The 57,671-nt window shown below is 64.9% G+C and carries 52 protein-coding genes (1 of these 52 running past the window's edge); 11 read left to right on the top strand and 41 right to left on the bottom strand.

The genetic code is table 11. The features are described 5' to 3' along the window. Positions 1–718 carry the 5' portion of a glycerol-3-phosphate dehydrogenase/oxidase gene (locus BMF89_RS21140; protein ID WP_078109010.1) on the bottom strand. The gene continues 1,082 nt to the left of window position 1, outside the view, so 718 of the gene's 1,800 nt are visible here — the first part of the coding sequence; it begins with the start codon at positions 716–718; the stop codon falls past the left edge of the window. A 124-nt stretch (positions 719–842) separates the two neighbouring features. Here BMF89_RS21140 and BMF89_RS21135 point away from each other — a divergent pair, with 124 nt between their 5' ends. Genes BMF89_RS21135 through BMF89_RS21120 form a run of 4 tightly spaced genes read left to right on the top strand, consistent with a single transcriptional unit; the run spans position 843 to position 4,781 of the window. Continuing rightward, positions 843–1,805 carry a sugar-binding domain-containing protein gene (locus BMF89_RS21135; protein ID WP_078109017.1) on the top strand — a complete coding sequence of 321 codons (963 nt, stop codon included), beginning with the start codon at positions 843–845 and terminating at the stop codon, positions 1,803–1,805. Positions 1,806–1,859: 54 nt separating this feature from the next. Then, the gene (locus tag BMF89_RS21130; RefSeq protein ID WP_078109009.1) at positions 1,860–2,741 is read left to right on the top strand and encodes an aldo/keto reductase; all 882 of its coding nucleotides are present in this window, start codon (positions 1,860–1,862) and stop codon (positions 2,739–2,741) included. A 10-nt stretch (positions 2,742–2,751) separates the two neighbouring features. Beyond that, positions 2,752–3,699 (top strand): alpha/beta hydrolase, encoded by a 948-nt coding sequence (locus BMF89_RS21125; RefSeq protein ID WP_078109008.1) that lies wholly within the window; start codon positions 2,752–2,754, stop codon positions 3,697–3,699. Further along, positions 3,696–4,781: a glycosyltransferase family 1 protein gene (locus tag BMF89_RS21120; RefSeq protein ID WP_078109007.1), complete on the top strand. Its 1,086-nt coding sequence runs from the start codon at positions 3,696–3,698 to the stop codon at positions 4,779–4,781. The genes BMF89_RS21125 and BMF89_RS21120 overlap by 4 nt, the downstream gene beginning before the upstream one ends. Here BMF89_RS21120 and BMF89_RS21115 read toward each other — a convergent pair. The 27 genes from BMF89_RS21115 to BMF89_RS20985 all read right to left on the bottom strand — a co-directional run bounded on the left by BMF89_RS21115 (position 4,778) and on the right by BMF89_RS20985 (position 33,627). Next, on the bottom strand, positions 4,778–6,904 hold the full coding sequence (locus tag BMF89_RS21115; protein ID WP_078109006.1) for a primosomal protein N': 2,127 nt from the start codon (positions 6,902–6,904) through the stop codon (positions 4,778–4,780). The genes BMF89_RS21120 and BMF89_RS21115 overlap by 4 nt on opposite strands. 115 nt (positions 6,905–7,019) lie before the next feature. Then, on the bottom strand, positions 7,020–8,249 hold the full coding sequence (gene metK / locus BMF89_RS21110) for a methionine adenosyltransferase (RefSeq protein WP_078109005.1): 1,230 nt from the start codon (positions 8,247–8,249) through the stop codon (positions 7,020–7,022). Positions 8,250–8,341: 92 nt separating this feature from the next. Beyond that, on the bottom strand, positions 8,342–9,589 hold the full coding sequence (gene coaBC / locus BMF89_RS21105) for a bifunctional phosphopantothenoylcysteine decarboxylase/phosphopantothenate--cysteine ligase CoaBC (protein WP_078109004.1): 1,248 nt from the start codon (positions 9,587–9,589) through the stop codon (positions 8,342–8,344). Positions 9,590–9,615: 26 nt separating this feature from the next. Beyond that, positions 9,616–9,876 carry a DNA-directed RNA polymerase subunit omega gene (rpoZ, locus tag BMF89_RS21100; RefSeq protein WP_078109003.1) on the bottom strand — a complete coding sequence of 87 codons (261 nt, stop codon included), beginning with the start codon at positions 9,874–9,876 and terminating at the stop codon, positions 9,616–9,618. A 39-nt stretch (positions 9,877–9,915) separates the two neighbouring features. Then, the gene (gmk, locus tag BMF89_RS21095) at positions 9,916–10,488 is read right to left on the bottom strand and encodes a guanylate kinase (protein WP_078109002.1); all 573 of its coding nucleotides are present in this window, start codon (positions 10,486–10,488) and stop codon (positions 9,916–9,918) included. 54 nt (positions 10,489–10,542) lie between these two features. Next, a complete protein-coding gene (gene mihF / locus BMF89_RS21090) occupies positions 10,543–10,869 on the bottom strand; it encodes an integration host factor, actinobacterial type (protein WP_078109016.1) in 327 nt (108 codons plus the stop codon). Positions 10,870–10,979: 110 nt separating this feature from the next. Then, complete coding sequence (gene pyrF / locus BMF89_RS21085; RefSeq protein WP_078109001.1) at positions 10,980–11,861, bottom strand: orotidine-5'-phosphate decarboxylase; 882 nt, start codon at positions 11,859–11,861, stop codon at positions 10,980–10,982. After that, positions 11,854–15,174, bottom strand: a complete 3,321-nt coding sequence (carB, locus tag BMF89_RS21080) for a carbamoyl-phosphate synthase large subunit (protein WP_078109000.1) — start codon at positions 15,172–15,174, stop codon at positions 11,854–11,856. Before carB ends, pyrF begins: the two co-directional genes overlap by 8 nt. Further along, entirely contained in the window at positions 15,174–16,439 is a 1,266-nt protein-coding gene (gene carA, locus BMF89_RS21075) for a glutamine-hydrolyzing carbamoyl-phosphate synthase small subunit (protein ID WP_078108999.1), read from the bottom strand. The genes carB and carA overlap by 1 nt, the downstream gene beginning before the upstream one ends. Continuing rightward, on the bottom strand, positions 16,420–16,941 hold the full coding sequence (locus tag BMF89_RS21070; RefSeq protein WP_078109015.1) for a hypothetical protein: 522 nt from the start codon (positions 16,939–16,941) through the stop codon (positions 16,420–16,422). Before BMF89_RS21070 ends, carA begins: the two co-directional genes overlap by 20 nt. Next, positions 16,941–18,290 (bottom strand): dihydroorotase, encoded by a 1,350-nt coding sequence (locus tag BMF89_RS21065; RefSeq protein WP_078108998.1) that lies wholly within the window; start codon positions 18,288–18,290, stop codon positions 16,941–16,943. Before BMF89_RS21065 ends, BMF89_RS21070 begins: the two co-directional genes overlap by 1 nt. Next, the gene (locus tag BMF89_RS21060; protein ID WP_078108997.1) at positions 18,290–19,303 is read right to left on the bottom strand and encodes an aspartate carbamoyltransferase catalytic subunit; all 1,014 of its coding nucleotides are present in this window, start codon (positions 19,301–19,303) and stop codon (positions 18,290–18,292) included. Before BMF89_RS21060 ends, BMF89_RS21065 begins: the two co-directional genes overlap by 1 nt. Next, positions 19,300–19,881: a bifunctional pyr operon transcriptional regulator/uracil phosphoribosyltransferase PyrR gene (pyrR, locus tag BMF89_RS21055; protein ID WP_078108996.1), complete on the bottom strand. Its 582-nt coding sequence runs from the start codon at positions 19,879–19,881 to the stop codon at positions 19,300–19,302. The genes BMF89_RS21060 and pyrR overlap by 4 nt, the downstream gene beginning before the upstream one ends. Positions 19,882–20,075: 194 nt before the next feature. Further along, positions 20,076–20,486 carry a transcription antitermination factor NusB gene (gene nusB / locus BMF89_RS21050; RefSeq protein ID WP_078108995.1) on the bottom strand — a complete coding sequence of 137 codons (411 nt, stop codon included), beginning with the start codon at positions 20,484–20,486 and terminating at the stop codon, positions 20,076–20,078. Beyond that, positions 20,486–21,049: an elongation factor P gene (efp, locus tag BMF89_RS21045; RefSeq protein ID WP_078108994.1), complete on the bottom strand. Its 564-nt coding sequence runs from the start codon at positions 21,047–21,049 to the stop codon at positions 20,486–20,488. The genes nusB and efp overlap by 1 nt, the downstream gene beginning before the upstream one ends. Before the next feature lie 156 nt (positions 21,050–21,205). After that, the gene (locus tag BMF89_RS21040; RefSeq protein ID WP_078108993.1) at positions 21,206–21,727 is read right to left on the bottom strand and encodes a tetratricopeptide repeat protein; all 522 of its coding nucleotides are present in this window, start codon (positions 21,725–21,727) and stop codon (positions 21,206–21,208) included. Then, entirely contained in the window at positions 21,724–22,815 is a 1,092-nt protein-coding gene (aroB, locus tag BMF89_RS21035) for a 3-dehydroquinate synthase (protein ID WP_078108992.1), read from the bottom strand. The genes BMF89_RS21040 and aroB overlap by 4 nt, the downstream gene beginning before the upstream one ends. Continuing rightward, positions 22,812–23,378, bottom strand: a complete 567-nt coding sequence (locus tag BMF89_RS21030; protein WP_290439685.1) for a shikimate kinase — start codon at positions 23,376–23,378, stop codon at positions 22,812–22,814. The genes aroB and BMF89_RS21030 overlap by 4 nt, the downstream gene beginning before the upstream one ends. Then, positions 23,378–24,577 (bottom strand): chorismate synthase, encoded by a 1,200-nt coding sequence (gene aroC, locus BMF89_RS21025; RefSeq protein ID WP_078108990.1) that lies wholly within the window; start codon positions 24,575–24,577, stop codon positions 23,378–23,380. The genes BMF89_RS21030 and aroC overlap by 1 nt, the downstream gene beginning before the upstream one ends. A 29-nt stretch (positions 24,578–24,606) precedes the next feature. Further along, on the bottom strand, positions 24,607–25,512 hold the full coding sequence (locus BMF89_RS21020; protein WP_078108989.1) for a shikimate dehydrogenase: 906 nt from the start codon (positions 25,510–25,512) through the stop codon (positions 24,607–24,609). Next, positions 25,509–27,197, bottom strand: a complete 1,689-nt coding sequence (gene mltG / locus BMF89_RS21015; protein WP_078108988.1) for an endolytic transglycosylase MltG — start codon at positions 27,195–27,197, stop codon at positions 25,509–25,511. Before mltG ends, BMF89_RS21020 begins: the two co-directional genes overlap by 4 nt. Next, a complete protein-coding gene (ruvX, locus tag BMF89_RS21010; RefSeq protein ID WP_139359771.1) occupies positions 27,194–27,784 on the bottom strand; it encodes a Holliday junction resolvase RuvX in 591 nt (196 codons plus the stop codon). The genes mltG and ruvX overlap by 4 nt, the downstream gene beginning before the upstream one ends. A gap of 2 nt (positions 27,785–27,786) precedes the next feature. Further along, entirely contained in the window at positions 27,787–30,465 is a 2,679-nt protein-coding gene (alaS, locus tag BMF89_RS21005; RefSeq protein ID WP_078108986.1) for an alanine--tRNA ligase, read from the bottom strand. A gap of 131 nt (positions 30,466–30,596) precedes the next feature. Further along, positions 30,597–30,809 carry a hypothetical protein gene (locus BMF89_RS21000; RefSeq protein WP_078108985.1) on the bottom strand — a complete coding sequence of 71 codons (213 nt, stop codon included), beginning with the start codon at positions 30,807–30,809 and terminating at the stop codon, positions 30,597–30,599. A 42-nt stretch (positions 30,810–30,851) separates the two neighbouring features. After that, the gene (locus BMF89_RS20995; RefSeq protein WP_078108984.1) at positions 30,852–31,226 is read right to left on the bottom strand and encodes a DUF948 domain-containing protein; all 375 of its coding nucleotides are present in this window, start codon (positions 31,224–31,226) and stop codon (positions 30,852–30,854) included. Positions 31,227–31,375: 149 nt separating this feature from the next. Beyond that, the gene (rpsD, locus tag BMF89_RS20990; RefSeq protein ID WP_078108983.1) at positions 31,376–31,996 is read right to left on the bottom strand and encodes a 30S ribosomal protein S4; all 621 of its coding nucleotides are present in this window, start codon (positions 31,994–31,996) and stop codon (positions 31,376–31,378) included. A 170-nt stretch (positions 31,997–32,166) separates the two neighbouring features. Then, the gene (locus tag BMF89_RS20985) at positions 32,167–33,627 is read right to left on the bottom strand and encodes a replication-associated recombination protein A (RefSeq protein WP_078108982.1); all 1,461 of its coding nucleotides are present in this window, start codon (positions 33,625–33,627) and stop codon (positions 32,167–32,169) included. 41 nt (positions 33,628–33,668) lie between these two features. Here BMF89_RS20985 and BMF89_RS20980 point away from each other — a divergent pair, with 41 nt between their 5' ends. Continuing rightward, complete coding sequence (locus BMF89_RS20980) at positions 33,669–34,346, top strand: acVLRF1 family peptidyl-tRNA hydrolase (protein ID WP_078108981.1); 678 nt, start codon at positions 33,669–33,671, stop codon at positions 34,344–34,346. A gap of 15 nt (positions 34,347–34,361) precedes the next feature. Here BMF89_RS20980 and BMF89_RS20975 read toward each other — a convergent pair whose 3' ends face one another. The 3 genes from BMF89_RS20975 to hisS form a co-directional block, all read right to left on the bottom strand. Then, complete coding sequence (locus tag BMF89_RS20975; protein ID WP_078109014.1) at positions 34,362–35,132, bottom strand: GNAT family N-acetyltransferase; 771 nt, start codon at positions 35,130–35,132, stop codon at positions 34,362–34,364. Between the two features lie 100 nt (positions 35,133–35,232). Then, positions 35,233–37,026, bottom strand: coding sequence for an aspartate--tRNA ligase (aspS, locus tag BMF89_RS20970; protein WP_078108980.1), 1,794 nt, complete (start codon positions 37,024–37,026; stop codon positions 35,233–35,235). Positions 37,027–37,171: 145 nt separating this feature from the next. Then, on the bottom strand, positions 37,172–38,527 hold the full coding sequence (gene hisS, locus BMF89_RS20965; RefSeq protein WP_078108979.1) for a histidine--tRNA ligase: 1,356 nt from the start codon (positions 38,525–38,527) through the stop codon (positions 37,172–37,174). A gap of 207 nt (positions 38,528–38,734) precedes the next feature. Here hisS and BMF89_RS20960 point away from each other — a divergent pair, with 207 nt between their 5' ends. From BMF89_RS20960 to BMF89_RS20950, 3 genes are all read left to right on the top strand, one after another. Continuing rightward, the gene (locus BMF89_RS20960; RefSeq protein ID WP_078108978.1) at positions 38,735–39,559 is read left to right on the top strand and encodes a peptidylprolyl isomerase; all 825 of its coding nucleotides are present in this window, start codon (positions 38,735–38,737) and stop codon (positions 39,557–39,559) included. Between the two features lie 65 nt (positions 39,560–39,624). Next, positions 39,625–41,133 (top strand): DUF349 domain-containing protein, encoded by a 1,509-nt coding sequence (locus tag BMF89_RS20955; protein ID WP_078108977.1) that lies wholly within the window; start codon positions 39,625–39,627, stop codon positions 41,131–41,133. 93 nt (positions 41,134–41,226) lie between these two features. Then, positions 41,227–41,871, top strand: coding sequence for a type IV toxin-antitoxin system AbiEi family antitoxin (locus BMF89_RS20950; RefSeq protein ID WP_078108976.1), 645 nt, complete (start codon positions 41,227–41,229; stop codon positions 41,869–41,871). An 11-nt stretch (positions 41,872–41,882) separates the two neighbouring features. On the opposite strand, the gene BMF89_RS20945 is transcribed toward BMF89_RS20950, so the two are convergent. The 9 genes from BMF89_RS20945 to pdxT form a co-directional block, all read right to left on the bottom strand. Then, a complete protein-coding gene (locus BMF89_RS20945) occupies positions 41,883–44,276 on the bottom strand; it encodes a bifunctional (p)ppGpp synthetase/guanosine-3',5'-bis(diphosphate) 3'-pyrophosphohydrolase (RefSeq protein ID WP_078108975.1) in 2,394 nt (797 codons plus the stop codon). A gap of 149 nt (positions 44,277–44,425) precedes the next feature. Next, positions 44,426–45,439, bottom strand: coding sequence for a protein translocase subunit SecF (gene secF, locus BMF89_RS20940; RefSeq protein WP_078108974.1), 1,014 nt, complete (start codon positions 45,437–45,439; stop codon positions 44,426–44,428). After that, positions 45,439–47,193, bottom strand: coding sequence for a protein translocase subunit SecD (gene secD, locus BMF89_RS20935; protein WP_078108973.1), 1,755 nt, complete (start codon positions 47,191–47,193; stop codon positions 45,439–45,441). The genes secF and secD overlap by 1 nt, the downstream gene beginning before the upstream one ends. A gap of 109 nt (positions 47,194–47,302) precedes the next feature. Next, on the bottom strand, positions 47,303–47,686 hold the full coding sequence (gene yajC, locus BMF89_RS20930) for a preprotein translocase subunit YajC (protein WP_078108972.1): 384 nt from the start codon (positions 47,684–47,686) through the stop codon (positions 47,303–47,305). Between the two features lie 190 nt (positions 47,687–47,876). Beyond that, positions 47,877–48,953: a Holliday junction branch migration DNA helicase RuvB gene (gene ruvB / locus BMF89_RS20925; protein WP_078108971.1), complete on the bottom strand. Its 1,077-nt coding sequence runs from the start codon at positions 48,951–48,953 to the stop codon at positions 47,877–47,879. Beyond that, complete coding sequence (gene ruvA, locus BMF89_RS20920; RefSeq protein ID WP_078108970.1) at positions 48,946–49,590, bottom strand: Holliday junction branch migration protein RuvA; 645 nt, start codon at positions 49,588–49,590, stop codon at positions 48,946–48,948. The genes ruvB and ruvA overlap by 8 nt, the downstream gene beginning before the upstream one ends. 103 nt (positions 49,591–49,693) lie before the next feature. Beyond that, positions 49,694–50,272 carry a crossover junction endodeoxyribonuclease RuvC gene (ruvC, locus tag BMF89_RS20915; RefSeq protein ID WP_078108969.1) on the bottom strand — a complete coding sequence of 193 codons (579 nt, stop codon included), beginning with the start codon at positions 50,270–50,272 and terminating at the stop codon, positions 49,694–49,696. Between the two features lie 44 nt (positions 50,273–50,316). After that, a complete protein-coding gene (locus BMF89_RS20910; protein WP_078108968.1) occupies positions 50,317–51,072 on the bottom strand; it encodes a YebC/PmpR family DNA-binding transcriptional regulator in 756 nt (251 codons plus the stop codon). A gap of 3 nt (positions 51,073–51,075) precedes the next feature. Continuing rightward, positions 51,076–51,777, bottom strand: coding sequence for a pyridoxal 5'-phosphate synthase glutaminase subunit PdxT (gene pdxT, locus BMF89_RS20905; protein ID WP_078108967.1), 702 nt, complete (start codon positions 51,775–51,777; stop codon positions 51,076–51,078). Positions 51,778–51,878: 101 nt separating this feature from the next. Between pdxT and BMF89_RS20900 the strand changes: the two genes are divergently transcribed. From BMF89_RS20900 to BMF89_RS20890, 3 genes are read left to right on the top strand one after another with little or no spacing between them, the layout of a single operon-like run. Next, positions 51,879–53,174: a Mur ligase family protein gene (locus BMF89_RS20900; RefSeq protein WP_078108966.1), complete on the top strand. Its 1,296-nt coding sequence runs from the start codon at positions 51,879–51,881 to the stop codon at positions 53,172–53,174. Next, complete coding sequence (locus BMF89_RS20895; RefSeq protein ID WP_078108965.1) at positions 53,171–53,923, top strand: glutamine amidotransferase; 753 nt, start codon at positions 53,171–53,173, stop codon at positions 53,921–53,923. The genes BMF89_RS20900 and BMF89_RS20895 overlap by 4 nt, the downstream gene beginning before the upstream one ends. Positions 53,924–53,972: 49 nt before the next feature. Further along, positions 53,973–55,985: a M3 family metallopeptidase gene (locus BMF89_RS20890; protein ID WP_078108964.1), complete on the top strand. Its 2,013-nt coding sequence runs from the start codon at positions 53,973–53,975 to the stop codon at positions 55,983–55,985. 377 nt (positions 55,986–56,362) lie between these two features. On the opposite strand, the gene pdxS is transcribed toward BMF89_RS20890, so the two are convergent. Beyond that, positions 56,363–57,289, bottom strand: a complete 927-nt coding sequence (pdxS, locus tag BMF89_RS20885) for a pyridoxal 5'-phosphate synthase lyase subunit PdxS (RefSeq protein ID WP_078108963.1) — start codon at positions 57,287–57,289, stop codon at positions 56,363–56,365. Positions 57,290–57,671: the final 382 nt, after the last annotated feature.

Raw genomic sequence — 57,671 nt, 5'->3', positions numbered from 1 at the left:
AACCAGCGGCGGTGTCCGTCGAAACGAGGGAGACGTAATTGCTGGCCCGGGCGCTTCCGCCTGGTAAGCCGCCACCGATGCCCGCCTTTTCTCCGTCCTGCAGCACATCGAGCGTCAGGCGCTCCGGGTTGTGCACGGACGCGTCAAAGTAGGTGGCTGCGTACTTGATGCCGGGGTGCAACCGCGGCAATTCGGCCAGCGCCCTCTCCCTGCCGCGGAACTGGTGGCGCGGAACGCTGCCTCCGTCGCGGGAGAAGAAGTCGTACATGCCCAGTCCGAGCTTGATGAGGAACGCGCCGCGCTCCTTCGGCTTGCCTTGCTTGTGCGTGAGGAAGCGCGTGGGGGCGGACAGTATCCCGGAGAAGGTGCTGAAGATGGGGATGGTTGTCTGCAGCGGCTTGACGTAATGCGGGGCGATCTTCAACAGCCGGTTGCGCTCGACGACCGATTCCTGGACGAGCCGGAATTCCCCGTTCTCGAGGTAGCGGATGCCGCCGTGGATCATGTGGGATGAGGCGCCGCTGGCGCCCTGGCAATAGTCACCGCGTTCCACGAGGGCGACGTCCACGCCTTGCAATGCCAGATCACGGAACGTTCCGACGCCGTTGATGCCGCCTCCGATGATCAGCACCTGGGCCTTCGGCCGCTGGCGTAGTGCCGAAACCGAGGTCCGGAGTGGTGATTCTGCTGCGGAACCGGAATTGCTGGTGTATCCCAAAACTGCTCCCTTGGGCTTTGGTGTATGCGCTGCATCACTTGACGTCGCACCTTGCACAACTATTCTTCGAAGGAATGGAAAATGAAATCAAGCTATTTGCACAAACGTGCAGAACGGAACCGAGATGCCACGATCACGACATTCAGAGGCCCTTCGGGCGGCTCAGATGTACTACCTCCAAGACCTCACGATGGACGCCATTGCCCGCGAACTCCGGACCTCCCGCTCAACCGTCTCCCGACTGCTGTCCTCGGCCCGCGAATCGGGACTGGTCCAGATCCAGATCCGCAGTCCCCTTGATTCTGCCCCCGAACTGGAGCGCATGATCCGCAGCCACTACGGCGTCGATGTGCACGTGGTACCGGTCCTGGACACCTTGAACGAGGCGGAAACCCTGGACCGGGTGGCGACGCAGGCCGCACGCACCATCGGTCCCCTCGTCGATTCCAACGCCATCATCGGAGTGGCCTGGGGTGCGACCATCAGCGCCGTCAGCAGGCACCTGACCCGCAAGATCACGCACGGCAGCACTATCGTGCAGCTCAACGGCGCCGGCAACATGCAGACCACCGGCATCACCTATGCCAGCGACATCATGCGTCGTTTCGGCATCGCCTACGGGGCGCGGGTGGAACAGTTCCCGGTGCCCGCCTTCTTCGACCACGCCTCCACGAAGACCGCCATGTGGAATGAGCGCAGCGTCCAGCGAGTGCTCGACCTCCAGGCCAGGATGAGCATCGCCATCTTCGGTGTCGGCTCGGTGCATTCGGACTACCCCAGCCACGTCTACGCAGGCGGCTACCTCGATGAAACAGACTTGAACCTGCTTGCCAGCTTGGACGTCGTGGGCGATGTTGCCACCGTCTTCTTCCGTGCCGACGGCTCGTCCGACGGCATCACCCTCAACGAGCGGTCCACCGGCCCAAGCCACGAGCAATTGCGGCAGGTCCGCCGCCGCATTTGTGTCGTCTCGGGTGCCTCCAAGATCAACGGGCTGCGCGGAGCCCTTGCAGCGGGGCTGGCAACGGATCTGATCCTGGACGAGGCCACAGCGAAGCACCTGGTCAGTTTCGGCAGCCCTTCCTGAAAAACTGAAGGACCCTGAAACATTCCCGGCATCGAGGTAGGTAGAGTCTTGGCTATGAAACCCTCGCCTCGGCTCAATCTCAACAACGGTGTCTTGATTGACCAGTTGGGGTTCGGGCTCTATAAGGTGCCGCCGACGGAAACCACGTCTTTGGTCGCCACTGCGCTAGGCGCCGGCTACAGGCATTTCGACACAGCCGCAATGTATGGGAACGAAACCGGCGTCGGCCGCGGCATCGGCAGTGCTGTGATTTCGCCGCCGGGAGTGGACAGCAACACGGGAGGCTCCGGGGAGGGCACTCACGGACTCTCCCGCGAAGACGTTTTTGTCACCACCAAGCTCTGGAACGACGACCAGGGCTACGACTCCACGCTGCGCGCCTTCGATTCCTCCATGGCCAATCTGGGCCTCGACTACGTCGACCTGTACCTCATCCATTGGCCGTGCGCGGGGCGCGGCTTGTTCCAGGAGAGCTACCGTGCCATGGAAACCCTGTACCGCGAAGGCCGCGTGCGCGCGATCGGAGTCTCCAACTTCCAGCCGGCCCATCTCGAGGCACTCATGGAAAAAGCCGAAGTGGTTCCAGCCGTGAACCAGATTGAATTGCACCCATGGTTGCAGCAGACCCGGCTCCGCACGCTCCACGAGCAGCTGCGCATCCGCACCGAGGCGTGGAGCCCTCTGGGCCGGGGCCAGGTCCTCCATGATCCGGCCGTCCGTGCACTCGCGGACAAGTACGGAAAGACACCCGCGCAAATCATCATCCGCTGGCACCTCCAGCTGGGAAACATCGTCATCCCCAAAGCGAGCACCGCGGCACGCATCCAGGAGAACTTCGACGTCTTCGGCTTCGAGCTTGATGCCGACGACATGGATGGCCTGGCCGCACTCGAACGCCACCACCGCACCGGGTCACACCCGGACAACGTCAACTAGGACCTGCCGAATGGAACAAGTGGACACCAACCACTCCCCCGAACCCGTACCTGCCTCCCCACGGGAGTTCTTCAGCAAGGCCCTGGCCGCGCGGACGAGTGCCTCAGACATCGACCTCGACGGCAGCAACGTCGCCTATTGGTGCTACGAACCGGTCACGGTGACCGCGGATACCCGGACCATACTGGTCATCCACGGTTTCCGCGGCGACCACCACGGCCTCCTCCGCGTAGTAGACCACCTGCCGGAAATGCGGGTCATCATGCCCGACCTTCCCGGCTTTGGCAGCTCGGAGCCTTTCGCCGGAGACCCCCACACCGTGGAACGCTACGGGAAGTTCATCACCGGTTTCATGGCGGCACTGGGCCTCGGACCGGACACGGTTCTCCTGGGGCATTCCTTCGGATCCATCGTTGCCAGCCACTTCGCCGCATCGAATCCGGGCGCCATCCGTCCTCTGATCCTGGTCAATCCGATCGCCGCTCCCGCGTTGGAGGGGCCCAAGGGGCTCATGACCAAGCTGGCAGTCCTGTACTACCAGGTCTCCGCCAAACTCCCCCGCCGGCTGGGACTCGCCGTCCTGCGCAGCCGCCTGATTGTCCGTGTCATGAGCGCAGCGATGGCCAAGACCCGGGACAAGGAACTCCGGGGCTTTGTCCATGGCCAGCATGATGCGTACTTCTCGGCGTTCGCCGACCGCGCGAGCCTCCTGGAGTCCTTCCGGGCTTCGGTCTCCAGCCATGTGTCCGAGGTCGCCGGGCAGCTGGACCTCCCCGTTCTGCTGGTGGCCGGCGAAAAAGACGAGATCGCCCTGCTCCGGGACCAGCACAAGCTGCTGGACCTGTTGCCGGACGGCGCGCTGGAAGTGATTCCCGACGTCGGGCATTTGATCCACTACGAGACGCCGGCGCCCGCCGCCGCCGCCATCCGCAGCTTCCTGGAGGAACACCCCGCGTGAAAATCGTCATAGATGCCCGCTTTACCCGCACGGACCATCATGACGGGATCAGCCGCTACGGATCGAGCCTCATAGCAGCGACGTCCAAGATAGCCGACGTCACGATGCTCATCAGCGACAAGCGCCAGTTGGCTCTCCTCCCGGATGTCCCCTACGTTCACATCAGCAGCCCGCTCTCCCCCCGCGAACTGTTCGTGGCGCGCGCGGTCAACAAGATCGGGGCCGATGTTGTGGTTTGCCCCATGCAGACCATGGGAACCTGGGGCCGCAAGTACGGGCTCGTCCTGACCCTGCACGACCTCATCTACTATGAACACCCGGCCCCTCCCGGCTTCCTTCCGGCGCCCGTACGTCTCCTTTGGCGGCTGTACCACAAGGCCTACTGGCCACAGCGATTGCTTCTCAACAGGGCCGACATCGTCGCGACCATCAGCCACACCACCGAGTCGCTCATGGCCAAGTTCAATTTGACCCGCCGCCCGGTCCGCATCGTGGGCAACGCACCGCAGCCGGGCCAGAAGCCGCGGGATCCCGCGGCCGGCGCCGAGAAATCCCTGCTCTACATGGGCTCGTTCATGCCCTACAAAAATGTGGAAACCATGATCCAGGGCATGGCCGGATTGCCCGGATTCACGCTGCACCTTCTCAGCAGGATCACCCCCCAGCGCCGGGCCGAGCTGGAGCCCCTGGTCCCGCCGGGTGCGAAGGTCGAGTTCCACAACGGCGTGACGGACGCCGAATACGACTCCCTCCTGCTCCGGGCCACCGCGCTTGTCAGCTTGTCCAAGGCGGAAGGCTACGGGCTTCCCCTGGTCGAGGCGATGGCACTTGGCACTCCCGTGATCGCCAGCGACACCCCCATCTTCCGGGAGGTGGGCGGGGACGCCGTGAGCTATGTGCACGCCGAATCGCCCGAGGAATTTGCCGCGGCGGTCAAGGCCCTTGAAGACGGCGAATTGTGGCAGGTGCGCTCACGCCGCTCTGTGGAACGTGCGGCTGATTTCAATTGGGACGAGTCGGCGCGCCAGCTTCTGGCCGTGGCCGAAGAGATCGTTGCGATGCGCAGCCGCAAGCGGCGCTAGAGGACATCGACGCCGTCGAGCCGCAATTGCACCGGTCCCGACGTGCGTTTGGCCGCACTGGCAGCTTTGACTGCACGCATGGAACGGGTGGCAACAGCTGCTTGGGCATAAGGGATGAAGAAGAGCGTCCGGACGTCCGGATCGCCCTCTTGTTCTGCTCCGCGCTTGGTGGACAGCGTGAGGGAGACCGGCGCGGGGCCAGCGGTGCGGAGCTTGATGGCTTCGGCAAGGCTTTCGGTGAAGTGCACGACGTCGGCCCGCTTGCCCGTCACGGACGCGATCCGCACGGAGGGCGGCAACTGGAGTTCCTGCCGCAGCGCGAGCTCACGGGAGGCATATCCGGCAGGATCCCAGCGCAACAGGGCACCGGTCGCTGTGGCGTCGTCCGCGGTGATGACGACGAGCCCGCCCTCATGCGCGGGCCGCACGAGGGCCGCCGCATTGAACCATCGCCGCACGGTGTCCTCACCGGCGCGCAGGTTCTCCCGGCGCAGGAGCGAATTGCCATCCAGGAGCAGCGCGGCCGCGTAGCCGCCGCTGGCGATCGGCTCAGCCCCCACGGTGGCCACCACCAGTGCATGGGCATCCGACACCGTGGCCTTGACCTGGTCTCCCGACGACGTCACGACGGCCTTGCCGGGAAAAGCCCTGCCCAGTTCTTCCGCGGTCCGCAGCACACCCGCGGCACCCCTGCGAAGACGGACTCCGCCGCAATGCCGGCAGCGCCACTCCGGGGCCGGGGTGGAGCACCAGCGGCACTGCGGCAAGGCCGATTGTCCGGCTATGGCAAGAGGTCCCTGGCAGTTGTTGCATCGGGCGGACTCGCGGCAATCCTCGCACACAAGGGATGGGGCATAGCCGGCCCGGGCCACCTGCACCAGGACAGGTCCTCGTTCCAGGCCCTCCTTGGCGGCCCGCCAGGCCGCGCCGGGCAAACGTGCAATCCTGGCGAGAGGGTCGCGCTCCTGCTCGAAGCTGTCAGCTGTATTGAGCACCCGGGGCGTGCTGGAGCGGACCACCGGCCGGGGAGCCTCCACCGGAACGGCCCAACCGCCCTCAACAAGGCGCTGAAGTTCGGTACTGCGGCTATGCGCGGCCATGAGGCAAGCGGCCGCTTCCTGTTCGGCACGCAAGAGCAGGACTTCCCTGGTGTGCGCGTACGGAGCGCGCTGGTCAATGTGCAGGTCGTCGCCGTCGTCCCAGCACACCACGAGTCCCAGGTCCTGCACGGGAGCGTAGGCAGCGGATCGAGTGCCGACCGCAACCTTCGCGGCGCCGCCGAGGAGCCGAAGGTAACTACGGTACCGCGGTGTCTGGCCGTCGTCGGCAGTCAACCGCGCGACGTCGCCCGGCGGAAGGACAGCGCGCAGGGCAGCTTCCATGCGGTCGAGGTCACGGTAGTCGGGCACGACGACGACGGCGCCGCGCCCGGAGGAGCGGACGGCCGCCACCGCGGACGCCACAAGCTCAGGCCAGCCGGCTGTGCCGAAACCTTGCGTCGCAGTCAGGACCGCTCGGGGTGAGCCACCCCCGGCGAGGTGTTGCAAGTACGGTGCTCCGTTGGCGTAGGAAGCCCAGGCGGCGTGGGCCCGCGAGGTGGAGACCTCGGCAGCCGCATTGTCTTCCTCCGGCCCATCCAGCAGGGGATCTCCGGAGAGGAACAGTTTCTCCAGCCGCGCGACGCGGGGAGGAATGGCGGTGCGGAGGACATCGCTGAGGGTCCCGGCGTAGCGGGCCGCGATACTCGAGGCAAGCTCCAGCAACGCCGGAGTCAGCACCGGAACCGCTGAAACCACCTTGAGAAGCGGAGTCAGGGAATGTCCGGCTTCCGACGATTCCACGCGCTCCAGGACGTAGCCGTTGAGTTCCTGGCCGCTGAAGCGGACTTTGACCCGGACGCCTGCCAGGGCGGTGTCCTCCAACTCGGCCGGGACGCTGTAGTCAAAGGGCCTGTCCAGATGCGGCAAGGACGATTCGATCAGGACCCGTGCCACCGGATTGCCCGCGGCAAGGGGTGGCCCCACGGCGTCGCTCCCGCGGGAAGGGAAGCCTTGCAACAACGACGGCTGATGGGACGGCGAAGGCAAGGCAAGGGCAAACGGAAGCAATGAACCATCGCTCATGTTGTCACCTCCCTGGAGTGCCGGATGCCTTGGTCCAATCCAAGCAGGTACCACCGACAATGTCCGGTATGGCCCCCGGCTCGCGGCCGGCACCGGCTGTCACGGGCAAGCCGGTTCAGGCGTTGAAGAATTCCTTCAGCTCGTCCACGCGGTCCAGGCGTTCCCACGTGAAGTCGGGCTCTTCGCGGCCGAAGTGCCCATGCGCCGCCGTCTTGGCGTAGATGGGCCGCTTGAGGTCGAGGGCGTCGATGATGGCGCGCGGACGGAGGTCGAAGATCTCGGCAATCGCTTCGCTGATCTTGGCCGGGTCCACAGTCTCAGTACCGAAGGTCTCCACGTAGGTGCCCACCGGACGCGCCTGGCCGATGGCGTAGGCGATCTGGATTTCGGCCCTCTTGGCCAAACCAGCGGCCACGACGTTCTTCGCTACCCAGCGCATCGCGTAGGCCGCCGAACGGTCCACCTTGGACGGGTCCTTGCCGGAGAAGGCGCCGCCGCCGTGGCGGGCCATGCCGCCGTAGGTGTCGACGATGATCTTGCGGCCGGTCAGCCCGGCGTCGCCGACGGGCCCGCCGATGACGAAGGCACCGGCAGGGTTCAGGATATTCGCGACGTGGGAGATGTCCAGGTTGGCCGCAGCCAGGACGGGATCGATGACGTGGGAGGCAAGATCGGCGCGCAAGCGATCCAGGTGGGTCCCTTCGGCGTGCTGGCTGGAAATCACCACCGTTTCAACGGAAACCGGACGGTCGCGGTCGTACCCGACCGTCACCTGGGTCTTGCCGTCAGGGCGCAAGTAGGCCAGCTCGCCGCTCTTGCGGACTTCGGTGAGACGCTCGGAGAGCCGGTGGGCGAGCCAAATGGGCGTCGGCATGTAGGAGGGGGTCTCATCGCTCGCGTAGCCGAACATGATGCCCTGGTCACCGGCGCCCTGGAGGTCGTAGTCGTCCTCCTGGCGGCCTTCGCGGGCTTCGAGCGAATTGAAGACGCCGCCGGCGATGTCGTTGGACTGCTGGCCGATGGAGACAGACACGCCGCACCGTGCGCCGTCGAAGCCGTTGGCGGACGAGTCGTAACCGATTCCGAGGATGGTCTCGCGGACGATCTGCGGGATTTCGACATACGCGTCCGTGGTGACTTCACCGGCTACGTGCACCAAGCCGGTGGTCGCCATGGTTTCAACGGCCACGCGCGACTCGGGGTCTGCCGCCAGGAGCGCGTCGAGGATGGCGTCACTGATTTGGTCGCAGATCTTGTCCGGGTGCCCTTCCGTGACCGACTCTGAGGTGAAGAGCCGGAGCTTGGACGGGGTGCCGTGGGATTCGTGGTGCAGCGGTAAAGTCACTCGACTACCTTACTCGGTTGGGGGCGACCGGCTTCCGCCGTATGTCCCTGTGCTAAGGATGGACCAGCTGCGGAAGGAGTGTCACCCGATGGCTAGGGGGCCGGGTGTACGCGGCTCAGTTCAGTGCTGATGCGGTCAATAACAGCGGCGGCGACGTCGGATTTGGAACCCGCCGCCGATTGCGGCGCCGCGCCATGGCCGGAGAGAATGATCACAGAATTCTGGTCTTGGCCAAACACGCGCCCGACGCCGACCTGGTTGACCACCAAAAGGTCGCAGCCTTTGCGTTTGAGCTTGGCAGTGGCGTGCTCCAGGACGTTCCCGTCCTCGTCCCCGGTTTCGGCCGCAAACCCGACGATCAACTGCGTGGATGCCTCGGCGTCGCGGCGCACCACCAGCTCATGCAGGATGTCCGGGTTCTGCACGAGGCGCACCACGGGGGCGTCATCGCCGTTGACCTTCTTGATTTTCGTGTCCGAAACCTCGGCCGGGCGGAAGTCTGCGACTGCTGCGGCCATGATCACGACGTCGGAGCCGGCGGCGGCTTCCAGCGCGGCGTCACGGAGCTCCAATGCGGATTCAACCTGGATCAGTTCGACCCCGGCCGGCGCCTGGACATCCATGTGGGCAGCGAGGAACCTGACATGGGCACCTGCGGCAAGGGCCGCGGCGGCCAGCGCAACGCCCTGCTTGCCTGAAGACCTGTTCCCCAGGAAACGGACCGGATCAAGGGCTTCCCTGGTGCCTCCGGCAGAAATGGTGATGGTGCGCCCGGCGAGGGGTTTCGGGGCCGCCATCAGGGTTGCTGGTGCGGAGGCGTCGAGCAGAGCCACCGCGGCTGCGAAGATCGCTTCCGGTTCGGGCAGCCTGCCCGGCCCGGAGTCCACGCCCGTCAGCCGGCCCACAGCGGGTTCCAGGACAGTGATGCCCCGGCTGCGCAACGTTTCCACATTCGCCTGGGTGGCCTGGTTCTGCCACATTTCGGTGTGCATCGCGGGGGCGAAAAGTACCGGGCCATGGGCCATGAGGAGCGTGTTGGTGAGCAAGTCCCCCGCTTGGCCGGTTGCTGCCTTGGCCAGCAGGTCGGCAGTTGCCGGGGCCACCACGATGAGGTCCGCCTCATGGCCGAGACGGACGTGGTTGACCTTCTCCACGTCGTCGAAGACGCTGTTGCTCACCGGATTGCCCGAGAGCGCCTCCCAGGTGGCCACGCCGACAAAGCGGGTGGCGGCCTCCGTGGGAATGACCGTCACGTTGTGTCCGGCTTCAGTAAAAAGCCGGAGGAGCGATGCAACCTTGTAGGCTGCGATCCCTCCCCCGACTCCGAGGACTATGCGCACGTGACCTCCGTCAACAGGCAGTCTGTTTACTCTGCGGGCTCGATGGGAGTGGAAACCAGCAGGCCTTCGTTGATCTCGCGCAAGGCGATGGAAAGCGACTTTTCGTTCAGCTTCGTGTCGACCAGCGGGCCAACGTACTCGAAGAGGCCCTCGTGGAGCTGTGCGTAGTAGGCGTTGATCTGGCGCGCGCGCTTGGCGCCGAAAATCACCAGGCCGTACTTCGAATCGGCAGCAGCAAGCAGCGAATCGATCGGCGGGTTGATGATGCCTTCAAGGTTCGTGGACACGAAATCTCCAAATTCTAACGGGCTGACAAGTGCTAGCGCTTAGCGCTGGTGCGGGGTAAGCCCCATGAGTGAAACAAGCTCGTCCGCTGCCCGGCGTACGTCGTCATTGATGACGGTGTGGTCAAACTCCGGTTCAGCGGCAAGTTCCAGTTTAGCGGTTTCCAGCCGCCGCTGCTGTTCCTCCGGGGTTTCGGTGCCGCGCCCTACCAGGCGGCGCACCATTTCGTCCCAGCTGGGCGGAGCCAGGAACACGAAGTTGGCGTCCGGAACTGCCGCCTTGACCTGGCGGGCGCCCTGCAAATCGATCTCCAACAGCACGGACCTGCCTTCGGCGATTGCCGCGTCCACGGTGCTGCGCAGCGTGCCGTAACGGTTTTTACCATGGACGACCGCCCACTCAAGCAATTGCCCGGCGTCAACGAGTGCGTCGAATTCCTCGGCGGACTTGAAGTAGTAGTGGACACCATCCTGCTCCCCCGGCCGTGGCGCACGGGTGGTGGCTGAAACCGACAGCCAGACTTCGGGGTAATTGTCCCGGATATACGTGGATACTGTTCCCTTGCCAACGGCAGTGGGGCCTGCGAGGACAGTCAGTCCCGGATTCTTGCTCACATCGTCCTTCGTGGAGATTCTATATACGCCGCATTTGTTAAACGCTGTATTCGCTTAAACGCCGTATTTGTCTTCCATAAAATCTATCAGCGACCGGGACTGGTGAATTCCCAGGCCCCGGAGCCTGCGCGAAGGGGCGATGCCGATTTCCGCCATGATGGCCGCGGCCCGGACCGGACCAATGCCGGGAACAGCCTCGATGAGCTCGGAAACGCGCATGCGGGCGATTGCCTCGTCGGTTTGTGCCGACTTGATCAACCCCGCAAAGCCGAGTTCGCCGGTCCTGAGCTGTTCCTTTGCGAGAGCCCGCCGTGCCCGGGCTCTCGCTGCCTTCTCCAAGGCATCGGAACGTTCCTCTGGCGACAATGCCTTTAAGGTCACTGACACATCCCCCTTTGGCCGGCATCGAGTGCGTTGCGGATTTGGACTGATCCCGAAGCTATCGCGTGGTCGCTACGGAGCGCAATGCATTGGACCAACCAAGATCGGGCTCAGCCTTCCAGCAGTCCGTCGCGCGTGGCCTCAGTGGCGGAGCGCAGTCCGGCAATCGCTGGACCGGCGGCGAGGATTCCACGGCTCGACGTCGCCAGGACCGCCGGGTATGCCGCGCCGAAAGTGGCACGCAGATCCGCCGGAGTTGCCCCCTGCGCGCCCAGTCCGGGTGCCAGGATGGGCCCGTGGACGGCGTCGAGGTCCAGCCCGAGTTCCGTGAGGGCGCCGCCGATCGTGGCACCGACCACCAGACCGACGGACCCCATGGCACCGGAATAGCGACGGTTTTCCTCGGCCGCGGCCTCGGCGATCCGCCGCGCGACCGATTCCGAGCCGCCTACGTGCTGCACGGACTTGCCCTCGGGGTTGGACGTCAGGGCGAGCACGAAGACACCGCGGCCGGACTCGGCTGCGAGGTCGAGTGCCGGTCGCAGCGACTCGAAGCCGAGGTACGGGCTCAGCGTGACCGAGTCGGCCGCCAAGGCGGAACCATCCCGTAGCCAGGCGTCGGCGTAGGCAGCCATCGTGGAACCGATGTCTCCGCGTTTGGCGTCGGCGATGCTCAGCACTCCGGCGTCGGCTGCGACCGCAAGGGTCCGTTCCAATACCGCCATGCCGGCGGAGCCGTGGCGCTCATAGAGCGCCACTTGCGGTTTGACCGCGGCAGCGAGCGTCGCCACGGCCTCCACGACCGTGAGCGAAAAGCGTTCCAGGCCTGCGACGTCGTCGTTCAATCCCCAGTCCGCCAAGAGCCCCGGGTGCGGGTCAATGCCGACGCACAAGGGGCCACGGGCGGCCATCGCGGCCGCCAGGCGGGAACCGAACGGCTGTGGTCCCGAGCTAAGAACAGCCTGCTGCGCGGCTGCGGCGGACTCAGGCATTGACGGCCTCGGCTGCCGCGGCCTGGGAAGCTGACAGCGCAGCGGCGTGCTCCTGCAGGCTCGTCACCGACCACTCGTAAGTGCGCAGCGCCTCGATGGCCTGCACCGCGGCGTTGAACTCCGCAACCGTGGTGATGCAGGGGATGCCGATGGACGTAGCGGCTGCACGGAGTTCGTAGCCGTCGCTGCGGGCTTCGCCCCCGGAAGGCGTGTTGAAGACCATGTCGATTTCGCCGGCGATGATGAGGTCCGCGATGGTCCCCTCGCCTTCGGCGCTGCTGCCTTCGGCTACCTTGCGGACCGGGGTGGCCTGGATGCCGTTGCGGCGCAGGACATCCGCGGTGCCGCCAGTGGAGACAATCTCGAAGCCGAGATCGGACAGGCGCTTGACGCCCATGATCACCGAACGCTTGTCGCGGTTGGCGACAGAGACAAAGATCTTGCCTTCGGTGGGCAGCGCGTTGTTGGCAGCGGCCTGGCTCTTCGCGAATGCGGTGTCGAAGTGCTTGTCGATGCCCATGACCTCACCGGTGGAACGCATTTCCGGGCCGAGCAACGAGTCCACTACCTTGCCTTCCGGCGTGCGGAAACGGCTGAACGGCAGCACGGCTTCCTTCACCGCGACGGGAGCGTCGAGCGGCAGGGTTGAACCGTCGCCCGTTTCCGGCAGCATCTTGTAGGCGCTGCGCAGCTGGTTGATGGTGACGCCGGTGCCGATCAGGGCCGCAGCCTTGGCCATCTGCACGCCCGTTGCCTTGGAGACGAACGGAACCGTGCGGGAAGCGCGCGGGTTGGCCTCGAGCACGTAGAGCACGTCGGAGGCCAGCGCGAACTGGATGTTGATGAGCCCACGGACGCCTACGCCTTCAGCGATGGCCCTCGTGGCCGTGCGGACGCGCTCGATCACGTTGCTGCCGAGGGTGATCGGAGGCAGGACGCACGCGGAGTCACCGGAGTGGATGCCGGCTTCCTCGATGTGCTCCATGATGCCGCCGAGGTACATGTCCGTGCCGTCGAAGAGCGCGTCGACGTCGATTTCGACGGCGTCCTCGAGGAAGCGGTCGATCAGCACTGGGTGGTCCGGGGTGATTTCCGTGGCGTTTGCGATGTAGCGCGAGAGATTGGCTTCGTCGTAGACGATCTCCATGCCGCGGCCGCCCAGCACGTAGGACGGGCGGACGAGGACCGGGTAGCCGATCTCGTCGGCGATCTTCTTGGCGTCCTCGAAGGACACGGCGGTGCCGTTCTTCGGGGCGATCAGCCCCGCCTGGTCGAGCACGCGGGAGAACATGCCGCGGTGTTCGGCGAGGTCGATCGCTTCCGGGGAGGTGCCAAGGATCGGCACGCCGGCGTCTGCCAGCTGCTGTGCGAGCTTGAGCGGGGTCTGGCCGCCGAGCTGCACGAACACGCCCATGACGCCGCCCGTGCGCTCCTCGGCCGCGATGACTTCGAGGACGTCCTCGAGAGTCAACGGTTCGAAGTACAGGCGGGTGGAGACGTCGTAGTCCGTGGAGACGGTTTCCGGGTTGCAGTTGACCATGACGGTCTCGTAGCCGGCCTTGCGCAACGCCATGGAGGCGTGGACGCACGAGTAGTCGAACTCGATGCCCTGGCCGATGCGGTTGGGGCCCGAGCCCAGGATGATGACGGACGGCTTGGAGTGCAGGCCGACCTCGTCCTCCTCGTCATACGAGGAGTAGTGGTACGGGGTGTACGCGGCGAATTCGGCGGCACAGGTGTCCACCGTCTTGTAGACCGGGCGGATGCCCAGGGCCTGCCGGACGCCGCGGACAACGGCCTCCGGGTTGTGCGTCAAGGCGCCGATCTGCTCATCAGAGAAGCCGTGGCGCTTGGCGTTGCGGAGCATGTCTTCCGTCAGGGCGCCGGCCTTGCGGATCTCGTGGGACATTTCGTTGAGCAGCTGCAGCTGGTCCAGGAACCACGGATCGATCTTGGTGGCGGCATAGAGGTCCTCGACCGAAGCACCGCCGAGCAGGGCGCGCTGGACCTGGTGGAGGCGGTCCGTCGTCGGGCGCTTGGACTTCTCGATGAGCTCCGTCACTTCCCACTCGGGCACGTGGCTGAAGTCCAGCTGCGAACCCTTCTGCTCAAGCGAGCGGAGGGCCTTCTGCAGAGCCTCGGTGAAGTTGCGGCCCATCGCCATGGCTTCGCCGACGGACTTCATGGTGGTGGTCAGCGTGTTGTCCGCGGCAGGGAACTTCTCGAACGCGAAGCGGGGAACCTTCACGACGACGTAGTCGAGCGTCGGCTCGAACGAAGCCGGGGTTTGCTGCGTGATGTCGTTGGGGATCTCGTCCAGCGTGTAGCCCAGGGAGAGCTTGGTGGCGATCTTGGCGATCGCGAAGCCGGTGGCCTTGGAGGCCAGCGCCGAGGAACGCGAAACACGCGGGTTCATTTCGATGACGACGACGCGCCCCGTGTCCGGTTCGATGGCGAACTGGATGTTGCAGCCACCGGTGTCGACGCCGACTTCGCGGATGACGGCGATGGAGATGTCGCGCAGCCGCTGGTACTCGCGGTCAGTCAGGGTCAGGGCCGGGGCAACGGTGATCGAGTCGCCCGTGTGGACACCCACCGGATCGAAGTTCTCGATGGAGCAGACAACAACGACGTTGTCGTTCTTGTCGCGCATCATTTCCAGCTCGTACTCTTTCCAGCCGAGGATGCTCTCTTCCAGCAGGACCTCGGACGTGGGGCTGTACTGCAGGCCCTGGCCCACGATGCGGCGCAGGTCGTCCTCGTTGTACGCCAGGCCCGAGCCCAGGCCGCCCATGGTGAAGGACGGTCGGACAACCATCGGGTAGCCGAGGTCTTCCGCCGCAGTCAGTGCTTCGTCCATGGTGTGGATGATGTGGCTGCGGGCCGATTCGGCGCCGCAGCGTTCCACGACGCCCTTGAACTTTTCACGGTCCTCGCCGAGTTCGATCGCGGCAATGTTGGCACCGATGAGTTCGACGTTGTACTTCTCGAGCACGCCGTTCTTGTCGAGGGCGATGGCCGTGTTGAGGGCCGTCTGTCCACCCAGCGTGGGCAGGACGGCGTCCGGGCGCTCCTTGGCGATGATCTTTTCGACCACCTCGGGAGTGATGGGCTCGACGTACGTGGCATCGGCGAACTCGGGGTCCGTCATGATGGTGGCCGGGTTGGAGTTCACGAGGATGACGCGCAGGCCCTCCTCTTTGAGCACCCGCAGTGCCTGGGTGCCGGAGTAGTCGAATTCGGCCGCCTGGCCGATGACGATCGGGCCGGAACCGATAACGAGGACGCTCTTGAGATCTGTACGCTTTGGCATTACTTGGTGTCCTCGTTCTTCGCGGAGTTCGATGTCTGAGTGTCGGCGGCCTGGCTGTTCTTCGTGCTCTCCATCAGATCGATGAAGCGGTCGAAGAGGTAGGCGGCGTCGTGCGGCCCGGCTGCGGCTTCGGGGTGGTATTGGACCGAGAACGCCGGGATGTCGAGGCAGGCGAGTCCTTCGACGACGTCGTCGTTGAGGCTCACGTGGCTGACCTCCACGCGTCCGAAGCGCTCCTCGGGAGCCATGGTGGCGCCGTCCATGGGAGCGTCGACGGCGAAGCCGTGGTTCTGGGACGTGATTTCGACCTTGCCGGTGCGGCGGTCCATCACCGGCTGGTTGATCCCGCGGTGGCCGTACTTGAGCTTGTACGTGCCGAATCCGAGGGCCCGGCCCAGGATCTGGTTGCCGAAGCAGATTCCGAAGTACGGCATCTTCTCATCCAGCACGGCGCGGAGCAGCTTCACCTGGGCGTCCGCGGTGGCGGGGTCGCCGGGGCCGTTGGACATGAAGAAGCCGTCAGGGTTGACTGCCTTGACGTCTTCCAGCGTTGCGGTGGCCGGCAGGACGTGCACGCGTACGCCGCGTTCGGCGAAGCGGACCGGGGTCATCGCCTTGATGCCAAGGTCGATCGCGGCGATGCTGAACTTCGGCTCGCCGTCCCAGCCATGGTCCGCGGGCTCGACGACGTATGCCTCGTCGATGCTCACTTCTTCGGCCAGGCGGGCACCTTCCATTGGCGCGCTGGCCAGGACGGTGTCCAGGAGCTCCTTGTCGGTGGCCTTGGCCGCTTCGCCGGAGAAGATCCCGGCGCGCATGGTCTTGTGCTCGCGCAGGTGCCGGGTGATGGCGCGGGTGTCCACGGCCTGGATGCCGACAATGCCCTGTTCGACGAGTTCCGCGTCGAGGCTGCGCTCCGAACGCCAGTTCGAGGGGCGGCGCGCGGCGTCGCGGACCACGTAGCCGGCCACCCAGATGCGGCGGGACTCGGCGTCTTCCTTGTTCACGCCGGTGTTACCGATGTGCGGAGCCGTCTGGACCACGAGCTGCCGGGCGTAGGAGGGATCCGTGATGGTTTCCTGGTATCCGGTCATGCCGGTGGCGAAGACCGCCTCGCCCAGGGCCACGCCGGTGGCGCCGTAGCTCCGGCCGCGGAACGTGCGGCCGTCTTCGAGGACCAGCACTGCCGCGGAGGACTCTGCTGGATTGGTATTGCCTGTCACTGCGTTGGTGTCCGTCACTTTGTTACTTTCCACTATCGGCATCTGCCTGGGGGGCTGCAGAGATCAATTCTTGAAGTGCTTCGAGGAGCGGTTGCTTGTCGGCGGCACGCCTGGTCCTGAATCCGGTATCGAGTTCGTGTTCTCCGAGCATCCAGCTCAAGACCACGAGTCCCTCCTTCTCCACGAACTTGCCGGCCATGCCGTCGGCGCTGCCGCAATCGGTCACGGCCTCCGCCGGAACGAACAATGGTGCTGTCCCCTTCCGGTCGAAGAGGACGCCTTCCGGGTGGACGCTCACTTCCGCGTTGCCGCGGAAGCCAAGTCCGTGGACGGCGACCCGGTCGAGCCAGTCTCCCGCCGTCGTCGTGGCCACATACTGGCCTTCAGCCACCATGCCGGCCGGACTGAGCCTCTCCGGCACGTCCGGAAGCTGCCCGAGGCCGGCCTGCCGCTTGAGCCTGCCGCGCCAACCTATCGCGATGAGTCCGGCCGCAACCGCGGCAAGGACCACGACGAGGAGCAGGGAAGCAAGTTTGTTGTCCATCAGTTGCTGCTGCCGGCGCCGGCCGGCTCCGCTGCATGGCGGTACGGCGTGTTGAGCTTGCCGTCCAGTACGGTCGGGTGGCCCTTGAAGAACGTGGCGACGACGGCTCCCGGCAGCTCCCTGCCCGCAAACGGTGAGTTCCGGCCCATGGTGGCCATCTTATGCGGATCCACTGTCCACCGGGCAGCCGGGTCCACGAGGATGACGTTCGCGGGCTCACCGGCTTCGAGCGGACGCCCCTGATCTGCCACGCGTCCAATGGCCGCGGGCACCGTGGACGTGACGCGGGCGAAGTCGGCCCAGGTCATGAGCCCGGTTTCGATCATGGTTTCCTGGACGACCGACAAGGCAGTCTCCAGTCCCGTCATGCCCATTGCCGCCTGGGCCCACTCGCACTCCTTGTGCTCGCTTGGGTGCGGGGCGTGGTCCGTGCCGACGACGTCGATGGTGCCGTCCGCGAGCCCGGCACGGAGCGCCTGGACATCCGCGTCGGTGCGCAGGGGCGGGTTGACTTTGTAGACCGGGTCGTAGCTGCGAACCAATTCGTCAGTGAGCAACAAGTGGTGGGGCGTGACCTCCGCCGTGACGTTGATCCCGCGTTCCTTGGCCCAACGGACGATCTCCACTGAGCCGGCGGTGGACACGTGGCAGACGTGCAGGCGGGAGCCCACGTGCTGGGCCAAAAGGACGTCCCGGGCGATGATGCTCTCCTCGGCGACCGCGGGCCAACCGGCCAGCCCGAGGACGGCGGAGACGGTGCCCTCGTTCATCTGGGCTCCCGCGGTGAGGCGGGGTTCCTGGGCGTGCTGGGCCACGACGCCGTCGAACGCTTTGACGTACTCCAGGGCGCGGCGCATCAGCACGGGATCGTGGACGCAAATGCCGTCGTCGGAGAAGACGCGGACCTGGGCGCGGGAGTCCGCCATGGCGCCGAGCTCGGCGAGCTGCTCACCGGCGAGCCCTACCGTGACCGCGCCGACCGGACGCACATCCACCCAACCGGAGGCGCGGCCCAGGCTGTGGACCTGCTCGACGACGCCCGCGGTGTCAGCCACCGGGTTGCTGTTGGCCATGGCGTGGACCGCGGTGTAGCCGCCAAGGGCCGCGGCGCGGGTACCTGTTTCGACGGTTTCCGCGTCTTCGCGCCCAGGCTCACGCAAGTGGGTGTGGATGTCGACCATGCCGGGAAGCGCCACGAGGCCGGCGGCCTCGATCACGGTGGCTCCTTCGGCGGAAAGGCCGATGCCGCGCCCGGCGATGACGCCGTCGCGGATCAGCAGGTCCTCGGCGTCGCCACCCAGGATGGCCGCACCGCGGATCACGTAGGTCCCTGTTGCGGTTTCGGTCATCAGTTGCTCTCCTTATCGGAACGGGCGGTGCCCGGCATGGTGGCGGCTTCACGGGAATCTCCCGAGAGCAGCAGGTACAGTGCGGCCATCCGGACCGACACGCCGTTCCGGACCTGGGCAAGGACGGTGGAGCGCGGCGAATCCGCGGCGGCAGAAGAAATCTCCAGTCCCCGGTTCATGGGGCCGGGGTGCATGATGATGGTGTCCTTGAGCCCGAGATCGTCGAGGGCACGCAGGCGGGCATCGTCGAAGCCCCAGCGTCGCGAATACTCGCGGGTGGAGGGGAAGAAGGACGCGTTCATGCGCTCTCCCTGGACGCGCAGCATCATCATGGCGTCCACTCCGGCCTCGAGGGTCTCATCGAGGTTGTAACTGACCTTGCAAGGCCAGTGTTCGACGCCGATCGGCAGCAACGTGGGCGGTGCCACGAGCGTCACTTCCGCGCCGAGGGTGCGCAGGAGCCACACATTGGAGCGGGCGACGCGGGAGTGCAGGACGTCGCCCGCGATGGCGACGCGCATGCCCGTGAGGTCCGCGCCCGTGGATGACGAACCGTGCAACTTGGACCAGTGGCGGCGCATCGTGAACGCGTCCAGGAGGGCCTGCGTGGGGTGTTCGTGGGTGCCGTCGCCGGCGTTGATGACGGCTGCGTCGATCCAGTCGGTGGAAGCCAAGCGGTGCGGAGCCCCGGAAGCCCAGTGGCGGATGACCACAGCATCGGCACCCATGGCCGCGAGGGTCTGCGCGGTGTCCTTGAGGGACTCGCCTTTCGACACCGAGGAACCCTTGGCAGCGAAGTTGATGACGTCGGCAGAGAGCCGCTTGGCCGCGGCCTCGAAGGATATGCGGGTGCGGGTGGAGTCTTCGAAGAAGAGGTTGACCACGGTGCGGCCGCGCAGGGCGGGCAGCTTCTTGACTTCCCGGTCCCCTACGGCCGCCATCTCTTCGGCGGTGTCAAGGATCCGGATGGCGTCCGCAGCGCCCAGGTTCTCGGTGGAGAGCAGGTGCTTCATGCGCCTGCCTCGATCACTACTTCATTGATGGGCAGGCCGTCCACGGAATCGAATTCTTCCAGGTGGACCCGGACCTTTTCCGAGGAGGACGTCGGCAGGTTCTTGCCGACATGGTCGGCGCGGATCGGCAGTTCGCGGTGCCCGCGGTCCACGAGGACGGCCAGTCGGACGATGCGCGGCCTGCCGAGGTCGATGATCGCGTCGAGGGCTGCCCGGATGGTGCGGCCCGAGTACAGGACGTCATCGATGAGGACAACAACCTTGTTGTCGATTCCGGACAACGGCAGCTTGGTGGGGTACGGGGGCCTGGCGGGCTGGTGGGATAGATCATCACGGAACATGGTGACGTCCAGCTGACCGACAATCGCGGAAGCGTTCACGGATGGATCGGCGGCGGCGATTTTGCCAGCCAGCCTCACGGCCAACGGATAGCCGCGGCGTGGGATGCCCAAAAGAACCAGATCCTGGGAACCCTTGTTGGCTTCGAGGATCTCGTGGGCGATACGAGTGAGCGCACGGTCGATGTCCGCGTGGTTGAGAACAACCCGGGACGGCACCGGCGCAGTGACTTCAGTCATCGCTCGTCTCCCCTTTCCCCGCCTCACGGGACGGAATTAAAAAAGGAACATTTGCTCTTCAAAATTACCACAGCGGCAACACCCGGCTGCCCAGGGTCTCTTGAGTTCAGCCCAACTGACTGGCAGCAGATGTCGTTATGAAGGCTCATAACGACCTTAAGTGCCAGTCAGTTGGGCTGATCTTCCAATGCCGCCTAAGCGAGCAGTGAAGGCTTCAGCGTCTGCAACCGGCCGAGGAGGCCGTTGATGAACGCAGGAGATTCGTCGGTGGACATGACCTTGGCCAAGGCAACGGCTTCGCTGACGGCCACGCCGTCCGGGACGTCGTCGTTGTAGAGGAGCTCCCACGCGCCGATCCGCAGGATGATGCGGTCGACCGCGGGCATCCGCTCCAAGGTCCAGCCCTGGGCGTAGGTCTGCAGGAACTCGTCGATGGTGGGCTGCATGGCAACCACGCCTTCCACGATGTCCATCGTGTAAGGGTTGACGACGAGGTCGGTCATTTCCCGGCGGGCCTTCAAGACCTCGAAAGCGGAGGCGGAACGCTGCTCCGCCTCGAACAGTACTTCGAGGGCCCTGTTACGGGCCTTACCACGGGCGCTCACTAGTCGCTGACCCGGCCCAGGTAGCTGCCGTCGCGGGTGTCGACCTTGACCTTGGTGTTGTTCTCAACGAACAGGGGCACCTGGATCTCGTAGCCGGTCTCGAGGGTAGCCGGCTTGGTTCCAGCCGAGGAGCGGTCGCCCTGGAGGCCCGGCTCGGTGTACGTGATTTCGAGGACGACGCTCGGGGGCAGTTCGATGTAAAGCGGAGTGCCCTCGTGGATGGCGATGTTGACCATCTGGTTTTCCAGCATGAAGTTGGTGGCGTCGCCTACCGTGGCGCCGGAGACCGTGATCTGGTCGAAGTCCTGGGTGTCCATGAACACGAAGTCCGCGCCGTCCTGGTACAGGTACTGGTAGTCGCGGCGGTCGACCGTGGCGGTTTCGATCTTGAGGCCGGCGTTGAAGGTCTTGTCGACCACCTTGCCCGACATGACGTTGCGCATCTTCGTGCGCACGAACGCGCCGCCCTTGCCCGGCTTGACGTGCTGGAACTCAATGATGTTCCAGAGCTGGCCCTCGAGCTTCAGCACGGTTCCGTTCTTGATGTCATTTGTGGTTGCCACTAGTATCCTCTGGTTTCTCTCACTGGTTCTAGCTACGCCTCTGGCTTCCAGCCCGACTATGCCAAGCAGGCATGCCTTGACGGCCGCCAGCGCGTATTTATCAAAAATCCAAAGTCCATTCTACCGGCAAAATGCGTCACGCCTTCCGCGCCCTTGTCAGGAGGCGAGCTCGAGGACGTTCCGGGCGCGTTGAAGGGCCACAGCCGAGGAGTAGATCAAGGAAGCGTCAGCCGCCAGGGCGACACGCAGGTCCAGGGCCTTGGTGAACGACTCCGCCGCGGCGACGTGATTGCCCGCCACAAAATAGGCGCGCCCCAGATACTGATGGACGACCGGTTCCTCTGCGGTTCCGTGGACTTCGCCCAGTAGCCGGCGGAAGAGTTCCACGGCCCGGTCGAAGCGGTTGGTGGCGCGGTGCAGTTCGGCTTCGAAGATCCGCAACTTGAACGACTCGGGATCGCTGTAGCGCGCCTCCGCCAACAATTCGGCGGCCTCTCCCGGGTGGCCTTCGAGCATGAGCGCCATGACGCGGTCAGCGGGGTCGCTGGACTCAGCCAGTGCCGACTGCATGACTTCCTCGTTGACGATGGCCGGCAGGAGCGTGTCCGGATTGGTCCGCACTCCTGGAAATCCTCCCGTGGGCCAGTCACTGATAGTGCTGAAGGTCTCGGTGGTCATGATGCGATTTCCTGGTAGGCGGCGAAGAGCAACGAAGTGTCCGGAACGTCGAGGATTCCGGGTTTGGCCACGCCGTCGAGCACGACGAAGCGCAGGAGGTCTCCGCGGGATTTCTTGTCGCGGCGCATGCCGTCGAGCAAGCCTTGCCAGCGGTCCCGGCGGTAGGTGACCGGCAAGCCGAGTCCCTCCAGGATGGTGCGGTGCCTGTCGGCGTCGACGTCGGAAAGCCGGCCGACGCTGCGGGCGAGTTCGGCAGCGAACATCATGCCGACCGAAACCGCTGCACCGTGGCGCCATGAGTAGCGTTCCACGAGTTCGATCGCGTGGCCGAGTGTGTGCCCGTAATTGAGGATTTCACGCAGGCCGGATTCCTTGAGGTCTTCGGAAACCACTTTCGCCTTGACCGCGATGGCGCGTTCGATGAGCTCGCGGAGCACCGCCGAGCCGGGATCGGTGACTTCCTCCGGCTTGTTTTCGACCAGTTCCAGGATGGCGGGATCGGCAATGAAGCCGCACTTGATGACCTCTGCCATTCCGGAGATCAACTCGTTCCTGGGCAACGTCTGGAGCGTGTCCAGGTCCGCAAGGACAGCTGCGGGCGGGTGGAAGGAACCCACCAGGTTCTTGCCTTCAGCCGTGTTGATGCCGGTCTTGCCGCCAACCGACGCGTCCACCATGCCGAGAAGGCTCGTGGGCATGTGGATGACCTTGACGCCTCGCAGCCAGGTGGCGGCGACGAATCCGGCGAGGTCGGTGACCGCGCCGCCGCCGACCGCCACGATCGCGTCGGAGCGGGTGAAGTCGTTCTGGCCAAGCACTTGCCAGCAGAACGCGGCAACCTGGATGTGCTTGCCTTCTTCGGCATCGGGGATCTCGGCGGTGAGGGCGGTGAACCCGGCAGCCTCGAGTTCGGCGCGGACCGTATCGCCCGTGAGGCGCAAGGCACGAGGGTGGATCACGAGAACCCGCCTGACGCGCTCACCCAGCTTCGCGGGAAGGGTCTCCAAGAGGCCGCGCCCGACGACGACGTCGTAGTTCTCGTTGGCGGACTGGCCAGTGACCTTGATGACAGTTGCTTCGTTGCTCACTTTTGCACTTCCTCTTTCAAGGCCGCGTATTCACGCAGTCTTTCCTCCACGTGGAGGGCGATTTCCGCAACGGTTCCGGACCGGACGTCGACGGTGATGTCTGCAAGGCGTTCATAGACAGGACGCCGGGCGGCGAATAGGGCATCCCAGCGGGCCATGGCGTCGCCGGCCAGGAGTGGCCGGCCTGTATTGCGGGCAATGCGCTCAGCGACTGTCTCCGCGTCGCACTCAAGGTAGATCACGGTGCAGCCGCCCAGCAGTTGTTGCGTGCCGGAATCGAGCACTGCGCCTCCACCCAGCGAAACCACCGCGCCGTCGATGTTCGCAGCTTCAACGGCACGTGCCACCGTCCTGGCCTCGATTTCCCGGAAAGCATGTTCTCCACGGCCGGCGAAAATATCCGCGATCGTACCGTGGTGCTCGACGATGACGGAGTCCGTGTCAACGAAGGGCACGCCCAATTGTTGGGCGAGCTGCTGGCCGATGACCGACTTGCCGACGGCCATTGGCCCCACCAAAGCGATCGCGCGCCCGTAAGCGGCGCCCGGACTACAGCGGGCCACTAGTGGCCAACCGAGTCCAGGGTTGCCGGGATGCTGTCCAGGTAACCCCGAAGGTTCCGGGCGGTCTCGGCGACCGAATCACCGCCGAACTTCTCGGCGACGGCCTCGGCCAGCACAAGCGCGACCATGGCCTCGGCAACGACACCCGCCGCTGGAACGGCACAGACGTCGGAGCGTTGGTGGTGGGCCTTGGCGGCCTCGCCCGTGCTGACGTCGATGGTCTTCAACGCACGCGGGACGGTGGCGATGGGTTTCATGGCGGCGCGCACACGCAGGACCTCGCCGATGCTCATGCCACCCTCGATGCCACCGGCACGATTGGTCTTGCGGACGATCCGGCCAGTCTCGTCCTTGACGATTTCATCGTGGGCCGCGGAGCCACGGCGGGCCGCTGTCAGGAAGCCATCGCCGACTTCGACGCCCTTGATCGCCTGGATACCCATCAGGGCAGCAGCAAGGCGTGAGTCGAGGCGACGGTCCCAGTGCACGTAGCTTCCGAGCCCCGGCGGAAGCCCGTAGGCCAGGACTTCGACGACACCGCCGAGGGTCTCGCCTTCCTTGTGTGCCGCGTCAACCTCGGCCACCATCGCGTCGGAGGTCTCCCGATCGAAGCAACGCAAAGGATCGGCATCGAGCGCCAGGACGTCGGACGGCACGGGCAGCGGGCGACCCTCGGGCACGGTCACGCTCGCGATGGAAACGGTGTGGCTCACCAGCTCGATGCCAAGCTGCTTCAGGAATTGCGACGCCACGGTACCCAGGGCAACGCGGGTGGCAGTTTCCCGGGCGCTGGCGCGTTCCAGGACAGGCCGGGCCTCGGGGAATCCGTACTTCTGCATGCCCGTGAAATCCGCATGGCCGGGACGCGGCCGTGTCAACGGCGCATTGCGGGCCTGGTCCGCGAGGAGTGCGGGGTCCACGGGGTCGGCAGACATGATCTGCTCCCATTTGGGCCATTCGGTGTTGCCGATCTGGATCGCGACGGGGCCCCCCTGAGTCACGCCGTGCCTGACGCCGCCAAGGATGCTCACTTCGTCCTGCTCGAACTTCATCCGGGCGCCGCGGCCATAGCCGAGCCGGCGACGCGCCAAGGCGTCGCGTATTTCCTCGCTGGTGAGTTCCACACCGGCGGGGACGCCTTCAACAATTCCGAGCAGTGCCGGGCCATGGGATTCACCGGCAGTCAACCAACGCAACATATATCCAATCCTGCCATGTAAGGCCCTTACTAGACCCGCCGGGGAAGCCCGACTGAGTCACACATCACATCTATGACATCGGCGGTGACGTCGGCACCGGAAAACAAGCGGATTTGCTCAACGGCTTGGTAGAGCAACATCTCCAGCCCCGGAACCACCACCCCACCCCGGGAATGCCACGCTTCGGCGATGCGGCTGGGCCACGGATCGTAGGCGACATCCAGAAGCACACCCCAGGCATCGCCGGGAAACTTGTCATCGCCGGGAAACTTGGCATCGCCGGGAAGCCTGCCGCCGTCGGGAAGCTGTTCGAGCTGCGTTGCGATCCCGTCTGCCGCCCGGGGCGGCAGCGTGGAGATCACCAGGTCGAGTCCGGCAATGCCTTCGGCAGCTTCAGCCAGCGGCCGGAGGTGAATGGAAAGCCCGACGGCGGCCGCCGCGGCTTTCGCCTCGGCGGCCCGTCCGGCGTCGCGCACGAAGACGTCAACGTGTTTCGAACCGAGCTCCCGGAGTGCCGCAATGGCCGCCGCGGATGTCCCGCCTCCGCCAAGGATCGCGGAATCCGGCTGCTCTGTGACTCCTGCGTTCCTGACGGCGTCAACGATGCCGGCCACATCCGTGTTGTGACCGATCCGCCGCACGCCCTGGCCGGTGGCTTCAAACGCGACCGTGTTGATGACGCCCAATTGCGCCCCCGCCCCCCGGACCTCGTCGACTTCGTCCACCATGGCGGTCTTGAGGGGCATCGTGACGGACAAACCGCACCAGTCGTCCCCTGCCTGGAGGCCCGCCATGAAGGCCGGGAGCCGCTCAACGGTCACGTCGATCGCCGAGTACTCGATGTCGAGCCCAAGCTTCGCGTAGGCCGCGCGGTGGAGCGCCGGTGACTTCGAGTGACCGATAGGGTGCCCCAGGACGGCGGCACGTCTACTCACACGCACCGTCCGGCGTTGGCTGCACACCACGCGTTGTATTGGTCAACGTACTTGAGGTGCTCCGCCAAAGTGCTGGAGAACTTGGTTTCCTTGGTGTCCAGGTTGATGGTCACCCAGTAAAGGTAGTTGTTGGCTGTCGGTTTGGCGGCGGCATCGATCGCCGTCTTGCCGGGGGAACCAATGGGACCCACCGGAAGGCCCACGTTGGCGTAGGTGTTGTAGGGGTTGCTCTTGTCGGCCTTCTGGGCATCGGTCAGGTGGAAGGTCTTGGTACCCAGGCCATAGGTAACCGTGGCGTCCGACTGGATGAGGCCGTTCGTCTCGGTGTTGCCCGGTTTGAGCCTGTTGTAGATGGCGCCGGCCACGTTGCCATAATCGGCTTGGCCGCCTTCAGCCTGCACGATGCTGGCCACTGTGATGGTCTGGTACTGCTTGACCGGATCCGTGACACCCTGGGCCTTGAGCTCATCGGTTGTCGACGTGACGAGCTTCTGCAGGATGTCCTTGGCAGAGGTTCCAAGGGGGAAGCGGTACTCCCCCGGTGCCAGGAAGCCCTCCAGGTTCTTCGCCTGGGCGGGAAGGCCAAACTGGCCCGGCGAGTCGCTGAGCGCCTTCAGGTCGGACAACGGGATGCCCGAGCCCTTGGAGATCGCATCAAGTGATTCACCGATGCGCAATCCCGCACTGAGCGCGAAATACATGACCTTGGAAGTGTCCTTGCCGATGAGCACGTTCACCGCATCGGAGTTCTTCATTTCCGTCCGGAAGGTGAAATCACCGGGTGAGAGTTCACCCCCGGCAGCAGTGAAGGCCGCCACGAACGTATCGGCGTCGGCAATGACGTGCTGGCTCTGAAGGTTTGTGGCGACCAGTTTGGGGCCGGAACCCGGCGCTACAGTGATGGTCACCGAGCCGGTACCCGGGCCGGGGTAGTCGCTGACCTTGTCCATCCCGAGCAATGGCTTCAGGAACTGCGCCCCAACGGCTACCGCTGTGACGAAGACCGTGAGGGTGAGCAGGAGAGCAACAAGGCGGCGGCGCCTGCGGACCTTCTTCGAGCGGGCCTTCGGCACAGGAGTCGCAGCCGCCATGAGGTCATGGGCAGGGTGCTCATCATGGACCTCGTAAGCCAACCCGGGATCGTGGTGGTGCTCAAGGCCCTCTTCATGGGCAGGCAGCTCGTGGAACTCGTCAGCGTGCGCGACATCGTAGCCGGCAGCGTCGTCGTGCTCCATGTCGTCAGGGTGCACCATGTCGTAGTGGGCAGCGTCGAACGGCTGCGCCGGGTCTTCGTGCTGCAGTGGGTCTTCGTGCTGCGCTGGGTCTTCGTGCTGCAGGAAGCCTGCATCCGAAGCATCGTGCTGCTGCACGTCCTCGTCCGCTTGAACCGGTTCGCCGTGCGCAGCCGCGCCTTCGGAAGCAGCGGCTTGGTTGGGAACACCGTGGTCGCGGAGGCCAGCGGCATGGGTGGCGGCTTCAGGGGCCGCAGGCGCGTAGTCCGGGACATATGCAGGCTGCGGCTTCGGAACCTCGGCAGGCTCAAAGTGGACAGGCACTGGTGGTGGCAGAACCTCCTGGTTCTGCGTCTCCAGGAAGCGTTCCCTGGCACGGATTTCACGACGAGTCAGAGGCCGGGTACGGTCTTCTGCTGCGTCGTTGGAGGGGTCGTTGTTGACCGGGCTCACAGTTGTCTTCCCCTCGTTGGAGAGTGTGGATCAATGCCGGAGGCCGGAAGCGGCGCACTGGCACCGTCAATGTGTTGGGGTGGCATTGGCGCCTGCACGCGCCTGCCCACATCCGCACCTCTGGCTTTTTGCATGTCGATCGCGTGCTGCAGAATTCCGGCAGCGGCAACCTGATCCACCACTTTACGATGATCTTTGCTGCTCATGCCAGCTTCATGGAGATTGCGGTGGGCCGTCACGGTGCTGAGCCGCTCGTCCACCATGTTGACCGGAACGTCGAGCCCACGGCGCTGCAAGTGGGCTGCGAGCAACTCCGCGTAGTCGCTCGCCATGACGGCGGACGCGTGTTCCTCGCCCTTCATGGTGCGCGGCAACCCGACGAAGACCTGGACGACGCCGAGCTCCGCTACCTGCCGGACAATGACCCCGATGTCGGAATTCTTCTTGGCGTCCCGGCTCACCGTCTTGAACGGCGTCGCCAGGATTCCGTCCGGGTCGCAGATGGCGACTCCCACACGGACGGTGCCGACGTCCACCCCCAGTTTGATGCCCCGGGGGTAGTCGTCGTTGCGCGCAATGGCCTCCAAGATCAGCGCTTGGTTATCGCGTCCACAACGGCCGCAAGGGCCGGTGCGATCTTCGCGGCGTCGGTTCCGCCGCCTTGGGCGACATCGTCCTTGCCACCGCCGCCCCCGCCGAGGATTCCCGCGGCCACGCGGACCAGGGCACCTGCCTTGACGCCGGCTTCGCGCGCAGCCTCGTTGGTGGCCACGATAATTACGGGACGGTCGTTGCTGACACCGGCCACGGCAACCGTGGAGGCGTCGGAGCCGAGCCGGTTGCGCAGGTCCATGGCGAGGCTGCGGAGGTCGTCCGCTCCCCCGACCTGGCCGGCGTCGTGTGCCACTACCCTGACGCCTGCGGCATCCCGGGCCGTGGCGACGAGGTTCCCGGCGGCTGCAGTCAGCTGCTCTTTGCGGAGGCGGTCGAGTTCTTTCTCGGTTGCCTTGAGCTTGGCCAAGGTGCTGGAGATGCGGTCGGCCAACTGGCCCGACGGGACCTTGAGCATCTCCGTGAGCTCGGTGACCAGCGCGCGCTCGGCTGCGAGGTGCCGGAAGGCGTCCAGGCCAACGAAGGCTTCCACGCGGCGGTTTCCCGAACCGACGGACTGTTCGCCGAGCAGCGACAGGCTGCCGATGAGGGAGGTGTTGGCCACGTGGGTGCCACCGCAGAGTTCACGGGACCACGCGCCGTCGATCTCCACAACACGGACTTCGCTGCCGTAGTTCTCGCCGAAGAGGGCCATGGCGCCGAGGGCCTTCGCCTCAGCGAGGCCCATGATCTTGGTGTCCACCCGGAAGTTGTTGCGGATCGCGATGTTCGAGACCTCTTCGATCTCGGACCGCGTGGCGGCGCTCAGCCCCTCGCCCCAGGCGAAGTCGAAGCGCAGGTAACCGGCCTTGTTGAAGGAGCCGCGCTGGGTGGCCTCCGGGCCGAGGATCTGGTGCAAGGCGGCGTGCACGATGTGCGTACCGGTGTGGGCCTGCTCTGCGGCGTGGCGGCGTTCGCGGTCGACGGCGGCGCGCACCAACGCGTCCGAGGCGATCTCGCCTTCGCGGACGATCGCTTTGTGGACGCTCAGGCCCTTCACGGGGCGCTGGACGTCGAGGACCTCGACGACGAAACCGTCACCGGTGATGAGGCCCTTGTCGGCCGACTGCCCGCCGGCCTCCGCGTAAAACGGTGTCTCGTTCAGCACGAGCTCGATTTCGTCGCCCGTCGAAGCGTGGGCAACACGCCGGCCGGAGCTGACGATCCCGCGGACGCGGGCCTCGCCTTCCAGCTCGGTGTAACCGGTGAAGACGGTCTCGCCTTCGGCCAGGAGCTCCTGGAAGGCTGAGACATCGGCGTGTCCGCCTTTCTTGGACTTTGCATCTGCCTGCGCACGCTGGCGCTGTTCGAGCATGAGGCTGCGGAATTCGGCTTCGTCAACCTTCAAGCCGGCTTCCTCGGCCATTTCGAGGGTGAGATCGATCGGGAACCCGTAGGTGTCGTGCAGCGCGAAGGCATCCTCGCCGGACAAGGGCTTTCCGGCAGCCTTGGAGAGCACCACGGCTTCCTCGAGGCGGGCAGTGCCGGAGGCGATGGTACGCAGGAAGGCCTTTTCTTCGGCATAGGCAATGCGGCTGATGCGATCGAAGTCGGTCTCCACCACGGGGTAGACGCCCTTCATGGCGTCGCGGGAAGCCGGCAGCAACTGCGGGAGGCAAGCCTCTTCGACGCCGAGGAGGCGCATGGCACGGACGGCACGGCGGATCAGACGGCGCAGGACGTAGCCGCGGCCCTCGTTGGACGGGGACACGCCGTCGGAGATCAGCATGAGCGCCGAACGGATGTGATCGCCAACAACGCGCATTCGCACGTCGTCCGTGTGGTGCGGGTCGTCGGGAGACTCGGCGGAGGTGTACTCCTTGCCGGACAGGGCCGCGGCCCTGTCGATGACGGGACGGACCTGGTCCGTTTCGTACATGTTTTCAACACCCTGCAGGATCATCGCGAGGCGCTCCATGCCGAGGCCGGTGTCAATGTTCTTCTTGGGCAGCTCGCCAACGATGTCGAAGTCCACCTTCGAGCGGACGTTTTCGATCTGGTACTGCATGAACACGAGGTTCCAGATTTCGACATAGCGGTTTTCGTCCGCGATGGGACCGCCTTCAGCGCCATAGGCCGGGCCGCGGTCGTAGTAGATTTCCGAGCACGGACCGGCAGGACCAGGCTGCCCGGTGGACCAGTAGTTGTCCGCCTTCCCCATCCGCTGGATGCGCGAGGCGGGGATTCCCGTGTTCTTGAGCCACAGATCCTGGGCTTCGTCGTCTTCCTCGTAGACCGTCACCCACAGGCGCTCAACATCGAGACCATAGCCGCCGTCGTCGACGCTCTTCGTGAGCAGTTCGAAGGCGAACTTGATGGCGTCTTCCTTGAAGTAGTCCCCGAAGGAGAAGTTTCCGCACATCTGGAAGAACGTCCCGTGGCGGGCGGTCTTGCCGACTTCCTCGATGTCGCCGGTGCGGATGCACTTCTGCACGCTCGTGGCGCGGTTGAAGGGCGGTTCCTCGCGGGCGGTCAGGTAAGGAATGAACGGAACCATGCCGGCCACAGTGAAGAGAAGGGAAGGGTCGCTGGATACGAGCGACGCTGAGGGAACGGCGGTATGGCCCTTGCTGACAAAAAAGTCCACCCAGCGTTTGGTGATCTCCTGCGACTTCATTAGCTGATTACTTACCCTTCTCAATTCACTGCACATGAGTTTGTGCGCGGTTTTGGCATGTGCCATCGCCGCAGCTTCTAATTCTGCCCTGTTGACGGCCGCTTGAGCGAACCGCGGTGCCTGGCGGCTGCTTAACGGCTCCCTGCGTCGGACTCCGCGATGCCGAGCGCGGCACGGAGGTCGACTTCGCGTTCATTCATTCCGGCGCGCACGGCATCGGCGAAGTCGTAGACGCCGTCAGCCAGTCGCGCTACCGCGCGGTTCAGGCCGTCGGGACCAATACTGGCCTGTGCTTGGGTGGTCTTGCGGAAGGCGATGACTCCGATTGCCACGCCGATCCCCATCCAGACAATTCTTTTCACAGTGTTCCTGACTTACGAACGGATTCAGCGGCTGCGGCGGCCACTGCTCGGCTTGCGGCGGGCCGCAAAAGCCGAGCGCACTCCGTAGCTGAAAGCTGCCACCTTGATGAGCGGCGAACCGACTGTTGCGGCCACCAGCGAGGACAAAGCAGAGATGTTGGCGGAGGCATCGGAAACGTTTGAAGTGATCCCGTCCACCCTTTTCAGCTGCTGGTTGGTGGTGGACACCGTTGCCGTGACCTCGTCCATCAGGGGCGTCGCTCCATCGCTCAAGGAGCGGATGGAGGTGCGGACTTCATCGAAGACGCGCCCGAGTTTGAGGATCGGCACGGCCAACAGCACCACAAGGAGCGCGAAAACTCCGGCCGCGATCAGGCCTGCAATATCGCCACCAGTCATGGACACTCATCTCCTAGCATTTGTTGCGTTGCCGTTGGTGCTCGATCCCGATCGACACGGGTACCCCCGGCGTGGCTTCCCCAAGTACCTTACATACAAAAAAGCCCGCGGCGCGTGCCACGGGCTTCTTTGTAGGTGCTTGCTGGAAATCAGCGAGCGTAGAATTCGACCACGAGCTGCTCTTCGCAGGTCACGGGGACCTCAGAGCGCTTCGGGCGACGAACCAGGCGTGCCTGCAGGGCGTCGATCTTGACGTCCAGGTAAGCCGGAACGGAGTTCAGCACGTGTGCACCGGCAGCTGCAACCTGGAACGGAGCCATGACTTCGCTGCGGCTGTGAACGTGGATGAGCTGGCCTTCAGCAACGCGGAACGACGGGCGGTCCACGCGGATACCGTCAACGAGGATGTGGCGGTGCACAACCAGCTGGCGGGCCTGGGCGATGGTGCGGGCAAAGCCGGCACGCAGCACGAGGGCGTCGAGACGCATTTCGAGCAGTTCGATCAGGTTTTCACCGGTCAGGCCCTTGGTGCGACGTGCTTCTTCGAAGGCACGGGTCATCTGGGCTTCGCGGATGCCGTACTGGGCGCGCAGACGCTGCTTTTCGCGCAGACGTACGGCGTAGTCGGAGTCCTGCTTCTTGCGGGCACGGCCATGCTCACCGGGGCCGTACGGACGGCGCTCCATGTACTTGGCGGCCTTGGGAGTCAGAGCGATGCCGAGTGCACGCGAAAGGCGTGCGGTACGGCGAGCACGAGTGTTGTTAGCCACTTGTGTCCTTCCAATATCTGCGGTGTGTCAGTGTTACTGGCCTCCATGAGGGAGAGCATCGGCCAACCGCTGCCTTTTGCTACGGGGCGCAGGGCACAGCACCAAAACCTTGGTTTTGATGGATTGTGCGCCCGAGCCTTGCCAGACAAGCAACTAGCCTACCATGACGCCTACTTGCCGCGGATGATCCGGCGCAGCCGCTCGAGCCTGGGAGCAATATCCCGTTCCGCACCGTTTGCCGTGGGTTCGTAATAGTCCTTGCCGACCAGGTCATCCGGCGCGTACTGCTGGGTGGCTACGCCGTGCGGGGCATCGTGGGCGTACTTGTAGCCCTGGCCGTGGCCAAGGCCCTTCGCCCCTTGGTAATGCGCATCCCGCAAGTGCGCCGGGATCCCGTTCCCCATCCCCGCACGCACATCGGCGATGGCCTTGTTGATGCCCATATACGCGGCATTCGACTTGGGCGCCGTCGCCAGGTGCACCACGGCCTCGGCAAGGATGATCCGCCCCTCGGGCATGCCGATCAACTGCACTGCCTGGGCTGCGGCGACTGCGGTCTGCAGCGCCGTGGGATCTGCCATGCCGATGTCCTCGGCAGCCGAAATGACGATCCGGCGGGCCACGAAGCGCGGATCCTCGCCGGCTTCGAGCATGCGGGCCAGGTAGTGGAGGGCCGCGTCGACGTCTGAACCGCGGATCGACTTGATGAACGCGCTGGCGACGTCGTAGTGCTGGTCGCCGGCGCGGTCATACCGGACCGCGGCCACGTCCAGTGCCCGCTCCGTGTGGCGGAGTTCGACGACGACCGGAGCCTCCGGGGCCCCGTCGCCGGCCAGCCCGGGCTCTTCGGAAGCGTCGCCGCCGTCGGTGGTGTTCCGGTCTCCGTAGGCGACGCCCGCAGCTGCCTCAAGGGCGGTGAGCGCGCGGCGGGCATCTCCCCCGGACAAGCGGACCAGATGCTCGAGGGCTTCCGGAGTGAGCTCCACTCCGCCGGCCAAGCCGCGTGCATCAGCGACGGCCCGTTGCAGGAGCGCCTCGATGTCGCTGTCAGTGAGCGGTTTGAGGGTGAGCAGGAGTGATCGCGAGAGCAACGGGGAGACTACCGAGAACGAAGGGTTTTCGGTAGTGGCGGCGACCAGGACCACCCAGCGGTTCTCGACGCCCGGAAGCAGTGCGTCCTGCTGGGCTTTGTTGAAGCGGTGGATCTCGTCCAGGAAGAGCACGGTGGTGGTCCGGTAGAGATCCCGGGCAGTCAAAGCGTTTTCCATGACCAGCCGGACATCTTTGACGCCCGCGGTAATGGCGGACAATTCGACGAACTTCCGGCCCGGTCCGCGGGCGATGACGTGTGCCAGAGTTGTCTTCCCCGTGCCCGGGGGTCCCCACAAAATGACCGAGCTCGGACCGGCAGGACCGGCTGCGTCGGCCCCCGCGGCAAGCTGACGCAAGGGGGAACCTTTGCCCAGCAAGTGCTGCTGGCCCACAACGTCGTCGAGCGTCCGGGGCCTCATGCGGACAGCCAAAGGGCTCCGCGGCGACGACGGACGTCCTGTTCTGGAACTGTCCGGATCCGCCGCCTGGCTGCCGGGGTCGTCGTCGTTGTCCGCGCCGGCACCAAAGAGATCTTCCACATGGATAGGCTACTCATGATTCCAGCTAAGGAGACATCGACGTGGAGACCCGGCCATCCGGCCCCAACGAAAAGCAGCAGCCAGGGGCGGGACGCACCGCTTTCATCCCCGGTCCGCGCGTGACCGGTTGGGTGCAGCGCTTCGCCGCGAGCCATGGCGCCGTTGCGGAAGAACCCGACGAAGGCGGTACCCTTCTGCGGGCGGCTGACGGCGCCACCGCGCTATTGAAGGCCCCCTGGCCTGTCGATGGCAGGCCCGGCAAGGGAACCACCACGGTTGAGCGCCTGGCGTCGCTTGCTTCACAGGAACGGCGGCTCGGTATCGTCCTGGTGCGCCGAGGCGGCTACGCGGTGGGCGTCGTGAGCGGCGGCAAAGTGTCTGCGTCCAAGTCGGGGTCCCGTTACGTCCAGTCACGCTCCGCGGCAGGCGGATCCTCGCAGCAACGCTTTGCCCGGCGGCGCGAGAACCAAGCCAACGCGCTAACGGAGGCCGTGGCCGGATATGCCGCCGGCGTGTTCGCCGGACACAGTATCGAATACCTGGTCCTGGGCGGAGACGCCGCGCTGTCCGCGGCAGTCCTGGAGGAAACGGCGCTGAAAGGATACGCATCGCGGACAAGGCTCGCGTTCCTGGCGGTCGCCGATCCCAATGCGACGGTGCTGCGCCGTGCCGCGGCGGATGCGTGCGCGGTGCGGATACAGGTCACTGATCCGCCGTAGCGGACCGCAGCGCCACTAGCAGCCCGACAACGCCCGTTGCGGGCGCGCCTGCCGGTAGAGATACCTGCCGCGCTCCGTGAATCCGGCGCCCTCGTACAGAGCCTGGGCAGCGGTATTCGAGGCCATCGCGAGCAGCCAGAACTCTGACACGCCTCGGTGACTGCCAGCCGTCAGAAGGGCGTCAAGCACCTGGCGCCCGAAGCCCCGCCGACGGTGTCCGGCCGCGGTTGCCATGCAGTAGATGCCTCCCCTACCGTCCACCAAGGCAAGGCGTCCGACGGCGGCCGGGACGCCGTCGTCGTCCGTCACGAGGGCGTAGACCGAGGGGCAAGACACAAGGATCTTCCGGGCGATCTCCAGCTCGGCGTCGCCGCCGCGCCCGTCGACGGACCACCACAGCCGCAGCCACTCTTCGGACGGCTCCTCGGAGATCTCGACGTCGTTCGGCAGGTCACCGCGGGGAGCGCCGGGAGGTGTGTCAGCCGCGCGGACCATGATGAGGGTCTCGGATTGCCGGGTGAATCGCTGCGCATCGAGCACAGCGTTGAGGCCCGCGCTCCGCTCGTCGTCGAAGACCTGGAAGATCAGCGGCAGGCGCCGGGAGGTATACCACAGCGAGGCGGCCCGTACGGCAGACTCGTGGTCAACGGCCTCTTCCCTCGGCCAGACCGAGTTGGCCCGCTGGGTGACACCACCGGCCGCACGCATGACCCATCCTCCGGTGTCCTCACGATCCGGGGCCGGCCAAGCCTGGTCCATCAGCGCTTCGATCAATGCCAGGCTCATCTCCTGCGCCACGCGTACTCCTCGAAATCAATCGCCGTCATGGTACGCCGGAGGCCCCCGCGATATGCGGGGGCCTCCGGGCTACTTCTGCGGTGTCCTGCTACTCCGGCTTGGCTGCCGGAGCTGCCTGGGCCTTGGCTTCAGGCTTGAAGTCAACTCCGGCTTCCTTGCGCTGCTGCGCCGTGATGGGCGCGGGAGCAGCGGTCAGGGGGTCGTAGCCGCCGCCGGACTTCGGGAACGCGATGACGTCGCGGATCGAGTCGACGCCGGCCAGCAGGGCCACCACGCGGTCCCAGCCGAAGGCCATGCCGCCGTGCGGAGGTGCGCCGTACTTGAAGCCCTCCAGCAGGAAGCCGAACTTGGTCTGCGCGTCTTCCTTGTCCAGGCCCATGAGCTCGAAAACGCGCTCCTGCACGTCGCTCTCGTGGATACGGATGGACCCGCCGCCGATTTCATTGCCGTTGCACACGATGTCGTAGGCGTAGGACAGGGCCGCTTCCGGGTCCTTGTCGAAGGAGTCCAGGAACTCGGGCTTCGGGGAGGTGAAGGCGTGATGCAGGGCCGTCCACTGTCCGCCACCCACCGCGACGTCACCCGAGGCGACTGCTGCGGCTGCAGGTTCGAACATCGGCGCGTCGACGATCCAGACGAATGCCCAGTCCTTGGGATCGATCAGGCCGGTGCGGTGGCCGATCTCGACTCGGGCAGCTCCCAGCAGAGCGCGGGACGGGGACTTCTCGCCAGCGGCGAAGAAGATGCAGTCGCCGGGCTTGGCGCCCACAGCGTCAGCCAGGCCGGCCCGCTCGGTGTCCGTGAGGTTCTTGGCAACGGGACCCGTGAGTTCGCCATCTTCCTTGAACAGCACGTACGCGAGGCCCTTGGCCCCGCGCTGCTTTGCCCATTCCTGCCAGGCGTCCAGCGCCCGGCGGGCCTGCGAGGCTCCGCCGGGCATGACGACGGCGCCGACGTACGGTGCCTTGAAGACACCGAAATTCGTGTCCTTGAAGAACTCCGTCAACTCGGTGAGTTCCAGGCCGAAGCGCAGGTCCGGCTTGTCCGAGCCGTACTTGGCCATGGCCTCGTGGTAGGTCATGCGGCGGATCGGCGTCGGGATTTCGACGTCGATCAGCTGCCACAGTGCCTTGACGATCCGTTCGCCAAGCTCGATGATGTCGTCCTGGTCAACGAAGCTGGCCTCGATGTCGAGCTGCGTGAATTCCGGCTGGCGGTCCGCACGGAAGTCCTCGTCGCGGTAGCAACGGGCGATCTGGTAGTACTTTTCGAAACCACCAACCTGGAGCAGCTGCTTGAAAAGCTGCGGCGACTGCGGAAGCGCGTACCAGGAACCCGGTGCCAGACGCGCCGGAACAACGAAGTCGCGGGCGCCTTCCGGCGTCGAACGCGTCAACGTGGGAGTTTCGATCTCCACGTAACCCTGCTGGTGAAGCAGTTCACGGGCCACGCGGTTCGCTTCGGAGCGCAGCCGCAGGTTGTGGGCGGGGCCGGGGCGGCGCAGGTCGAGGTAGCGGTGCTTGAGCCGTGCTTCCTCGCCGACCTCAACGTGCTCGTCAATCTGGAACGGAAGGGGATCCGAAGTGTTGAGAATCACGACCTTCTCGGCGATGACCTCGATCTCACCCGTGGCGAGGGCCGGGTTCTCGTTGCCCTCGGGACGCTTGCTCACGGTGCCCACGATCTGCAGCACGTATTCATTGCGCAGGCCGTGGAAGACCTCTTCCTCGCGGACAACCACCTGGGCGACACCGGACGCATCACGCAGATCGACGAAGGCCACGCCACCGTGATCTCGGCGGCGGCCTACCCAGCCTGCCAGGGTGACGGTCTGTCCAATGTGCTCGGAACGCAAGGATCCGAGGTCATGTGTGCGCAGCACAGCATTCCTTTCAACATGATTTACAGGATCATGACAAAACGATCCCGTTCGAGTTTACCCGTACGGATGATGCACGGCCCCACCAGGCCAGGCCGGTTCCCGGCGACATTGGCCGGGATAACGCCCCTGGGGCGCCGGTGCGTGTTTAGCGCGTGGTGATGCGGACGTGGAGATCCTCGGGCGACGGCTCCCAGCTGGCCGGATCCGCGTCGACTTGCTCACCGGTGCGGATGTCCTTCACTTGGTGCTTGCCGTCGTCGTCGGTGAACCAGACGAAGGGAATGCCGCGTCGATCGGCGAATTTGATCTGCTTGCCGAACTTCTCTGCCTTCGCCGCAACTTCGGTTGCGATCCCCCGCCCGCGCAGCTGCGCCGCGACGTCCTGGGCGGCAGACCAGCTGTCGTCGTTGTTCAAGGCCACGAGCACGGCCGTGGGCACCGAGCGCGACGCCGTCGCGAAGTCCTGGCTGAGGATGCGGGAGACGAGGCGGGTCACCCCGATCGAGAGGCCGACGCCGGGAAACTTGCGGTTGCCCTTGCTGGCAAGGGCGTCGTAGCGGCCTCCGGAGCAAATGGAACCGAGCTGCTCGTGGCCCACCAGGACGGTTTCGACGACGGTGCCGGTGTAGTAGTCGAGGCCCCGGGCGATGCTGAGGTCGGCAACAACCTTCCCGGGGGCACGCTGCACGGCGGCCTCGATGACTTGTTCCAGCTCACTGAGGCCCTCTTCAAGAAGCTCGTCCGAGACGCCAAGCGCCCGGACCTGGCCGACGAAGGACGTGTCTTCGGTGCGGATGCCTGCAAGCTTCAGCGCGAGTGCCGCCTGCTCATCCGTGGCGCCAAGCTCATTCCTGAGCAATTCGGCAACTTTCGCTTCGCCGATCTTCTCAAGCTTGTCGATGCTGCGAAGGACGCCGGCAGTGTCCATGAGGCCGATGCCGCGGTAGAAGCCCTCCGCCAGCTTGCGGTTGTTGATGCGCAAACGGAAGTCCGGGATGGGGAGGGCGCTCAGCGCTTCCGCAATCACGAGGGCAATCTCGACGTCGTAGCGGAACGGCAACTCGCCGTCGCCCACCACGTCGATGTCCGCCTGCGTGAACTCGCGGGCGCGGCCTTCCTGGGGACGTTCTCCCCGCCATACCTTCTGGATCTGGTAGCGGCGGAACGGGAAGGCAAGGTAGCCGGCGTTCTCGACGACGTAGCGGGCAAACGGCACCGTGAGGTCGAAGTGGAGGGCCAGGGCATGGGGATCTGCCTTGTCGGACTTTCCGCCCTCGCCGGCGGCGTCTTCGTCTTCCTGCAGGCGACTGAGTCCGTACACCTCTTTGTCGATCTCGCCCTTGCGGAGGAGCTGGCCCACCGTTTCCACAGCGCGGGTCTCGATGGAAGAGAAGCCATGGAGTTCGAACGTCTTGCGCAACGTGTCCAGCACGTGCAGTTCCACCAACCGCTCCTGGGGAAGCCACTCGGGGAATCCGGACAGGGAGGCGGTACGAGCCATGGTGGAATTTTCTCCTCAACGATTGCGCGGGCCGGACCGCCGCCACGAACCACGGCCGATTCGGCTTAGCTTGGGCGGGCGTCCAGCCAGTCATGCATAAACTATGTGCGGCAGCCAGTTTATGCTTTCGGCGCCTGCACATCTAATGCGGGCACCACGGTCTGGCTTGCTTGCGATGGAAGCTTGTCCAGACAACCAGGAGGACCTTTGTCTACAAGGCCGCGGGACAACCGTGAAGCCAAACGGCGCATCAGGCAGATGGAAGCCAAGCGCGAGCTTCGGCGTGCACAGGGCAAGCGCCGCCGCAGGGACAACGTGATCGCCGTCGGCGTGGGTGCCGCCGCCTTGATTGCCGCCGTCGTGCTCCAACTCACGGTGTTCAACTCGAACCCGAGCGAGTCGGAGTTCGCCGCGGCGCAGGCCGGACTGAGTTCGCCGTCGGCCTCAGCCTCGGCGAGCCCTTCCGCTTCCGCCGCCGCGACAGGCTCGAACAGTGTCGGCATTCCCAAACCGGACACCGCTGCAGGGAAGACTTTCGTCGGCCAGCTCAGCCTCAACGGAGGCGCCGTCGGCGTCGAACTGGATGGTGCGACGGCTCCCCAGGCCGCGGCCGTGTTCAAATCGCTGACTGATGCGAGCTACTACAGCGGGCTCAAGTGCCCTCGACTGACCACCGCTGACAACTTCGCGGTGCTGCAGTGCGGAGCCAAGGGCGCGGACACCACCGATGACCCCAACTTCCACTGGGGACCGCTGGAGAACACCCCCGCCAACAACACCTACCCGGCCGGAACCATCGCCGTCGCCAGGACGGGCAATAACGCCTACGGCAACGGGCACCAGTTCTTCATCGTGTACAAGGACACGGTCATTCCCCCGGATTCCGCCGGCGGGTACACGGTGGTGGGCAAGGTGACGAGCGGCATGGATGTCGTGACGAAGATTGCCCAAGCAGGTATTAATCCGGGGAGCAGCGCCACCGACGGCGCCCCTGTGGCACCTGTCACGATAGACTCGTTTTCTCTGAAGTAACCAGCCAGGGCCACGGTCCACGGCGCATTACCTTAGTAATCCCTCCAAGCGAAAGACTTTTAGCGGTGACAGACAGTCAGAAATCCGACGAAACTGCAGTAGTGGCCAACGAAGAAGAGACTCAGGCGCCGGCGGCCGGGCAAACGGGCGTCGAATCAGCCGCCCCGGCAGACGACGCGGCCGAGTCCGCGACGAAGCCTGCTTCTCCGGCACCACGTCCTGCCCCCTCGCATGCGCCTTCTCCGGCGGCATTTGCTGCCCGCCCGAAAGCCTCGCCCAGCGTGATTCCGGCCGCGCCGGCGGCCCAGCCTACGGCTGTGTCCCTCGCGGAAGCCGCCAAGTGGGGGCGAGCCGAGGGTGATGGCCACGTCTTCCTGACCATCGACGGCGAAGAGCAGCCGGTGGGACAGTACCCGGGAGTGAGCACCGACGAGGCGCTGGGTTACTTCGCCCGGAAGTACGACGACGTCGTGGCGCAGATCGTTTTGATGGAACACCGCGTGGAGTCCAAGGCCCCCGCAACCGACATGCAGAAGACGGTCGAGCACCTGCGCGAGCAGCTTGCCGAGCGGAACATGGTGGGCGACATTCGCACCGCGGAAGCCCGTCTCGATGCCCTGGCCGGACAGATTTCCGAGTTGGAGAAGTCAGAGAAGGCCGCGCACGACGCTGCCCGCTCCGCGGAACTCGCGGCACGCGAGGCGATCGTTGCCGAGGCCGAATCCATCGCGTCCCAGGATCCGTCCCAGGTGCAGTGGAAGACGTCGAGCGCCCGCATGAACGAACTCTTCGAGAGCTGGAAGACAGCCCAGAAGAACGGCATCCGGCTTGGCCGGAGCAATGAGGACGCCCTGTGGAAGCGGTTCCGCTCGGCGCGTACCGTCTTCGACCGCCACCGCCGCGCCTACTTCTCCCAGTTGGACAGCACCAACTCGGCCGCGAAGGTCGCCAAGGAACAGCTGATCGTCGAGGCCGAAGCCCTCTCCAGCTCCACGGACTGGGGTTTCGCGGCCGGCGAATACCGCCGCCTCATGGATCAGTGGAAGGCAACTCCCCGCGCAAGCCGCAAGGACGATGACGCCCTCTGGCTCCGTTTCCGCGCAGCCCAGGACGTCTTCTTCAGCAACCGCCAGGCTGCCAACGACGAGATCGACCAGCAATACACTGCCAACCTTTCCGTCAAGGAAGAGCTCATCGTCGAGGCCCAGGCCCTGCTGCCGATCACGGACCTCAACGCTGCCAAGAAGGCCTTGCAGTCCATCCGTGACCGCTGGGAAGAAGCCGGAAAGGTCCCCCGCGCCGACATGGGCAGGATCGAAGCCGGCCTGCGCAAGGTCGAGGACGCCGTCCGCGACGCCGAAGAGGACAAGTGGCGCCGGAGCAATCCGGAGACCAAAGCACGCACCAACAGTGCCCTGTCACAACTTGAGGCAGCCATCGCCGGCCTCAAGGAAGACTTGGAAAAGGCCGAAAAGGCCGGAGACCAGCGCCGCATCAAGAACGCCCGTGAGGCCCTTGAGGCCCGCGAGGCTTGGCTGGACCAGATCCAGCGTTCAGCGAGCGACCTCGCCTAGTAGTACAGCTTGATCCAACAGGCTCCGTCCCGGTTATCCACATAGCCGGGACGGGGCCTGTTCCCGTTGCGGCGGCCACGCAATGATTGCTGGATGGCCCCGAGAATACCGCCCTCGCAGCACCAGGTCGTCCCTGCCCAGGAACTGTACGCCCCTAGCGCCCTGTTCACGTGGGCCGAGCTGCAATCGATGGCCGCGGACGGTGTGCTGACCCCGCTCTACGAGAAGAGCTTCACGCCTCCCGGCCTGGTCGTCACGCCGAGGCTTCGCGCCCGCGCGGCCGCCCTGGTGGTTCCGGACCGTATTCGCAGGAAGGTCATTGCAGGCCGCATGACGGCAGCCTGGATCTACGGTTGTGCGGATGCTCCTGAAAAACTCTCGCTCCTGGTGGATGCCAAACACCGTATATCGAGCGTGCGTTCGGCCCGTGGCTGCATCCTGCACGAAGTCCGCCTGGGCCAACTGGACGTGGTCAGCATCGGCGGCCTGCTCGTGACCAGTCCGCTCCGGACGGCCGTCGATGTGGCGCTTCACGTCGAAGCGGACCGGGCCCTGCCCGCACTGAGAATGCTGCTGTCCCAAGAGGAACTGGGCGTCCGGCTGCGCCTCGTCACCCTCGCGGTGGAGGCGTCCGCGAGGGTGCCCCACAAAAAGGCTGCCTTGCGCAAGCTCGCCGCGCTGGCTCTGAGCGCTGACCCGCCGCCGGCCGGAGCATTCCAACCCAAGGAGGCCGCGTGAGATGCTTCGATTCAGCTTCTCCTGCGGTTCCCCGTGGTCCTGTAGACGTCGAAGACGCCGTCGATCCGGCGCACAGCGCTGAGTACATGGTGCAGGTACTTCGGGTCGCCCATTTCGAAAGCGAAGCGGGAGATGGCAACCCGGTCGCTGGACGTGTGCACTGAGGCTGCGAGGATGTTGACGTGGTTTTCGGACAGCACGCGGGTGACGTCCGAGAGCAACGACTTCCGGTCCAGTGCTTCCACCTGGATCTCAACCAGGAAGACGCTGGATTGGGTCGGTGCCCACTCGACCTCGACGATGCGATCGGGCTGGTCACGGAGATCCGAGACATTCGTGCAGTCCGTGCGGTGTACGGACACGCCCGAGCCCCGGGTCACGAACCCGAGGATCGGATCGGGCGGTACGGGCGTGCAGCAGCGGGCCAGCTTCACCCAGACATCCCCGACGCCCCTGACTATGACCCCGGAGTCCGAGTACCGGGTCTTCTGGAGTTGCGAGGGAATACTCACTTCGTCGAGGTCCTCATCGGGCGTCTCATGGCCTCCGAGGTGCTCCATGAGCTTTTCCATGACGGACTGCGCCGAAGTATGACCGTCGCCCACACCGGCGTACAGGCCGGAAATGTCGACGTAGTGGAATTCCTCTGCCACCGTGGACAGGGCGTCATGCGTCATGAGCCGCTGCAAGGGCAGGTTCTGCTTGCGCATCGCCCGGGTCAGCTGGTCCTTGCCGCGCTCGATGGCCTCTTCGCGGCGTTCCTTGCTGAACCACTGGCGGATCTTGTTGCGGGCCCGGGCGCTCTTGACGAAATGCTGCCAGTCCTGGCTCGGTCCTGCGCCTTCGGCCTTGGAGGTGAAGATCTCCACCCAGTCGCCATGATTGAGTTCGCTGTTGAGCGGTACCAGCTTGCCGTTGACGCGCGCACCTATGGTCCGGTGCCCCACCTCGGTGTGGACCGCATAAGCGAAGTCCACAGGCGTCGATCCAGCCGGCAACGCCATGACTTCGCCCTTGGGGGTGAAGACGAACACCTCGCGGGCGTTGATCTCGAAACGCAGCGAATCCAGGAACTCGCCCGGATCCGACGTTTCCTGCTGCCAGTCGACCAAGGAACGCAACCAGCCCATGTCGCCGTCCTTCGGGCTCCCCGGGCCGACGGCGGTCCGGTTGGGTTGGTCCTTGTACTTCCAGTGCGCTGCGACGCCATACTCCGCGCGGCGGTGCATTTCGTGCGTGCGGATCTGGATCTCGACGGGCTTGCCACCAGGGCCGATGACCGTGGTGTGCAGGGACTGGTACATGTTGAACTTCGGCATGGCGATGTAATCCTTGAACCGCCCGGGCAGGGGGTTCCACCGCGAATGCAAGGTGCCAAGAGCCGCATAACAGTCACGGACGGAATCCACCAGGACCCGCACGCCCATGAGATCGTTGATGTCGTCGAAGTCCTTGTCCCGGACGATCATCTTTTGGTAGATCGAGTAGTAATGCTTGGGGCGGCCCGTGATTGTGGCCTTGATGCGTGCGACCCGCAGGTCTTCGGCAATCTGGTTGCGTATAACGCTCAGGCTCTTCTCGCGTTCCGGAGTGCGGTCCCCCACCATCCGGACGATCTCTTCATACACCTTCGGGTACAAGGCGGCGAAGGACAGATCCTCAAGTTCCCATTTGATGGTGTTCATGCCGAGGCGGTGGGCCAGCGGCGCAAAGATCTCCAGGGTTTCGCGTGCTTTGCGTGCGGACGACTCAGCGGAAACAAAACGCCAAGTGCGGGCATTGTGCAGGCGGTCCGCAAGCTTGATCATGAGCACGCGGATGTCCTTGGCCATGGCCACAACCATCTTGCGGACAGTCTCGGACTGCGCGGCCTCACCGAACTGGACTTTGTCGAGCTTGGTGACACCGTCCACGAGCATCGCGACTTCCGGGCCGAAATCACGGGTCAGGTCAGCGAGGGTGTAGGGAGTGTCCTCCACAGTGTCGTGCAACAGCGCGGCGGCCAGGGTTGTTCCGGTGAGCCCCAGTTCCGCGAGGATCGTGGCCACCGCCACGGGGTGCGTGATGTACGGATCGCCGCTCTTCCGCTTCTGCCCCTGGTGGCTGCGTTCGGCCACCGTGAAGGCACGTTGGATCAGATCGAGGTCTTCCTTGGGGTTGTTGGCCCTGACCGTCCGCAGCAGCGGTTCGAGGATGGGCGAATAGGTGCTCGCGCCCCGTCCGGTCAATTTCGCCAGCCTGGAGCGCGTCCGCTCGCGCCGTCCGGGGAACGTCGGGCGCACGCCCGGGCTGTCCACGGGCACACCATCCACGGTGCTGCCCGTAGCTGCAGTTGCGGTGCCGGGCACGCGGCTCAGGCCGTCCTCTCCGCCCGCCGGCGGCGCCGACGTCGTACGTTCCTCCACAAAAGCACCTCTCACGACTGACTTAATTCTCCCAGTCTATTCCCGCGGGAGACCTCTCCAAGAACCGGTACCCAGATGACGGAGCCGGGAACGAACAGGGCCGGTCACCGCTTTTCAGCGGTGACCGGCCCTTCGAAGGGAAAACGAGGCTAAACGGCCGCGGCTTCCGAGTTCGAGCTGGCAGCTGCCGCTCGTCGGGTAGCCACCTTCTTGGCTTGCTTCTGCAGCTCGGGTTCGCTCTGGCGCAGCCAGGCGTAGAGCGGAGCCGCGATGAAGATCGTCGCCGCGGTACCGATCAGGATGCCGACGAACAACGCGAGGGACAGGTCGCGGAGCGTGCCGGCGCCGAGCAGTCCGGCACCGATGAAGAGAATCGCGGCGACCGGCAATACTGCCACCATCATGGTGTTGATGGAGCGCACCAAGGTCTGGTTGACGGCGAGGTTGACCTCTTCGGCGAAAGTGCGACGGCTGGAGGTGGTGATGTCCGAGGTGTTTTCACGGATCTTGTCGAAAACCACCACGGTGTCATACAAGGAGTAACTGAGCACCGTGAGGAAGCCGATGATGGCCGACGGGGTCACCTCGAAATCGCTCAAGGAGTAGACACCCGCCGTGGTGAACATCGTCACCAGCATGCCGGCGAGGGCAGAGACAGACATCTTCCAGGTGCGGAAGTACAAAGCCATCAAGAGAGCGGCCAGGCCTACGAACACCGCGAGGCCAATGAGGGCTTGCTTGGTGACATCCTGCCCCCAGGTCGGGCCAATGAAGGTCGAGGTCACCTGGCTTTCGGTGACGCCGTAGACCTTTGCGAGGTCCGTTTTGAGCTTGACGGTCTGGTCATCGCTGAGTTTGTCCGTCTGGATACGCATGGTGTTGCCTGCGACGTTGGCGACGCGCGGAACCGCACCGGGCACGACGTCGTGGACGGCCTTCTCACCCGGGGCTGAATCGGTCGTCTTCACGTTGGAAACCGTGAACTCGGAACCGCCCCGGAAGTCGATTCCGAGGTTGTAGCCGCCCTTGACCACCGGCAGGAGGATGGAGATCGCCACTGCGACTGCGGCGATGATGAACCAGATCTTCTTGTTGGAGACGAAGTTGTAAGAGCGCTTGCCCGTGTAGAGCTCGTTGCCGAACTTTGCGAAGCTCGTGGTCATTACTTCTCCTCCTTGGTGCCGTTGGAAGAACCAGCCAGCTGGGCTTGCTTTTCGGCAAGCCGACGTTCGGCGATAGTCATGCGGCGCTCGGCTTCAGCGGCAGCACCGGTGTTGCGGGCGCGGACGACGGCGGGCTTCTCCGCCGGCGTGCGGAGCCTGCCGGCACCGAGGTAGAGCGGCACGGCGCCCAGTCGCTCGGGGTCGAGGCCTGAGAAGCGGTGTCCTTCGCCGAAGAACTTCGTCTTGGCCAGCACCTGGAGCGTCGGGTGCGTGAACATGAACACGACCAGGAGGTCCGCCAACGCGGTGAGGCCAAGGGTGAAAGCGAAGCCGCGGACGTTTCCAACAGCGACGAAATACAACACCAAGGCAGCGAGCAGGTTGACGGCCTTGGAGGCAAGGACCGTCCTCTTGGCGCGCCTCCAACCGTTCGCGACGGCGGACACGAGGCCCTTGCCCTCACGAAGTTCGTCACGGATGCGTTCGAAGTACACGATGAAGGAGTCCGCTGTTTGGCCGATGGCCACGATGAGACCTGCCACACCGGCCAAGGACAGCCGGTAGTTCTCAGTCCACCCAAGGATCGCGATCGCGAGGTAGGTGAGTCCACCGGCCACCACGAGGGAGAGGATCGTGACGAAGCCCAGGGCCCGGTACTGGAACAGCGAATAGACCACCACAAGCAGGAGCCCGATCACACCGGCCAACAGGCCAAGGCGCAACTGCTCGCCACCGAGGGTTGCGGAAATCTGCTCTTCGGACTGGATATCGAAGCTGATGGGCAACGCGCCGTAGCGAAGCTGGTCCGACAATGCCTGCGCGGACGCCTGCGTGAAGTTGCCGGTGATCTGCGGCTTGCCATCGGTGATCACGGCGAGGGCACGCGGTGCGGAAATGACCTGGTCATCCAGGACGATGGCGAACTGGGCCTTGGGGTCGTTGCCGCCCTGGGCCTGCGATGCCACGTAGAACTGGTTGAGCCGCTGCGTCACGTCCTTGAAGGTCTTGGTGGCGTTGGCGTCGAACGTGATCGTCACGCCCCATGCATTGGTCACCGAGCCCTGCGCGCCCTGGACGGGGTCGAAGGAGGACGACACGATGTCCTGGCCCTTCACCTCGACCGGGCCAAGGATGTACTTGACGGCGGGAGTCGTGGCCGTTGCCGGCTCGCAGGTCACCAGAGGCTTGGCCGGATCCGACCGCGGCTGCTTGTCCTGCGCAGGATTGGCGCAGTCCAGGGCTTCGAAGGCTTTGTAGACGTCCGCCGTGACCCAGTTGCTGTCGCTGGCGTTGGTTGGCGCAGCCGTTGGCTTGGGCAGGCTGGCATCAGGCGTCCGCGATGCCACCGGAACGGGAGCAGGATCGCCGGTGGTGATCACCGGTCGGAAGTTCATGTCGGCAGATGCCTGGATCAAGGCACGTGTTTCCGAACTTGGCGTCCCGGGAAGGCTCACCACGACGTTACGGCCGGACTGCGTGGTGATTTCCGCTTCGGCAACGCCGGAGCTGTCAACGCGCTGGCGGATAATCGCAACGGCTTGGTTCAACTGTTCTTCGTTGATGCCGGTGGATCCTTCGACCTTGGGCGCGAGGATCATTTGCGTGCCGCCCTCGAGGTCAAGCGCAAGCTTGGGAGCCCAGCTTGCGTGACCGGTGATGACGCCGCCCCCGAGGACTGCTGTCAGTACAGCGAATATTGCGACAAGCCAGATCAGCACCCTGCGGGCTGCATTTTTGTGGCCGGTTCGTGCCATGTTCGATCTTCCTGTTGATGACGGAACAGCCGCCGACGTGCACTTGTGAGCGCAGGCCGGCGGCGATTCATTGCCGTAGAGCTATTCCCGCTTGTAGAGCGGGTACGGGCTAGCTGTCCTTCTTGCCCTCGTCGTTGAGGCGCCTGAGGGTTTCCTCCGGGGTTTCCGAGGATGCCGACGCCTCGGCATCAGCGGCCGTCAGCGACGACGCGTCGTCCGGGACGTCCACCGGGGTTTCCTCGACAGGCTCAATGATTTTGGTAACGGCCTGGCGGTGCACCGTGGCGAGGTTGCCCGGTGACAGCTCAAGGACAACCTTGTTCTCAGCGTCGTCCATCGCGACAATTCGGCCGAACAGGCCGAAACTGGTCATGACCTCAACGCCGGGGGCGAACTGGGATTGCAGCTTGGCCTGCTGTTGCTGCGTCTTCTTGTTGCGGCGGAACATCATGAAGATGAAGACGCCGAGCATGGCAAACAGCAGGATTGTCATTGGATCCACAGGGAAGTTCCGTTCTTTACTTACGTTTTTGGTTTCACGGCCATGTCTGCCCGGTGGATCCGGCGGCCGTGGAGCTTTCGCCCGCGTGGCCGCACAATGCTCCGACGGGCGGGCACAGAACCAAGGACTCGAACGTGCCGAGTGTCATACCAGTCTAGAGGGTTAAGCTGAATGGATCGTGCTATCGGCCGGTGTCGATGCTTTCAGCGCCGTTTTCGCTGTCCTCGAACAGCGCGAGGGGATCCTGCCCGAACACTCCTGCCGGCACCGCATATCCAAGGTGCGTCCATGCTGACGCCATGGCGATCCGGCCGCGCGGCGTCCGGCCCAATAGGCCTTCGCGCACCAGGTACGGCTCAGCGACCGTTTCCACAGTCTCCGGCTCTTCCCCGACGGCGATTGCAAGGGTGGAGAGCCCCACGGGACCACCGTTGAACTTGAGGATCAGGGCTTCCAGCACGGCACGGTCCAAGCGGTCCAATCCACGCTGGTCCACCTCGTACATGTCCAACGCCGCGGATGCTGCACGCGCATCGATCTGTTCGATGCCGTGAACCAAAGCCCAGTCCCGGACGCGGCGCAGCAGCCGGTTGGCGATGCGCGGAGTTCCGCGGGAACGGCCCGCGATCTCGCTGAAGCCGGCGGAATTGACCTTGAGATCCAGCAGTCCGGCCGAGCGGCGCAGCACCAGTTCGAGCTCCGCCACGGAATAGAACTCCAGATGCCCTGTGAAACCAAAGCGGTCACGCAGCGGTCCAGGCAGCAATCCGGCCCTCGTGGTGGCCCCGACGAGGGTGAAGGGCGGCAACTCAAGCGGAATGGCAGTGGCGCCGGCGCCCTTGCCCACCACGATGTCCACCCGGAAGTCCTCCATGGCCATGTAGAGCATTTCCTCTGCGGGCCGGGACATCCGGTGGATTTCATCGAGGAAGAGGACTTCACCCTCCGAAAGCGAAGAGAGGATGGCCGCGAGGTCTCCGGCATGCTGGATGGCCGGCCCGCTGCTGATACGCAAGGGAGCGTTCATCTCGGCGGCGATGATCATGGAGAGCGTGGTCTTCCCGAGCCCCGGAGGGCCCGACAGCAGGACGTGGTCCGCGCTGCGGCCGCGCATCCTCGAGGCTTCCAGCACGAGCGAGAGTTGCTTGCGGACGCGGTGCTGGCCTACGAAGTCGTGGAGGTTCTTCGGGCGCAGCGCTGCCTCGATGATGCGCTCTTCGGGTTCCTCTCCCCCGGTAACGAGGGATTGCTCAGCCACGGCTGCCTACCCGGTTTCCGGCTCGGGCGCCGTCCTGCCCAAGCCAGCGAAGGGTTGCTCGCAGGATCTGGGCGACGTTGCCGGCGTCGGCGAGTTCCGGGGAATCGGCCATGGCCTTGTCGATGCTCCCGGCGGCGTCCTTTTCCGACCAGCCGAGGCTCGTCATGGCAGCTACCACCTGCGGCTTCCACACGGACTGGGCAGCGACGGCGGGGGCAGCCCCCGGAGCGGTGCCGTGGGGTACGAGCTTGCCCGCAAGCTCGAGGACGATCCGGCCGGCCACCTTCGGCCCGATGCCTGGCACCTTGGTGAATGACTTGGCGTCACCGGAATGGGCGGCGACGCGGATCGCCTCGGGCTCATGGACGGCGAGGACTGCGAGGGCCAGCCGCGGTCCCACACCGCTCACACTGAGCAGGACATCGAAAACTTCCCGTTCGTCGTCGTTCGAGAAACCAAAGAGCGTCAGGGAGTCCTCCCGGACGATCAACGAAGTGAACAGCTTCGCTTCCTCGCCGACATGCAGGTGGCTGAGGGTTTGGGGCGTGGCGTAGACGCTCATTCCGGCACCGTTGAGATCGATGACGGCCGTGGAGAGACTGACGTGTGCCACGGTTCCGCGGAGAAAACTGATCAAGACCCGGCTCCTGAAGTACTGCCCCGTGCATGCTGCGCTTGCATCCAACACGCGGGGGCTATCCGAACATATCTACGAATACCCTAGCAAGGGCCGCCGACAATTACCGGGCGCGGCGCGCTTTCGCTTCGGCTTCCGCCCATGCCCGCTGGGCCGGCGTGAGCGCGCTGCTCCCCGGTCCGGTGGTGGCAACGGCGGCGCCGCTCCCGGCCCGCCACGCGTGCGTGACGGCGAGGGCCAGCGCGTCCGCGGCGTCGGCCGGACGGGGCGGGGCGTCCAGGCGCAGGATCTTGGTGATGAGCTTGGTCACCGCCTCCTTGTTGGAGGTGCCGCTTCCCGTGACGGCGGCTTTGACTTCCGACGGCGTGTGGAGCGCCACCGGGATGCCGCGCCGCGCTGCCGCCGCGATGACCACCCCGGACGCCTGGGCCACGCCCATGACAGTGCTGACGTTCAACTGGGAGAAGACCCGTTCGACCGCAAGAACGTCTGGCTTGTACAGGTCCAGCCATTCGTCGATGGCCTTGGCGATGACCAGCAGGCGCTGGTCCAATGATTGTTCCGGGGAGGTTCCCACGACGCAGACGGCCACCATGGTGGCGCGCCTGTTCCGTTCGACGTCGACCACTCCGATGCCGCAACGGGTGAGGCCCGGATCGACTCCTAGTACGCGAAGAGTCAAGTCCGGGCCTCCCTGTTGGTTGTCAGGCTATGTCGCAAAAAGCATTACTCGGCTTCGAGCGCAGCCTGGACTTCCTCGCTCATGTCCGCGTTGGTGTAGACGTTCTGCACGTCGTCGAGATCCTCGAGGGCGTCGACGAGCTTCATGAACTTCTTGGCACCGTCGAGGTCAAGCGGTACCTGCATGGACGGGACGAATTCAGCTTCGTCCGTCTCGTATTCGATGCCGGCTTCCTTGAGGGCTTCGCGGATGGCCTGCAGATCGGTGGGTTCCGAGTGGATTTCCCAGTTGTCGCCGCTGTCCTTGACTTCCTCGGCGCCTGCGTCGAGCACGGCCATCAGGATGTCGTCTTCGCTGAGACCGTTCTTGGGCAGGTTGACGACGCCCTTGCGGGTGAAGAGGTAGCTCACGGAGCCGGGGTCGGCGATGGTGCCGCCGTTGCGGGAGATGGCCAGCCGGACCTCGGAGGCGGCACGGTTCTTGTTGTCCGTGAGGCACTCGATCAGGAGGGCTGAACCCTGCGGGCCGCGGGCTTCGTACATGATTTCCGTGTAGTCGACCACTTCGCCGGTGAGCCCGGCTCCGCGCTTGATGGCGCGGTCGATGTTGTCAGCGGGGACCGACGTCTTCTTGGCTTTGGTTACGGCTAGTTCCAGGCTCGGGTTGCCGGCAAGGTCCGGTCCGCCCATGCGGGCCGCTACTTCGATGTTCTTGATCAGTTTGGCGAACGACTTGGCCCGGCGGCTATCGAGGATGGCCTTCTTGTGCTTGGTCGTCGCCCATTTGGAGTGGCCTGACATGCTTTAAACTTCCCCTCTGATCATTCGAATAAACAATTCATGCACGCGCTTCTCCCCAGTCACTTCCGGGTGGAAGGAGGTGGCCAGCAACCGACCTGAGCGCACTGCAACAATTCTAGCCAACCCGTGCAAAGTGTCCGTGTGGCTGGCTTTTCCCGGTTCCACCTGGGCAAGGATTTCGACGCCCGGACCGACGCGCTCCACCCATGGCCCCCGGATGAAGACGGCATGGACGGGGTCGACTCCGGACTCGCCGGCGCTGAACTCGAGGCCCTTGAAGTCAAGGTCGGTTTCGAAAGACTCACGCTGCCGGCCGAACGCGTTGCGGCGGACCGTGATGTCCAACCCGCCGAAAGTCTGCTGCGGATTCCCGGCGAGGTCCGTGGCGGGATCGGCGATGTCGTCTGCCAGGAGGATCATTCCGGCGCAGGACCCATAGACCGGCAGCCCGGACGCGATCTGCTTACGGATCGGATCCGCGAGTTCGAAGATCCGCGCCAGCTTGTCGATGGTGGTGGACTCGCCGCCGGGAATGATGAGGCCGTCAATGTCGTCGAGTTCCGCCGGACGCCGGATGCCGACGCCGGTGGCGCCGGCCGCTTCGACGGCGTGGATGTGCTCACGAAAATCGCCTTGTAGTGCGAGGACGCCGATGCGCAGGCCCGTGCCCACGCTTGATGACGCCTCGGAAGGGGGATTGGTCATTCGACCATCATAATGCGCCGCCGCTGCAGGCCTTGCCCCGGTGGTGGCACTGCAGGCTTGCGGCACGTGGTTTATGCACCAACTGGGATATATTACAGAGCATGTTTTCGTTCACCGTTCCGCTCGGCAAGCTGGTCCGTGCTGTGTCCCGGCTTCGCGGCGGGGGTTCGGCTTTGCCGGGCCTCGTGGTCGAGAAGATCGACCCCGGCTTCATGCAGAGGACGCTGTCCTCGCTCCCCCACGGTGTGGCTGTGGTGAGCGGGACCAACGGCAAGACCACCACCACCAAAATGGTCGTGGAACTCCTGGAAAGCCAAGGCCTCAAGGTCTTCACCAACCGGACGGGCAGCAACTTCACCCGGGGAGTGGCAGCTGCGCTCCTGGGTGAGGTGGACTGGCGCGGCAGGCTGGACGCCGACGTCGCGGTGTTGGAACTCGACGAGGCCCATGCCGTGCATTTCGTGAACAAAGTGCCGCCGCGCTACTGCCTTCTCCTCAACGTCCTGCGGGACCAGCTGGACCGCTTCGGCGAAATCGACGCCACCGCGTTGCTTCTCCAGCGCATCGCCGAGCGAACTACAGGCACCGTGGTCTTGAACCGCGAGGATCCCCGGGTCGCCCGTATCGCAGCAGCCGTCAGCGGCCCCGAGGTGCTCTACTTCGGATTGGACCAATCGCTCCGCAGCACCTTCCCGAACGACGACGACATGCGGGCCGCGGCTCCGGGAACCAGACCCCTCGGTAACGTGCCCGCCTCCCCGGAGGCCGACGTCGTACTCCGCCGGGTGGGTGCCGACGACGCCGACTTCGAGTTCGACGGAACCCGCGTCGCGACCCACATGAAGCTCCGCGGCGTCTACAACATCTTCAATGCAGCCGCCGCCTTGGTTCTGGCCAGGAGCATCACCGGGGCAAGCGGCAGGCCCGGCGATGCCGCGAAGCTCGTCAAGGCGCTCTCCGAGGTGGCTCCGGCGTTCGGCCGCGGGGAAAGCCTGACGGTGGATGGCCAGCCTCTTGAGTTGGTCCTGGTGAAGAACCCGAGTGGTTTCCGCCTGGGCCTCAAGTCCTTCCCGGCGAAGGGCTACGCGTCCATGATTGCCATCAACGACAACTACGCCGACGGCCGCGACATGTCGTGGCTCTGGGACGTTGAGTTCGACTCCCTGCGCGAGGATGGCGTCGAAGTCCTCACCGGTGTCCGTGCCTACGACATGGCCCTGCGCCTGCAGTACGACGAGGTCCGTTTCGGTTCAGTGAACACCGACATCCCTGCGGCGTTGGCTGAATTCATCCGGGGCTCGGCCGGCAAGCCGAAACGCGTGTTCTGCACCTACACCGCGATGTTGGCCATCCGGCGCGAACTCTCCAAAATCACCACAGTAGAGGTGGTCTCATGACCCCGGCCGAAGACACCGCCCCCCACGCCAGCAAGGGCACCATCCGGGTCCTGCAGTTGTACCCCCGTGAGATGAACATCTACGGGGACTGGGGAAACGCGCTCGTCTTGCGGCAGCGCCTGCTTTGGCACGGCTACACGCCTGAACTCCTTGAATACAACGTGGGTGACGACTTTCCCGAGGATGTCGACCTCATTGTGGGCGGCGGCGGGCAGGACAGCGGCCAGGTAGTCATCCAGGAAGATCTCCAGGCACGCGCCGAGCAACTCCGCGAGATGGCCGAGGACGGAACGCCCATGCTGGTTATTTGCGGGCTCTACCAACTCTTCGGCAAGTTTTTCAAGACGAAGAGCGGCCCTGTCATCCCGGGCATCGGCATCCTTGACGTCGAGACGGTCGGCACCGACGAGCGCCTCATCGGGAATGTCACCCTCACCTCGTCCGAGTTCGGGGAAATCCTCGGCTACGAGAACCACAGCGGACAAACCTCGCTGGGCCCCGGTGTCGAGCCCCTCGGCACCGTGTCCAAAGGTGCCGGCAACAACAGCAAGGACAACCACGAGGGTGCCAGGCACCGGAATGTTGTTGCCAGCTACTTGCACGGTTCCTTGTTGCCCAAGAATCCTGCCATCGCCGATTTCCTGATCCGAACCGCCGTCGAACGCAAGTACGGTACTTTCGTCCCCGGAACGCCCGACGACGACTTTGCCCGCCTCGCGCGCGAACATGCGGCGCGGCGACCGCGCTAACACGAGGAAAAGCGTTGTGGGCGGGGATCTCGCATGAAAGGGTTGCTTCATGACGAACCCTCTCTTGGAGCCGAGCACCCTTCCCTTCGGATTGCCGCCCTTCGCAACGATCCAGGACAACCACTACGCCGAAGCCGTTGAAGCGGGCCTCGCTGAGCATCTGGCCGAGATCCAGTCCATCGTGGACAATCCGGAGCCTGCATCCTTCGAAAACACGGCGGTGGCGATGGAACGCTCCGGCCGGCTGCTGGAGCGGGCCGCCGCAGCCTTCTTCACCCTGGTTTCCGCCGACGCCTCCGACGCCATCCGGGAACTCGAAACCGGGCTGTCTCCCCGTTTCGCGAGCCACCAGGACGCTGTCTACCTCAATCGCGGACTGTACGAACGTTTCGCAGCCGTGGACACCTCGGGCCTCGATGACGAATCCCTCCGGCTGGTCCAGGAGTACCTCCGGGAATTCCGCCAGTCGGGGATCCACCTTGATCCGGCTGACCAGGAAAAGCTCAAAAGCCTCAATGCGGAACTCTCCCGTTTGGGAACGGAGTACGGGCAACGCGTCAAGGAAGCCATGAAGGACGCCGCGCTTGTGGTGGAGGACGCCACGGAACTTACGGGCCTCCCTGCGGACGACATTGCCAGTGCCGCGGAGGCAGCACGCACTGCCGGGCACGAGGGGAAATACGTCCTGACCCTCATACAGCCGAGCAACCAGCCTGCTCTGGCTTCTTTGCAGAACCGCGAGCTTCGCCGTCGCCTGTATGAGGCATCCATTGCGCGAGGCAGCGACGGCGGCAGCCTGGACGTCATGGAACTGGCGAAGGCGATGGTGCGTTTGAGGGCCGAGAAGGCGGGCCTGCTCGGGTTCGGCAACTACGCCGAACTCGTCCTGGAACGCCAGACTGCCCCTGATTTCGCGGCCGTACAGACGATGCTGAACCGCCTCGCCCCTGCCGCTATCCGCAACGCCGACGCCGAAGCGGCTGCCTTGGCGGCGAGTGCGGGGCACCCGTTGGAAGCGTGGGACTGGGCGTACTACTCCTCGAAGGTCCGGAGGGAGCAGTATGAGGTGGACGAACAGCTGCTGCGGCCCTATTTCGAATTGGACCGGGTACTCGTGGACGGCGTGTTCTTCGCAGCTACGAGCCTCTTCGGGATTACTTTCCACGAGCGGAAAACCCTTGAGGGGTACCACCCCGACGTCCGCGTTTGGGAGGTACGGAACGAGGACGGCTCCGAGCTCGGCCTTTTCCTGGGCGACTACTACGCGCGGGACTCCAAGCGAGGCGGCGCCTGGATGAACTCGCTCGTCGAACAATCAGCACTGCTGGGGACCAAGCCGGTGGTCATCAACAACCTGAACATCTCCAAACCGCCGGCCGGAGAACCGACACTGCTCACCCTGGACGAAGTCCGCACCACGTTCCACGAGTTCGGCCATGCCCTGCACGGGCTCTTCTCCAACGTCACGTATCCGCGGTTCTCCGGAACCTCGGTCCCCCGGGACTTCGTCGAGTATCCGTCGCAGGTCAACGAGATGTGGATCATGTGGCCGGAAATCATCGGCAACTACGCGCGCCACTACGCCACCGGAGAGCCGCTCCCCCAAGACACCATTGACCGCCTCAACGAGTCCAGGCTCTGGGGCGAGGGTTTCGCCACCACCGAGTACCTCGGCGCAGCCCTCCTGGACCTGGCCTGGCATGTCCTGGACGTGGACGGTGTTCCGCAGGATGCTCAGGACTTCGAGGCCAAGGCATTGGCAGCCGCAGGCGTGGCGCACTCCCTCATACCGCCCCGGTACCGCACGGGGTATTTCCAGCACATCTTCGCCGGGGACTTCTACGCTGCCGGGTACTACTCCTACATCTGGAGTGAAGTGCTGGACGCGGAAACGGTGGACTGGTTCACGGAAAACGGCGGGCTGCTGCGCGAGAACGGCGAACGATTCCGCTCGGAGCTGCTCTCCCGTGGCAACAGCCGGGATCCGCTGGAATCCTTCCGCACGCTCCGTGGCCGCGATGCCGCCCTCGATCCGCTCCTGAAGCGTCGCGGCCTCCAGTAGCGTGGCCGGCCGACCCAACTGACTCGCAGTAGTTGTCGTTTTGGAGCCTCAGAACGACAACAACTGCGAGTCAGTTGGGTTAACGCACGACGCCGGTCGGTCACCGAAAAGGCGACCGGCCGGCGTCGTACTAAGCCGCACTGCATTGAGGCGGGCACTGATCCGGCAGCGTGCGTAAAAGGGCCCCCGCCCGGAGTCGCGGCAAAGCCGCGGCAGCGAAACGCGGGGAATAGCACGCAGAGGATCGGGGCCTGCCTGCCCGCCAACCGGGAGCGGGGAATAGCGCGCCGAGGATCAGCGCCGTCCGGTGCACCAACCAAGCGCGCAGACATCCGCGCCGTCCGGCGCGCCAACAGAGCGCGCCGGTTAACTGGGATTTACCAGCCGCGCTCGGCGAGGCGGTGGGGTTCGGGGATTTCCTCGACGTTGATGCCCACCATGGCTTCGCCCAGGCCGCGGGAGACCTTGGCGATGACGTCGGGGTCGTCGAAGAAGGTGGTGGCCTTCACGACGGCGGCGGCACGCTGGGCCGGGTTGCCGGACTTGAAGATGCCCGAGCCGACGAACACGCCGTCCGCGCCGAGCTGCATCATCATGGCAGCGTCGGCCGGGGTGGCGATGCCGCCGGCGGTGAAGAGGACGACGGGGAGCTTGCCGGTGGCGGCGATTTCCTTGACGAGTTCGTACGGTGCCTGCAGTTCCTTGGCCGCGACGTAGAGTTCGTCCTCGGGCAGGGTGGAGAGGCGGAGGATCTCGGCGCGGATCTGTCGCATGTGGGTGGTGGCGTTGGAGACGTCGCCTGTGCCGGCCTCGCCCTTGGAGCGGATCATGGCCGCGCCCTCGTTGATGCGGCGCAGCGCCTCGCCGAGGTTGGTGGCACCACAGACGAAGGGAACGGTGAAGTTCCACTTGTCGATGTGGTGGGTGTAGTCGGCGGGGGTCAGGACCTCGGACTCGTCGATGTAGTCAACACCGAGGGACTGCAGGACCTGTGCCTCGACGAAGTGCCCGATCCGGGCCTTGGCCATGACGGGGATGGACACGGCGGCGATGATCTGGTCGATCATGTCCGGGTCCGACATGCGGGACACGCCGCCCTGGGCGCGGATGTCGGCGGGAACGCGCTCGAGCGCCATGACGGCCACGGCACCGGCATCTTCGGCGATGCGGGCCTGCTCGACGTTGACGACGTCCATGATGACGCCGCCCTTGAGCATCTCGGCCATGCCGCGCTTGACGCGGTTGCTGCCCGTAACGCTGGCTGCGGACGAACCGGCTTCGTTGCTTACATCAGGTGTAGACACAAAAACCCCTATGGGTAGATAGAAGACCTTGGCCGGGGGCGCAGGCGGACAGGGGCCACACACAGCGCGCACCGGATTTCCAGGTCACATTGACCAAGTAACTTCAATACTAGTCCCCTGCGCTGTGCCCGTCGTACTTGGTTACCCGCCTCTGCCACGCAGTTCCGCCGGCACCGGCGGGGCTTCGCGCAGCGGGTGATATGGGTCCCGCGTGTCGCGGATACTTCAGGTGCATTGACGGCAGCGGATTGGTTGACGATGCAAAGGCGCAGGAATCTGTCTTCGGCAATTGTGAGGGCAACACCGGGCCGGTCGCGGAGGCGATCCGGGTTCATTGGGAGCTCAACAGCTAGTACTTGGGACGTGTTTTCCTTGTTTTCGC

This window comes from Arthrobacter sp. SRS-W-1-2016 (genome assembly GCF_002009585.1).
Taxonomy (GTDB): Bacteria; Actinomycetota; Actinomycetes; order Actinomycetales; family Micrococcaceae; genus Arthrobacter; species Arthrobacter bambusae_A.
Note: the sequence above shows the minus strand (reverse complement) of the source record. Positions and strands in the feature narration are given on the sequence as shown.

Coding starts and splice junctions, on each gene's coding strand:
- BMF89_RS21135 (WP_078109017.1), top strand. CDS start 843: ATGCCACGATCACGACATTCAGAGGCCCTTCGGGCGGCTCAGATGTAC.
- BMF89_RS21130 (WP_078109009.1), top strand. CDS start 1,860: ATGAAACCCTCGCCTCGGCTCAATCTCAACAACGGTGTCTTGATTGAC.
- BMF89_RS21125 (WP_078109008.1), top strand. CDS start 2,752: ATGGAACAAGTGGACACCAACCACTCCCCCGAACCCGTACCTGCCTCC.
- BMF89_RS21115 (WP_078109006.1), bottom strand. CDS start 6,904: ATGAGCGATGGTTCATTGCTTCCGTTTGCCCTTGCCTTGCCTTCGCCG.
- pyrF (WP_078109001.1), bottom strand. CDS start 11,861: ATGCCTGAGTCCGCCGCAGCCGCGCAGCAGGCTGTTCTTAGCTCGGGA.
- carB (WP_078109000.1), bottom strand. CDS start 15,174: ATGCCAAAGCGTACAGATCTCAAGAGCGTCCTCGTTATCGGTTCCGGC.
- carA (WP_078108999.1), bottom strand. CDS start 16,439: ATGCCGATAGTGGAAAGTAACAAAGTGACGGACACCAACGCAGTGACA.
- BMF89_RS21070 (WP_078109015.1), bottom strand. CDS start 16,941: ATGGACAACAAACTTGCTTCCCTGCTCCTCGTCGTGGTCCTTGCCGCG.
- BMF89_RS21065 (WP_078108998.1), bottom strand. CDS start 18,290: ATGACCGAAACCGCAACAGGGACCTACGTGATCCGCGGTGCGGCCATC.
- BMF89_RS21060 (WP_078108997.1), bottom strand. CDS start 19,303: ATGAAGCACCTGCTCTCCACCGAGAACCTGGGCGCTGCGGACGCCATC.
- pyrR (WP_078108996.1), bottom strand. CDS start 19,881: ATGACTGAAGTCACTGCGCCGGTGCCGTCCCGGGTTGTTCTCAACCAC.
- BMF89_RS21040 (WP_078108993.1), bottom strand. CDS start 21,727: ATGACCACCGAGACCTTCAGCACTATCAGTGACTGGCCCACGGGAGGA.
- aroC (WP_078108990.1), bottom strand. CDS start 24,577: ATGTTGCGTTGGTTGACTGCCGGTGAATCCCATGGCCCGGCACTGCTC.
- alaS (WP_078108986.1), bottom strand. CDS start 30,465: ATGAAGTCGCAGGAGATCACCAAACGCTGGGTGGACTTTTTTGTCAGC.
- BMF89_RS21000 (WP_078108985.1), bottom strand. CDS start 30,809: ATGGGGATCGGCGTGGCAATCGGAGTCATCGCCTTCCGCAAGACCACC.
- BMF89_RS20995 (WP_078108984.1), bottom strand. CDS start 31,226: ATGACTGGTGGCGATATTGCAGGCCTGATCGCGGCCGGAGTTTTCGCG.
- BMF89_RS20975 (WP_078109014.1), bottom strand. CDS start 35,132: ATGAGCCTGGCATTGATCGAAGCGCTGATGGACCAGGCTTGGCCGGCC.
- hisS (WP_078108979.1), bottom strand. CDS start 38,527: ATGGCTCGTACCGCCTCCCTGTCCGGATTCCCCGAGTGGCTTCCCCAG.
- BMF89_RS20950 (WP_078108976.1), top strand. CDS start 41,227: ATGGCCCCGAGAATACCGCCCTCGCAGCACCAGGTCGTCCCTGCCCAG.
- secF (WP_078108974.1), bottom strand. CDS start 45,439: ATGACCACGAGCTTCGCAAAGTTCGGCAACGAGCTCTACACGGGCAAG.
- secD (WP_078108973.1), bottom strand. CDS start 47,193: ATGGCACGAACCGGCCACAAAAATGCAGCCCGCAGGGTGCTGATCTGG.
- yajC (WP_078108972.1), bottom strand. CDS start 47,686: ATGACAATCCTGCTGTTTGCCATGCTCGGCGTCTTCATCTTCATGATG.
- BMF89_RS20910 (WP_078108968.1), bottom strand. CDS start 51,072: ATGTCAGGCCACTCCAAATGGGCGACGACCAAGCACAAGAAGGCCATC.
- pdxT (WP_078108967.1), bottom strand. CDS start 51,777: ATGACCAATCCCCCTTCCGAGGCGTCATCAAGCGTGGGCACGGGCCTG.
- BMF89_RS20900 (WP_078108966.1), top strand. CDS start 51,879: ATGTTTTCGTTCACCGTTCCGCTCGGCAAGCTGGTCCGTGCTGTGTCC.
- BMF89_RS20895 (WP_078108965.1), top strand. CDS start 53,171: ATGACCCCGGCCGAAGACACCGCCCCCCACGCCAGCAAGGGCACCATC.
- BMF89_RS20890 (WP_078108964.1), top strand. CDS start 53,973: ATGACGAACCCTCTCTTGGAGCCGAGCACCCTTCCCTTCGGATTGCCG.